Origin of the sequence: Macrococcus sp. PK (assembly GCF_022501545.1) — a bacterium.
Lineage (GTDB): Bacteria > Bacillota > Bacilli > Staphylococcales > Staphylococcaceae > Macrococcoides > Macrococcoides epidermidis.
This window is the reverse complement of record NZ_JAEPRF010000015.1, coordinates 171,349-229,019: the sequence shown is the minus strand read 5'-3', so window position 1 is coordinate 229,019 and position 57,671 is coordinate 171,349. Positions and strand designations below refer to the sequence as shown.

General features: G+C 34.9%; 63 protein-coding genes and 1 other annotated feature (1 of these 64 running past the window's edge). Of the genes, 20 read left to right on the top strand and 43 right to left on the bottom strand.

What is annotated here, in order from left to right:
- The first annotated feature begins 72 nt into the window (after positions 1–72).
- Positions 73–585, top strand: coding sequence for a DUF402 domain-containing protein (locus tag JJJ02_RS10335; protein ID WP_170122561.1), 513 nt, complete (start codon positions 73–75; stop codon positions 583–585).
- A gap of 121 nt (positions 586–706) precedes the next feature.
- On the top strand, positions 707–1,525 hold the full coding sequence (locus tag JJJ02_RS10330; RefSeq protein ID WP_170122560.1) for an N-acyl homoserine lactonase family protein: 819 nt from the start codon (positions 707–709) through the stop codon (positions 1,523–1,525).
- 14 nt (positions 1,526–1,539) lie between these two features.
- Here the strand turns inward: JJJ02_RS10330 and JJJ02_RS10325 are convergent, their stop codons facing one another.
- Complete coding sequence (locus tag JJJ02_RS10325) at positions 1,540–2,259, bottom strand: AAA family ATPase (protein WP_099578748.1); 720 nt, start codon at positions 2,257–2,259, stop codon at positions 1,540–1,542.
- Positions 2,260–2,345: 86 nt separating this feature from the next.
- Here JJJ02_RS10325 and JJJ02_RS10320 point away from each other — a divergent pair, with 86 nt between their 5' ends.
- Positions 2,346–2,810, top strand: coding sequence for a GNAT family N-acetyltransferase (locus tag JJJ02_RS10320; protein WP_111717362.1), 465 nt, complete (start codon positions 2,346–2,348; stop codon positions 2,808–2,810).
- 32 nt (positions 2,811–2,842) lie between these two features.
- On the opposite strand, the gene JJJ02_RS10315 is transcribed toward JJJ02_RS10320, so the two are convergent.
- The 4 genes from JJJ02_RS10315 to JJJ02_RS10300 all read right to left on the bottom strand — a co-directional run bounded on the left by JJJ02_RS10315 (position 2,843) and on the right by JJJ02_RS10300 (position 6,642).
- Positions 2,843–3,253 (bottom strand): hypothetical protein, encoded by a 411-nt coding sequence (locus tag JJJ02_RS10315; RefSeq protein WP_111717361.1) that lies wholly within the window; start codon positions 3,251–3,253, stop codon positions 2,843–2,845.
- A gap of 66 nt (positions 3,254–3,319) precedes the next feature.
- The gene (gene nadA / locus JJJ02_RS10310) at positions 3,320–4,411 is read right to left on the bottom strand and encodes a quinolinate synthase NadA (RefSeq protein WP_396614715.1); all 1,092 of its coding nucleotides are present in this window, start codon (positions 4,409–4,411) and stop codon (positions 3,320–3,322) included.
- Positions 4,404–5,237: a carboxylating nicotinate-nucleotide diphosphorylase gene (nadC, locus tag JJJ02_RS10305; RefSeq protein WP_239241942.1), complete on the bottom strand. Its 834-nt coding sequence runs from the start codon at positions 5,235–5,237 to the stop codon at positions 4,404–4,406. The genes nadA and nadC overlap by 8 nt, the downstream gene beginning before the upstream one ends.
- Entirely contained in the window at positions 5,203–6,642 is a 1,440-nt protein-coding gene (locus JJJ02_RS10300; protein WP_239241943.1) for an L-aspartate oxidase, read from the bottom strand. Before JJJ02_RS10300 ends, nadC begins: the two co-directional genes overlap by 35 nt.
- Before the next feature lie 81 nt (positions 6,643–6,723).
- Here JJJ02_RS10300 and JJJ02_RS10295 point away from each other — a divergent pair, with 81 nt between their 5' ends.
- On the top strand, positions 6,724–7,806 hold the full coding sequence (locus JJJ02_RS10295) for a cysteine desulfurase family protein (protein ID WP_239241944.1): 1,083 nt from the start codon (positions 6,724–6,726) through the stop codon (positions 7,804–7,806).
- 12 nt (positions 7,807–7,818) lie between these two features.
- Complete coding sequence (locus tag JJJ02_RS10290) at positions 7,819–8,343, top strand: transcription repressor NadR (RefSeq protein WP_099578762.1); 525 nt, start codon at positions 7,819–7,821, stop codon at positions 8,341–8,343.
- 70 nt (positions 8,344–8,413) lie between these two features.
- Here the strand turns inward: JJJ02_RS10290 and JJJ02_RS10285 are convergent, their stop codons facing one another.
- The 17 genes from JJJ02_RS10285 to JJJ02_RS10205 form a co-directional block, all read right to left on the bottom strand.
- Entirely contained in the window at positions 8,414–9,850 is a 1,437-nt protein-coding gene (locus JJJ02_RS10285; protein ID WP_239241945.1) for a sucrose-specific PTS transporter subunit IIBC, read from the bottom strand.
- A 169-nt stretch (positions 9,851–10,019) separates the two neighbouring features.
- Entirely contained in the window at positions 10,020–11,324 is a 1,305-nt protein-coding gene (locus tag JJJ02_RS10280) for a dihydrolipoamide acetyltransferase family protein (RefSeq protein ID WP_240837314.1), read from the bottom strand.
- A 16-nt stretch (positions 11,325–11,340) separates the two neighbouring features.
- The gene (locus JJJ02_RS10275; protein ID WP_111717350.1) at positions 11,341–12,363 is read right to left on the bottom strand and encodes an alpha-ketoacid dehydrogenase subunit beta; all 1,023 of its coding nucleotides are present in this window, start codon (positions 12,361–12,363) and stop codon (positions 11,341–11,343) included.
- Positions 12,364–12,375: 12 nt separating this feature from the next.
- Complete coding sequence (locus tag JJJ02_RS10270; protein ID WP_240837317.1) at positions 12,376–13,326, bottom strand: thiamine pyrophosphate-dependent dehydrogenase E1 component subunit alpha; 951 nt, start codon at positions 13,324–13,326, stop codon at positions 12,376–12,378.
- Positions 13,327–13,344: 18 nt separating this feature from the next.
- Entirely contained in the window at positions 13,345–14,700 is a 1,356-nt protein-coding gene (lpdA, locus tag JJJ02_RS10265) for a dihydrolipoyl dehydrogenase (protein WP_240837319.1), read from the bottom strand.
- A gap of 395 nt (positions 14,701–15,095) precedes the next feature.
- Entirely contained in the window at positions 15,096–15,281 is a 186-nt protein-coding gene (locus JJJ02_RS10260; protein ID WP_240837321.1) for a helix-hairpin-helix domain-containing protein, read from the bottom strand.
- A gap of 1 nt (position 15,282) precedes the next feature.
- Positions 15,283–15,678 (bottom strand): arsenate reductase (thioredoxin), encoded by a 396-nt coding sequence (gene arsC, locus JJJ02_RS10255; protein WP_255724773.1) that lies wholly within the window; start codon positions 15,676–15,678, stop codon positions 15,283–15,285.
- Between the two features lie 13 nt (positions 15,679–15,691).
- A complete protein-coding gene (locus JJJ02_RS10250; RefSeq protein ID WP_308192406.1) occupies positions 15,692–16,984 on the bottom strand; it encodes an arsenic transporter in 1,293 nt (430 codons plus the stop codon).
- Positions 16,984–18,702, bottom strand: a complete 1,719-nt coding sequence (gene arsA / locus JJJ02_RS10245) for an arsenical pump-driving ATPase (RefSeq protein WP_239241949.1) — start codon at positions 18,700–18,702, stop codon at positions 16,984–16,986. The genes JJJ02_RS10250 and arsA overlap by 1 nt, the downstream gene beginning before the upstream one ends.
- A gap of 12 nt (positions 18,703–18,714) precedes the next feature.
- Positions 18,715–19,062, bottom strand: a complete 348-nt coding sequence (gene arsD / locus JJJ02_RS10240) for an arsenite efflux transporter metallochaperone ArsD (protein ID WP_239241950.1) — start codon at positions 19,060–19,062, stop codon at positions 18,715–18,717.
- 2 nt (positions 19,063–19,064) lie between these two features.
- Complete coding sequence (locus JJJ02_RS10235) at positions 19,065–19,373, bottom strand: ArsR/SmtB family transcription factor (RefSeq protein ID WP_096077374.1); 309 nt, start codon at positions 19,371–19,373, stop codon at positions 19,065–19,067.
- Between the two features lie 114 nt (positions 19,374–19,487).
- Entirely contained in the window at positions 19,488–20,084 is a 597-nt protein-coding gene (locus JJJ02_RS10230; protein ID WP_111717339.1) for a response regulator transcription factor, read from the bottom strand.
- Entirely contained in the window at positions 20,081–21,151 is a 1,071-nt protein-coding gene (locus tag JJJ02_RS10225; RefSeq protein ID WP_239241951.1) for a sensor histidine kinase, read from the bottom strand. The genes JJJ02_RS10230 and JJJ02_RS10225 overlap by 4 nt, the downstream gene beginning before the upstream one ends.
- Complete coding sequence (locus JJJ02_RS10220; RefSeq protein ID WP_239241952.1) at positions 21,152–21,889, bottom strand: ABC transporter permease; 738 nt, start codon at positions 21,887–21,889, stop codon at positions 21,152–21,154.
- Complete coding sequence (locus JJJ02_RS10215; protein ID WP_239241953.1) at positions 21,876–22,751, bottom strand: ABC transporter ATP-binding protein; 876 nt, start codon at positions 22,749–22,751, stop codon at positions 21,876–21,878. The genes JJJ02_RS10220 and JJJ02_RS10215 overlap by 14 nt, the downstream gene beginning before the upstream one ends.
- Positions 22,752–23,094: 343 nt before the next feature.
- Positions 23,095–23,532, bottom strand: a complete 438-nt coding sequence (locus JJJ02_RS10210; protein WP_239241954.1) for a VOC family protein — start codon at positions 23,530–23,532, stop codon at positions 23,095–23,097.
- An 86-nt stretch (positions 23,533–23,618) separates the two neighbouring features.
- Positions 23,619–24,275, bottom strand: coding sequence for a Type 1 glutamine amidotransferase-like domain-containing protein (locus JJJ02_RS10205; RefSeq protein ID WP_239241955.1), 657 nt, complete (start codon positions 24,273–24,275; stop codon positions 23,619–23,621).
- An 87-nt stretch (positions 24,276–24,362) separates the two neighbouring features.
- Here JJJ02_RS10205 and JJJ02_RS10200 point away from each other — a divergent pair, with 87 nt between their 5' ends.
- The 5 genes from JJJ02_RS10200 (at position 24,363) to JJJ02_RS10180 (ending at position 27,190) form a co-directional block, all read left to right on the top strand.
- Positions 24,363–24,821 carry an SRPBCC family protein gene (locus tag JJJ02_RS10200; RefSeq protein ID WP_239241956.1) on the top strand — a complete coding sequence of 153 codons (459 nt, stop codon included), beginning with the start codon at positions 24,363–24,365 and terminating at the stop codon, positions 24,819–24,821.
- Positions 24,821–25,201, top strand: a complete 381-nt coding sequence (locus JJJ02_RS10195) for a DUF1761 domain-containing protein (RefSeq protein ID WP_111717327.1) — start codon at positions 24,821–24,823, stop codon at positions 25,199–25,201. The genes JJJ02_RS10200 and JJJ02_RS10195 overlap by 1 nt, the downstream gene beginning before the upstream one ends.
- A gap of 13 nt (positions 25,202–25,214) precedes the next feature.
- Positions 25,215–25,586, top strand: a complete 372-nt coding sequence (locus tag JJJ02_RS10190; RefSeq protein WP_240837323.1) for a VOC family protein — start codon at positions 25,215–25,217, stop codon at positions 25,584–25,586.
- 11 nt (positions 25,587–25,597) lie between these two features.
- Entirely contained in the window at positions 25,598–25,864 is a 267-nt protein-coding gene (locus JJJ02_RS10185) for a zinc ribbon domain-containing protein (RefSeq protein ID WP_111717324.1), read from the top strand.
- 87 nt (positions 25,865–25,951) lie between these two features.
- Positions 25,952–27,190: an acetylornithine deacetylase gene (locus JJJ02_RS10180; RefSeq protein WP_240837325.1), complete on the top strand. Its 1,239-nt coding sequence runs from the start codon at positions 25,952–25,954 to the stop codon at positions 27,188–27,190.
- Positions 27,191–27,197: 7 nt separating this feature from the next.
- On the opposite strand, the gene JJJ02_RS10175 is transcribed toward JJJ02_RS10180, so the two are convergent.
- Positions 27,198–28,382: an MFS transporter gene (locus tag JJJ02_RS10175; protein ID WP_240837327.1), complete on the bottom strand. Its 1,185-nt coding sequence runs from the start codon at positions 28,380–28,382 to the stop codon at positions 27,198–27,200.
- A 117-nt stretch (positions 28,383–28,499) separates the two neighbouring features.
- Positions 28,500–29,063, bottom strand: coding sequence for a winged helix-turn-helix domain-containing protein (locus JJJ02_RS10170; protein ID WP_099578795.1), 564 nt, complete (start codon positions 29,061–29,063; stop codon positions 28,500–28,502).
- Positions 29,064–29,225: 162 nt separating this feature from the next.
- Here JJJ02_RS10170 and JJJ02_RS10165 point away from each other — a divergent pair, with 162 nt between their 5' ends.
- The 6 genes from JJJ02_RS10165 to JJJ02_RS10140 all read left to right on the top strand — a co-directional run bounded on the left by JJJ02_RS10165 (position 29,226) and on the right by JJJ02_RS10140 (position 32,590).
- Positions 29,226–30,167: a DMT family transporter gene (locus tag JJJ02_RS10165; protein WP_240837329.1), complete on the top strand. Its 942-nt coding sequence runs from the start codon at positions 29,226–29,228 to the stop codon at positions 30,165–30,167.
- A 105-nt stretch (positions 30,168–30,272) separates the two neighbouring features.
- On the top strand, positions 30,273–30,671 hold the full coding sequence (locus JJJ02_RS10160; protein WP_239241960.1) for a hypothetical protein: 399 nt from the start codon (positions 30,273–30,275) through the stop codon (positions 30,669–30,671).
- A 271-nt stretch (positions 30,672–30,942) separates the two neighbouring features.
- Positions 30,943–31,143 (top strand): cold-shock protein, encoded by a 201-nt coding sequence (locus tag JJJ02_RS10155; RefSeq protein ID WP_096077387.1) that lies wholly within the window; start codon positions 30,943–30,945, stop codon positions 31,141–31,143.
- A 355-nt stretch (positions 31,144–31,498) separates the two neighbouring features.
- Positions 31,499–31,699, top strand: a complete 201-nt coding sequence (locus JJJ02_RS10150; protein ID WP_099578802.1) for a cold-shock protein — start codon at positions 31,499–31,501, stop codon at positions 31,697–31,699.
- Positions 31,700–31,809: 110 nt separating this feature from the next.
- Positions 31,810–32,133, top strand: coding sequence for a hypothetical protein (locus JJJ02_RS10145; protein WP_111717313.1), 324 nt, complete (start codon positions 31,810–31,812; stop codon positions 32,131–32,133).
- Between the two features lie 256 nt (positions 32,134–32,389).
- Positions 32,390–32,590 carry a cold-shock protein gene (locus JJJ02_RS10140; RefSeq protein WP_086041794.1) on the top strand — a complete coding sequence of 67 codons (201 nt, stop codon included), beginning with the start codon at positions 32,390–32,392 and terminating at the stop codon, positions 32,588–32,590.
- Between the two features lie 77 nt (positions 32,591–32,667).
- On the opposite strand, the gene JJJ02_RS10135 is transcribed toward JJJ02_RS10140, so the two are convergent.
- The 4 genes from JJJ02_RS10135 to JJJ02_RS10120 form a co-directional block, all read right to left on the bottom strand.
- The gene (locus JJJ02_RS10135; RefSeq protein WP_240838831.1) at positions 32,668–33,522 is read right to left on the bottom strand and encodes a hypothetical protein; all 855 of its coding nucleotides are present in this window, start codon (positions 33,520–33,522) and stop codon (positions 32,668–32,670) included.
- 1 nt (position 33,523) lies between these two features.
- Positions 33,524–34,477 carry a magnesium/cobalt transporter CorA gene (corA, locus tag JJJ02_RS10130; protein ID WP_239241963.1) on the bottom strand — a complete coding sequence of 318 codons (954 nt, stop codon included), beginning with the start codon at positions 34,475–34,477 and terminating at the stop codon, positions 33,524–33,526.
- Positions 34,478–34,563: 86 nt separating this feature from the next.
- A complete protein-coding gene (locus JJJ02_RS10125) occupies positions 34,564–34,992 on the bottom strand; it encodes a VOC family protein (protein ID WP_133446834.1) in 429 nt (142 codons plus the stop codon).
- A 72-nt stretch (positions 34,993–35,064) separates the two neighbouring features.
- A complete protein-coding gene (locus JJJ02_RS10120; protein ID WP_240838829.1) occupies positions 35,065–36,294 on the bottom strand; it encodes a YncE family protein in 1,230 nt (409 codons plus the stop codon).
- 128 nt (positions 36,295–36,422) lie between these two features.
- Between JJJ02_RS10120 and JJJ02_RS10115 the strand changes: the two genes are divergently transcribed.
- Positions 36,423–37,493, top strand: a complete 1,071-nt coding sequence (locus tag JJJ02_RS10115; protein ID WP_239241965.1) for an NAD(P)H-dependent flavin oxidoreductase — start codon at positions 36,423–36,425, stop codon at positions 37,491–37,493.
- A gap of 36 nt (positions 37,494–37,529) precedes the next feature.
- Here the strand turns inward: JJJ02_RS10115 and JJJ02_RS10110 are convergent, their stop codons facing one another.
- The 3 genes from JJJ02_RS10110 to ppdK all read right to left on the bottom strand — a co-directional run bounded on the left by JJJ02_RS10110 (position 37,530) and on the right by ppdK (position 42,441).
- Positions 37,530–38,846: an APC family permease gene (locus tag JJJ02_RS10110; protein WP_239241966.1), complete on the bottom strand. Its 1,317-nt coding sequence runs from the start codon at positions 38,844–38,846 to the stop codon at positions 37,530–37,532.
- A 138-nt stretch (positions 38,847–38,984) separates the two neighbouring features.
- On the bottom strand, positions 38,985–39,809 hold the full coding sequence (locus JJJ02_RS10105; RefSeq protein WP_111717300.1) for a pyruvate, water dikinase regulatory protein: 825 nt from the start codon (positions 39,807–39,809) through the stop codon (positions 38,985–38,987).
- Positions 39,810–39,822: 13 nt separating this feature from the next.
- The gene (ppdK, locus tag JJJ02_RS10100) at positions 39,823–42,441 is read right to left on the bottom strand and encodes a pyruvate, phosphate dikinase (protein ID WP_239241967.1); all 2,619 of its coding nucleotides are present in this window, start codon (positions 42,439–42,441) and stop codon (positions 39,823–39,825) included.
- 278 nt (positions 42,442–42,719) lie between these two features.
- Here ppdK and JJJ02_RS10095 point away from each other — a divergent pair, with 278 nt between their 5' ends.
- Entirely contained in the window at positions 42,720–43,259 is a 540-nt protein-coding gene (locus JJJ02_RS10095) for a hypothetical protein (protein WP_111717296.1), read from the top strand.
- A gap of 257 nt (positions 43,260–43,516) precedes the next feature.
- Here the strand turns inward: JJJ02_RS10095 and JJJ02_RS10090 are convergent, their stop codons facing one another.
- The 9 genes from JJJ02_RS10090 to JJJ02_RS10050 form a co-directional block, all read right to left on the bottom strand.
- Positions 43,517–45,487, bottom strand: a complete 1,971-nt coding sequence (locus JJJ02_RS10090; RefSeq protein ID WP_240838827.1) for an FtsX-like permease family protein — start codon at positions 45,485–45,487, stop codon at positions 43,517–43,519.
- A gap of 1 nt (position 45,488) precedes the next feature.
- A complete protein-coding gene (locus tag JJJ02_RS10085; protein ID WP_240838825.1) occupies positions 45,489–46,238 on the bottom strand; it encodes an ABC transporter ATP-binding protein in 750 nt (249 codons plus the stop codon).
- A 112-nt stretch (positions 46,239–46,350) separates the two neighbouring features.
- Positions 46,351–47,232, bottom strand: coding sequence for a sensor histidine kinase (locus JJJ02_RS10080; RefSeq protein WP_240838823.1), 882 nt, complete (start codon positions 47,230–47,232; stop codon positions 46,351–46,353).
- A complete protein-coding gene (locus JJJ02_RS10075; RefSeq protein ID WP_240838821.1) occupies positions 47,229–47,903 on the bottom strand; it encodes a response regulator transcription factor in 675 nt (224 codons plus the stop codon). Before JJJ02_RS10075 ends, JJJ02_RS10080 begins: the two co-directional genes overlap by 4 nt.
- A 197-nt stretch (positions 47,904–48,100) precedes the next feature.
- The gene (locus JJJ02_RS10070) at positions 48,101–49,123 is read right to left on the bottom strand and encodes a hypothetical protein (protein WP_240838820.1); all 1,023 of its coding nucleotides are present in this window, start codon (positions 49,121–49,123) and stop codon (positions 48,101–48,103) included.
- Complete coding sequence (locus JJJ02_RS10065) at positions 49,120–49,647, bottom strand: sigma-70 family RNA polymerase sigma factor (protein WP_240838818.1); 528 nt, start codon at positions 49,645–49,647, stop codon at positions 49,120–49,122. The genes JJJ02_RS10070 and JJJ02_RS10065 overlap by 4 nt, the downstream gene beginning before the upstream one ends.
- Positions 49,648–49,795: 148 nt before the next feature.
- Positions 49,796–50,158 (bottom strand): cytochrome b5 domain-containing protein, encoded by a 363-nt coding sequence (locus tag JJJ02_RS10060; RefSeq protein ID WP_240838816.1) that lies wholly within the window; start codon positions 50,156–50,158, stop codon positions 49,796–49,798.
- Positions 50,159–50,244: 86 nt separating this feature from the next.
- Positions 50,245–51,063 carry an endonuclease/exonuclease/phosphatase family protein gene (locus JJJ02_RS10055; RefSeq protein ID WP_240838814.1) on the bottom strand — a complete coding sequence of 273 codons (819 nt, stop codon included), beginning with the start codon at positions 51,061–51,063 and terminating at the stop codon, positions 50,245–50,247.
- Between the two features lie 51 nt (positions 51,064–51,114).
- Positions 51,115–53,286, bottom strand: coding sequence for a PTS transporter subunit IIBC (locus JJJ02_RS10050; RefSeq protein WP_240838812.1), 2,172 nt, complete (start codon positions 53,284–53,286; stop codon positions 51,115–51,117).
- Between the two features lie 195 nt (positions 53,287–53,481).
- On the opposite strand from JJJ02_RS10050, the gene JJJ02_RS10045 reads away from it, so the two are divergent.
- Positions 53,482–54,492 carry a LacI family DNA-binding transcriptional regulator gene (locus JJJ02_RS10045; RefSeq protein ID WP_111717281.1) on the top strand — a complete coding sequence of 337 codons (1,011 nt, stop codon included), beginning with the start codon at positions 53,482–53,484 and terminating at the stop codon, positions 54,490–54,492.
- A gap of 34 nt (positions 54,493–54,526) precedes the next feature.
- Here the strand turns inward: JJJ02_RS10045 and JJJ02_RS10040 are convergent, their stop codons facing one another.
- Positions 54,527–54,889, bottom strand: coding sequence for a YbaN family protein (locus tag JJJ02_RS10040; RefSeq protein ID WP_111717279.1), 363 nt, complete (start codon positions 54,887–54,889; stop codon positions 54,527–54,529).
- Positions 54,890–54,998: 109 nt separating this feature from the next.
- Positions 54,999–56,672 (bottom strand): arginine--tRNA ligase, encoded by a 1,674-nt coding sequence (argS, locus tag JJJ02_RS10035; RefSeq protein WP_240838810.1) that lies wholly within the window; start codon positions 56,670–56,672, stop codon positions 54,999–55,001.
- Between the two features lie 49 nt (positions 56,673–56,721).
- Positions 56,722–56,939, bottom strand: a binding site (T-box leader).
- A 94-nt stretch (positions 56,940–57,033) separates the two neighbouring features.
- On the opposite strand from argS, the gene JJJ02_RS10030 reads away from it, so the two are divergent.
- A complete protein-coding gene (locus JJJ02_RS10030; protein ID WP_240838808.1) occupies positions 57,034–57,360 on the top strand; it encodes an SdpI family protein in 327 nt (108 codons plus the stop codon).
- A 3-nt stretch (positions 57,361–57,363) separates the two neighbouring features.
- Here the strand turns inward: JJJ02_RS10030 and JJJ02_RS10025 are convergent, their stop codons facing one another.
- A protein-coding gene (locus tag JJJ02_RS10025; protein ID WP_240838806.1) for a prephenate dehydrogenase crosses the window boundary here: on the bottom strand, positions 57,364–57,671 show its final stretch. Its footprint extends 553 nt past the window's final position; only the last 308 of its 861 coding nucleotides appear in the window; its start codon lies beyond the right edge, outside the window; the stop codon is at positions 57,364–57,366.

The following is a 57,671-nucleotide window of genomic DNA, read 5'->3' as shown; positions in this document are numbered from 1 at the left end:
TGTTGAAATCAATGCATGGAAAACGATTTCATATTATAATAAACCTACACATTAAATTAGGAGGTCCAGATAGTGAATACAGTAAAGATAAAATCACATAAATATCCAGATAGACCTCACGTAGAAGTAGAAGGGAAATTACTTTCTGAAACACCACATTACTTTTTTGTAGTATGTGAAAAAAATTCTCTATTAAAACATTTCATTAAAGACGAAGCATATTTACTTGATTACGATACGCTTCATTTTCTTTCTAAATATCATGGATATACGGTATCAATTTCAATCGATGAACAATATAAACCTGTTAAGATTTTTTGTAATATCTCAACACCTTGCCAAATGGATGATGAAGGCAACATTACATATATCGACCTGGATATGGATTATGTCAAATCGAATACAGGACAATGGTTTTTAAGAAATAATGACATGTTCTTAGATAGTACGAAGCGATATAACTATCCATTGCAGTTAACCAATTTCGCACTCGTTTCACTGCAGGAACTTAAAACAAATATAAAAAATAATGTATTTCCATTCGGCATCGATAATTTTAAAGATGTCGATGGTCCGATAAAATAAGATGCTCTTTTTAGAGTATCTTTTTTTATACATCTTTAACAACTTGTAACAATAAAGGAATACTATTTTATAAATAATATGATACGCTAGTTGTAACATTAACTGGAACGGAGGGATTTACGTGTCAAAAATTAGTATACATGTTATTCAGACAGGGTTTATTACTGTCGATCGCACCGTTACGACACAGACTAAATCCCTAAATCCACTTACAAAGCTTGGATTTATTTCATGTAAGAAAAACCGCAAACAATATCCTATCGCATGTTTCCTGATTGAACACCCGAAAGGATTAATACTTGTTGATACAGGCTGGCATAAACGCGTGCGCACAGAAGAACATAAAGAGTTGGGATTACAGCGACTCATTCATCGCGCTACATTACCTGAAGGACAATCGATAGACGAGCAACTCAGTAAAAGAGGAATACTACCAGGCGACTTAGATTATGTGTTACTTACACATTTACATAGCGATCACGTAAGCGGTGTTCGTCAGGTTAAAGATGCCAAATATATATTTGCAAGTCGTGAAGAAATATTAGAATCCAATAAACGTGTAATGCGTTATCTTCAAAAGTTATGGAATGATATAGATTTAACATGCTTTGAGTTTGACCAAACGGGCATTGGCCCAAGTGGCCAATCATATGATCTATTCGGAGATAAGACAGTACAGCTCATCCATGCTCCAGGTCACAGCGTTGGTTTATTTATGGTGAAAGTAATGAATAGTGCCGGAGAATATATTTTAATCACGAGTGATGCTGCACTGGTCAATGCATCTTATGAAGATATTATTATTCCAGCTCATGTGATGAATCACTATGATTTAAAGAAGGCGTTACTCTGGATTAATAACGTAAGTAAAGATTCTCTATGTAAGAAAATATTAACAAGTCATGACCTCAGTTTAAAAGAAGAAATCATCACATTATAAAAAGATGATTGAGACTATTCTAATAAAGTCTCAATCATCTTTTCTGGTTTATCGATAAATGCCTTTGTAACGATATAATGTTCTGTTTCTCTGTAATCAATTCGTTCATATCCATCATCATTTAACTGAATAATATCAGCACCTGGATACGCCATAATAATTGGAGAATGCGTTGCGATAATAAACTGCGCACCACGCTTTACTAAATCATTGATCCTAACAATCATCGACATTTGACGCATCGGTGATAAAGCACTTTCAGGCTCGTCTAAAATATATAAACCTTTCGCTCGAAATCGATATTTAAGTAACGCTAGAAATGATTCACCGTGGGATTGATCATGCAAACTTTTACCACCATAACTGTTGAGCAGTCTACCGTCAATGGCATTAAGCCGCTCAATTTCAGTTGCCACATTATAAAATCCTTCTGCACGTAAAAAGAATGTATCGCTCGGTACACCCATCTTTCCAAGTCTTATTTCTTCATATAGTCCTGCATGTGAATGTTTCGTTGCAAAGTTAAAGTTCTTGCCTCCGCCTTCTGGATTTAACCCATAATTCACTGCAATCGCTTCTATTAAAGTTGATTTCCCTGTTCCATTTTCTCCGACGATGATAGTTACTGGATTGGTTAAATCAATACGTTCTAATTTTTTTATCGCAGGGATTTTCATATAGTAAGGTGTTGCTTCATGTGGCTTAAAATTTGATGCAATACTTTTGATAAACATCTTTTCACCTCATAAAAAATTCTGTTATATTAATAATATAGTAAAAAAAGTAATAATAAAAATTTATTGTCATTCGAGGTGCAAAGATGGTTCAATTGGTTCCATATGATGAGCAGTACAAAGAGAGATTAAGGCAATTCTATCAACCAGCTGAAGCTTTAAAGTATACACAATTACCAGAATATAGTATCGAAGAAATAAACGATAATGTACATGGTGTCGTGATTATTAATCGAAATCAGCCGATTGGTTTCTTCTTATTGCATCGTACTGATAGAAGATTTCAGTATACAGATGAAAAACAATCTTTACTGCTTACTAGTCTGATTATGGATCATTCATATAGCGGAAAAGGGCATGGTAAACATGCAATGCTGCAATTACCGTTTTACATTAGGAAACATTTTACACATGTCAAATCTATTGTTCTTGGTGTAAACCATGCCAATATCCCAGCACAAAAACTATATGAACGTGTTGACTTCGAAGATACAGGTCGTCGCATTGAGGGCGCTTTAGGTGAACAATATATTTATAGACTGGAAATATAAAAAGATTGAGACAAAATTTTGTCTCAATCTTTTTAGTTAAACCAGCTTCTGATTAGCTTTTCAACTTCAGCTGTTTCATCGATTAAATCTTTCATCATATCGATATCTGCTTTATCGCCGATTAAATTCGTTACAACTGGTGTATCTAACACGCGTTTTACCGCTTCACCAATCGTTTCTTCCTGCACATTATTTGTCGGTTCAGTCTGATCAGTAACAAAATCATTGTTCTGGAATTGTTGTTCTAGACGTGGTGCGTTGTTGTTGTTAAATGCATGAACAACTTCCATAATCGCTTTACGTAAGTCGTTATATTCTTTAACGTTCTTTAAATCATTCAGACGTTTTTTAACCATCTCGTTTTTCTCTAAATATTTAACGCCTTGTACGGCACCAACTGTTAATGCGCCGACTACTAAACCTCTTTTTACCCATTTATTCATTGTAATTCCTCCATTCAACATTATGTTTATTATAATGCATTTATAGATTTATTACATTTATAACGATTACTGCAGAGATAACATTTTATCTAATGCTTTTAAAGCATAGGTCGTCGTTTCATGATCTACTGTAATCTGGTTTTCGAAGTTATGTTCTATTATCTTATCGAGACACCATACAAGATGTGGTAAGTCGATACGATTCATCGTCAGACATGCACACATAAATGGATTAAGTGAGATGATTTCTTTATCTGGATTTTGCTTTATAATGCGATTAACTAAGTTCATTTCTGTACCGATTGCCCACTTAGAGCCAGGTGCTGCGTTCGTAATTTCTTCCAGGATTTTTCGTGTAGATCCTGCATCATCACTTTGCTGAACCACTTCAAAAGTACATTCAGGATGAACGATAATGCGCATATCCGGATGCTGCTTTCTTACTTGGGCAATATTTTGCACCGTAAATTTCTCATGCACTGAGCAATGCCCTTTCCATAAGATGATACGTAAGTCACTCATTTCACCATCATATTCAAGTTTATTTTGAATCGGATCATAGATTGCCATCTGTTCTAACGGAACACCTAAATCATATGCTGTGTTGCGTCCTAAATGCTGGTCTGGTAAGAAGAGTATGATTTCATCCTGCAGAAGTGCCCAACTCACTACTTTATGTGCGTTACCGCTTGTTAAACATGCTCCATCTTTCCTACCGACAAACGCTTTAATTGCTGCTGTAGAATTGACATAAGTCAGTGGTAGACAGTCGATATTAAATTCAGCTCTTAAATATGCGTCACAACGTTCCACCTGATGGATATTCGCCATATCTGCCATCGAACAACCTGCTCTTAAATCTGGTAACAATACAATCTGATCATCATTTGTCAGCATATCAGCAGTTTCTGCCATAAAGTGTACACCACAAAATGCGATAAACTTCGCTGTATTCGTCTTACAAATATTTGCAAGTTCTAACGAATCACCTACTGCATCAGCAAATTGTACGACTTCATCTTTTTGATAATGATGACAAGGAATAAATAAATCATCTCCAAGCAAACTTTTTACTTCTTTCACCCTTGCTTCAAGCGCCTCTTTCGACATTTGTAAATACTGTTCAGGGATTTGTCCTGACTTTAATAAATCAATCATTGATATCCACCTTTCCTGAAATATCGAGTGCATTGGCACCATGAAATAACTTACCAACTGAAATATAATCGACACCTGCTTCGGCATACGCTTTGATCGTGTCGATATTAATGCCACCAGATGCTTCTGTAATAATATGATCTGGCACAAGATGAATATGCGCTTTAATAAATTCCGGCGTACAATTATCAAACATAATGATATCGGCCTGAGCTTTAATTGCTGCTTTAAGCATTTCTTCATCTTCTATCTCAATTTCAATCTTATCCATATGACCACGCAATGCATTTGCACTTTGCATTGCTGCTTCAATCGACCCCATAAATGCAATGTGATTATCCTTTAACATGATTCCGTCATTAAGATTTCTACGGTGATTGCTGGCACCTGCAATACGTACTGCATATTTTTCAAACATGCCAAGTCCCGGTGTTGTTTTACGTGTATCTGTCACTTGAGCTGACGTATGTGCTATTTTCTCCATATACCTTTTCGTTTCTGTCGTAATCCCGCTCATACGTTGAATCATATTTAATACAGTACGCTCTGCCTGTAATAGATGCTTTACTTTTCCAGAGATTTTAGCAATAACCTCACCCTTATGTAACGTATCCCCATCATGTTTGAAACAAACGACATCACACTTATCTAAAATATTAAACCCTCGTAAGATAACATCTTCACCACAAAAATAGCCATCTTCTTTAGCAATCAGTTGCATCGTGCCAGTTGTATTGTTATCAAAGATAGCTGATGATAGATCTCCATATGATAAATCTTCATCCATAAAATCACGTAACTTTTGTTCTAAGCGAATTAAATTCAACAGTTGTTCCTCCATTTAAATGTTTTACGATATTTGTTTTATCGCTGTCTGATATATCTTTATCCTTTATCACATGTGCACCAAGTGTTGAAGTTCGATTTATCGCACATTCTGCAATAAGGCGTGCAAATACTGTTAAAGTATCATTTGAATTAAGCGTGCTTAAGTATTTGTTTAAGCTGTCAGTATCCCTTACGATACCTACATACTTCATAAATGATTCATGATCAAAATCACTATTATATTGAATATTTACAGTAGAAAAAATTCTGCCTGGTGGGGTTAACGTTTTATTTATCAATGTGTCTCCCAGCAATTTCCCCATCGCAAGCCCTTCCAGCAGTGAGTTACTTGCAAGTCGATTCGCACCATGGAAACCAGTACATGCTGCTTCACCAATTACAAATAAGTTATCTACTGCTGTCGCACCATTTACATCTGCTGCTATACCACCCATCGTGTAATGTGCACCCGGTGCAACAGGAATGCGTTCCGATAAACCAAATTGCTCACACTGTGCATGAATGAATGGAAACTGCTGTGCAAAATTGCGTATGTTTGAAATGTCTAAATAAATGCGTTCTCCATTTTGTATGCGACTGAATATTTCGTAACTCGTAATATGCCGTGGTGACAGATCACGCTGCAAATACTTTGCCATAATTGCTTCACCATGTTCATTCACCAATACGCCACCAGCACCTCTTACTGCTTCAGAGACGAGACAGATTGCTTTATTATCAATCGTAAGCATCGTCGGATGAAACTGTATCATTTCAAGGTCACGTAATGTACACCCTGAAAGTAGTGCGAGCATTTGTGCATACACACCAGATACACTCGGGTTCGAGGCAGGTTGAAACATACCACTATATCCACCGGTGGCAAGTACAACAAATTGCCCCGGTAATATTTTATCATCTACTGAAATACCGCAAACCTTTCCATATACATCTTTATGTAATGCCGTTAAACGCCCATAAATCATTTCAACTTGTGGTTGAAGTTGCAAACGCATAAAAGCACAAAGAGATTGTCCTGTCTGATCATGATTCATATGAAAGATGCGAGGTACAGCATGCGCGCCCTCCATACCTAAATCAAACAATCCTGATTTTTGATCGAACTCGATACCTCTATTTATTAAATCCCGAACAACATGATTTCCCGTTTCAATCATCTTACGAATAACATCAATATCTCCGTAATTGCATCCAGCGGTATATGTGTCCTGCACATGACTTTCAATCGAACTTTCAAATAAAGATGACGCAATGCCACCTTGTGCCATAACACTCGAAGAAGCATTGTTCTCCATCACGACAGCAACTTTATAGTGTTTCGGAAGATATCTTAACAGGCTGAGTGCGCTAATACCACCACCGACAATAATTACATCATACATAAAAAACACCTTTACAATATATTTACATTAGTTTTACAATTATATTGTCACATAAACAATAAAATTACAAGAGGTAATTCGATGATAAATTTAGATTATGCTGCAACATCACCTATGTCAGCGAGTGCAATGCAACGTTACTTTGATACAAATCAAAAATTTTATTATAATTCTGAGAGTTTGCATAGTGGTGGCGATATGGTTAAAGATATCGTACACAACTGCGAGAATGCACTGAACGGATACTTTACAGATAACTTTACACTTGTAACGTCGACCAGTGGCTCTCATGCAAACGAAATGGCTTTAAACAATTATCTCTATCATGAATCAAATAAGACAATCATACTTACGTCTAAATTTGAACATCCATCTGTCTATGCAGCGTTACACGAACATGCTCGTTACGACATACACTACTTCCCAGAAGATGAAACTGGCATGATTGATCTAACTCTGACAGAACAATTTATACAGCAATATCATGAAACAATAGCATGTGTAAGCTGTGTTCATGTTAGTTCTGAAACAGGTTATATCTTTCCAATTGAGCAAATAGGAAAATTAACAAATCAATTTAATATTCCATTTCACATTGATGCAGTGCAATCAGCTGGTAAGTTAAGGATTCCAACGCAATATGTAACGTCACTTTCAATTAGCGGACATAAATTTTTCGGTCCAAAAGGGATTGGTGCCCTTCTAATTAGAGAAGAAGCATTGCGCATAACCAATCCGTTCTATCATCACGAACATCATATGAGAAACGGCACGGTGGATGTACCGTCACTTGTTGCGATGACACAAGCATTGATAGACTATAAACAATCAGACACGATACAACAATTCAATCACAAAATTATTACTACGCTCGATCCAGCATTATACGTACCGATGAAATTCGAACCACAGCTTAAAAATATTATTCCGATCCTTATCAATAAAACAGACGGACAATATATCATGCAGCAACTGTCACAACACAATATCTTAATCTCTACCGGAACTGCATGTGGGCATGGTACAATGCATTCAAGAGGCTTAGAAACATTGATTACAAAGCAAAGTTACTCGGTACATCAATATATTCGGGTATCACTTAGTACATTAACAACAGAAGAAGAAATCAATACTTTTTTAGAAGTCATCAATCAAATAACATAAAGGTGAAAGTCTATGCAAACAGAGGAAAGAAGACGACAAATTGCACAACTGATTAAAGAAAGTACAGCTGCTATACCAGGCGCTGCATTAGCGAAACAATTTAATGTTTCAAGGCAAATCATTGTTTCGGATATTGCAAAATTGCGTGAAGAAGAAATCGGCATTAAAGCGACAAAGAAAGGATATATCTTTGAAGCGACACCTCAAACAGGTGAGAAATATAAACGTACGATTACCGTAAAACATGACAATAGCAGAATGTTAGAAGAATTAACGATTATCGTTGAAAATGGCGCAATGATTGATAATGTATCCGTCAATCATCCAGTGTACGGTAAAATTACAGCGAACCTGATGCTCAATTCTGTAGAAGATTGTTATGAATTCTCAAATGATATGACCGAAGATAACGGCAGAATGCTTGCAGAACTCACATACGGTATACATGAACATGTAATCTCAGCTAAATCCGAAAAGATACTCGATAATGCAGAACGTGATTTATTAGCACATGGATTTATTTATGATTATGAGTAAACAGCACAAATAAGGCCAGGACAACGCGTCCTGGCCTTATTAATATTTTATATTGAATTAATGATATAAATTATGCTTCTTCAACTTCTTTATATTTTTGTCTTTTTGATAAGACAAATGTCACTATCATTGACACTGCAAAAGCGATAGCCATTGCAATAAAATAACTGGTCCATTGTCCCGTTTTAATAGAAATAAATCCTGGTAATCCTGCTGCACCTAAAGCCGTCGCTTTAACTTGCATTAAACCAATATATGCTGAACCAGCTGCTGAACCAATAATCGCACCGATAAATGGATATTTTAATTTTAAGTTTACACCAAACATCGCAGGTTCTGTAATGCCTAATAACGCTGAGATACCAGCAGCAGATGCGATACCTTTTAATTTTTCATTTTTCGTGATGAATAATACCGCTAATGTTGCTGCACCTTGTGCTATGTTACTCATTGCAGCGATTGGGAAGATAAATGATCCACCAGTTTTCGCAGCATCTGCAATTAACTGCGTTTCAACTGCGATAAATGAATGGTGCATACCTGTAATAACGATTGGTGCATAGAAGAATCCGAAAATCATCGCTCCAACAAATCCACCAGTTTCATATAACCAAGTTAAACCATCTGTTAAATAAGTACCTGCTGTACGTGTTAACGGTCCAACGAATAGAAATGTTAAGAATCCAGTAACAAATAAAGAAATTAATGGTGTTGTTAAGTTATCTAACCAAGATGGTGTTACTTTACGTAAGTTCTTTTCGATTGTCGCTAATATCCAACTCGCCACTAAAATCGGTAAAACCTGACCTTGATAACCAACACTTTCAATATGCAATCCAAAGATATCCCAGAAAGGTATATCTTTACCTGCAGCAATAAATTTAGGATATTCATACGCATTTAATAACCCAGGGTGGACAAGAATCATACCAAGTGCTGCACCCAAGTATGGATTACCACCGAAACGTTTAACAGCACTAAAACCAATTAAGATAGGTAAGAATACGAATGGCGCATTTGCAAGCAAGTTAATTAGGTCTGCTAATCCTTGTAAATTAGGATATGCTTCAATTAATGTTTTACCTTCGATAAATAATCCTTTTCCTGTAAATAAGTTATTAATCCCCATCAATAAACCACCAGCTACGATTGCTGGAATAATTGGCACAAAAATATCTGAAAGCATCTTAACAAATTGTTGTAATGGGTTCATCTTCTTCGTAGATTTAGACGCTACTTCTGATTTCGTTGCAGCATCCATACCGGTCATCTTGCTCATTTCGTTAAATACAGTATTGACTGTACCTGCTCCGATAATAATTTGGTACTGACCACCTGTTGAGAAAGTACCTTTTACCGCATCCATATTGTCTAATGCTTTCTGGTCTACGATACTCTCATCTTTTAAAGCTAAACGTAAACGCGTTGAACAGTGTGCCATTGCATCGATATTTTCTTTGCCACCGATAGCAGCTAGAATATCTTTTGAAACTTGATTGTAATCCATTCCATTTCCTCCTTTGGAACCGGTTCCATTTTGGTGTAAAAAAATATGTCCGTGAACTATGTGCTTAATTTAAACTAATCTTACTCCCAAAATCACTTTCTGTCAACGCTTACATTTAATATTTTTATAAAAAAAAGCTTGAGACCACCTGTCTCAAGCTTCTCATCATTTATAGTACTAATAAAAATGGATTTTCAATATATTTGATTAAAGTAGCTAAGAAGTTTGCACCGTCTGCACCATCAATAATTTGATGGTCGATTGTTAAGCTGAGCGGTATGATTTTCGTTTCTTTCACTTCACCATCAACTAATTTTAATTCATTTTGCACTGATCCTACACCTAAAATACCTACTTCAGGTGCATTTAGCACTGGTGTGAAATATTCAATACCAGATGTCCCGATATTTGTAATCGTAAACGTACCGCCACTCATCTTCTCATTCTCTAAACTACCGTTTCTTGCTGCGTCAGATAGTTCTAAGATTTGCACTGCAATGTCACCGATAGATTTACTACCTGCATCATGAATTACCGGTACCATCAATCCATCGTCAAGCGAAGTTGCTATTCCGATATTCACATCATCATGTTTCGTTAAAATGCCTTCATCATAAGTACTGTTCATTTTTTCATCTTCTTTTAATGCCAATGCAACAGCTTTAGTAATCAATGCCGTAACAGTTACTTTAATATCTAGTTCGCTATTACTAACTTCAGCTTTAAGTTTTTTATTAAATTTAAATAGTTTATCTGCATTTGCTTTTTGATGTAATGTTAATTGTGCTGTCGTTTGTAAGCTGTTCATCATGTTCGCAGCTATCGCACTACGCATTGGGCTTAAGTTTTTCGGTGTAATAGATTTCTCGGCAACGGCATGAACTTCAGCTGGAGCTGCTTGCTCAGTCTGCGCTTTAGCTGGTGCATTTTCAACATCACGCTTTGTGATACGTCCGTTACCACCCGTACCTTTAATTTGTGAATAATCTATACCTTTTTCTTGTGCTATTTTCTTAGCAAGCGGTGTGATAAATATTCTCTTATCAGATTGTTGAGGTTGCTCAGTTGGATGACCCTCTTCTTCAATTGCATTTTCATTAATTTCCTTATCGTGAGTACGCTCAAAGCTATCTGATTTCTCTGCAGCATCTTTAATTGCTTGACGTTCATCAGTGGGTTCACCAGATTCACTTAGTGCTTCATCGTCTCCTGACGGCTTGTTATCGCTCTCTTCACCTTCTGCACCAACAAGTCCTATTTGCTCACCAACTTTCGCAACACCTCCTGCTTCAACAGTGATTTCAAGTAGTTGTCCATCATCCGGAGATTCAACATCCATCGTTAATTTCTCAGAAGCAATCATACATAATGCTTCGCCTTTCTTAACAGCATCACCTACAGATTTGTACCATTCATCTATTGTACCTTCTGTCATGGTCATTCCTAGCTTCGGCATATCAACTCTTTTACTCATTTAACTTCACCTCGCATTATTTTAAATCATCAATAATTTCTGCTGCTTCTTTAAGCACTCTATCTTTATTTGGAATGTATAGTTTCTCAAGGTTCTCAGCAAAAGGAACAGGTGTATGTGGTGCCGTAATAACTTTAACAGGTCCATCTAAATAATCAAATGCTTTGTCACCAACAACAGCTGCAATTGAATGACCTGTAGAACTTTGTGGATTTGCTTCGTCTATTACAATTAATCGATTTGTTTTCTCTACAGAATTCAATATTGTCTCCTGATCCCACGGTGCTACTGTTACTAAATCAATAACCTCAACTGAAACATCTTGGCCTTCTAATTCATCCGCTACTTCAAGTGCTACATGTACCATTTTACCAATCGCAACGATTGAAAGGTCTGTACCTTCTCTTACAATTTTTGCTTTGCCTATTTCAACAGTATAATACTCTTCTGGTACTTCACCTTTCATACCATATAATGTTTTATCTTCAGAAAATACAACTAAGTTATCATCTTCAACTGCGGCAAGTAATAATCCTTTTGCATCATATGGGTTGGATGGTACAACTACTTTTATACCTGGAATTGCTCCGAACATACCATATAATGATTGACTGTGCTGAGCGGCCGCTGAAGCACCTGCGCCATGCACGGTACGCATCGTCATAGGAATTTTTGCTTTACCACCAAACATGTAACGCATTTTTGAACCTTGGTTAAGTAATGCGTCTAGTGCATATCCAATGAAATCGTTGAACATTAATTCAACAATCGGTCTAAGTCCGGTTGCCGCGGCACCTACACCCGCACCAACATAGTTTTGTTCGGCGATTGGTGTATCAATAACACGTTCACGACCATATTTACCTACAATACCTTTCGTTAAGCCGAACACGCCGCCCCACGCTTCATCTCCATCTAAATGCTCAATTGTATTACCACCAGCAACGTCTTCTCCCATTAAAATAACTGTTTCATCTTTCTCCATTGCCTGGTCGATTCCTTCAGTAACTGCTTGCATAAATGTGAGTTCTCTTGTCATGATTATTCCTCCTTAATCTGCATAGACATCTTCAAGTAATGAAGATTCATCTGGTAGTGGACTATTCTCTGCGAATTTAACCGCTTCTTCAACTAATGCTTTAGCATCATCTTCAATTTTTTTCGCTTCTTCTTCTGTCATCCAGCCTTCTTTTAATGCACGCTCTTTAAAGATGACAATAGGATCTAAATCACGTAGTTCATCTTTATCTGATTTATAACTTTGCGCATCTCCTTCAAAGTGACCATAGTTACGATAAGTCTTACATTCAATTAATGTCGGCCCTTCTCCAGCTTTTGCGCGTTTCACTGCTTCAATCATCACTTCGTTGACTGCAACAACATCTTTACCATCAACATGGTGACCTGGCATATTATATGCTGAGGCACGTTCTGCAACAGTATCTGACGCTGAGGCATAGCTATGTGGTGTCGCCTCACCATATCCATTGTTTTCACAAATAAAGATTACAGGTAAATTTAGAATTGAGGCAAAGTTCAATCCTTCGTGGAAAGTACCTTCATTTGATGCACCATCACCGAAGAAACATACTGCCACTGCATCTTGTTTCAATGTTTTTATAGATAAACCCGCACCATTTGCAAGTGGGAATCCGGCACCAACGATACCGTTGGCACCTAGTATACCTTTTTCAACTTCAGCAATATGCATTGAACCGCCTTTCCCTTTATTTAATCCATCTTTACGTCCATAAATCTCAGCCATCATACCTAAAATATCACAATCTTTAGCAATAGCATGTCCATGTCCGCGGTGTGTACTTGTGATATAGTCAGCATCATTTAGTTCTGCACAAGCTCCTACTGCTATTGCTTCTTCTCCTGCATATAAATGTACAAAACCTGGAATCGTACCAGTCAAGAATATTCTATGCACTTCATCCTCAAACTCACGAATTTCATTCATTTTTCGATAAATCCATAGTGCTTTTTCCTTTTCCATTGTTTATTCCTCCCTTTTTTATGGCTGATGAATACTTAATCCAAAGAAATCTTCAGCACTTTCTCCTATTGATTCTGAAACTGTTGGATGTGCAAAAATTTGATGTGCTAATTCGTCCATTGTACCTTCGGCATTTTTTACAGCTAAGATAGTACTTATTAGTTCTGTTGCATGTGCACCACAAATAACTGCACCGAGAATTTCACCGTATTTCTTTTCACTGATTACTTTTACAAATCCCGTAGAATCTCCATATGAAATTGCTTTACCGTTGCCAGCGAGGTTATAAGTTGAAACTTTTATATCATAATCTTTTTTTGCCTGTTCTTCACTTAAGCCAAATGAAGCGATTTCAGGTGTTGTATACACACAACGTGGCACTTTAGTCTGGTCTAACTTGTGATGGTTATTATTAGCTATATAATCAGCGGCAATTAATCCTTCGTGACTTGCAGCATGTGCAAGTTGATAACCTGGAATAATGTCACCAATGGCATAAATGTGTTTTTGTGAAGTTTGCATATAGTCATTTACTTCAATAAATTTTTTATTTTCACTAAGCTCTAAACCCAATTGCTCTGCAAGTTCTAAATTTGTTTTGCGTCCAGTGGCTATAAGTATTTTTTCAAACGGTATTGTTTCATTACCAACTGTAATTTCGTCTTTTTCTATTTTGGAGATTTTTGCTTTAGTAATTATGGTAATACCTTCTTGTTTTAAATGTTTTTCTACTAATTTACGTGCTGATTGATCTTCCGTCATCAAAATATCATCAGCAACCTCAACAAGTGTTACCTTTGCTCCAAGTGGTGCGAACGCTTGTGCCATTTCTACTCCAATTACACCTCCACCAATGATAACGAGTGACTTAGGTAAAGTTTTCCACGTAAAAATAGTGTCTGTCGTATCATATTGAATACTATTTAATCCTTCGATTGGAGGGATAAAAGGCTGAGATCCTGTTGCCAAAATAATATTTTCTGCCGAAACTTTATTTTCAGCGTATTTAATATCATGATCTTTGATTTCTGTTACGAATTCATTTATCACTTTAACACCATTCTTCTTAAGCAAATATCCAACACCATTTACTAATTGTTTCACTACATCTTCTTTATAACTTTTTACTTTGGAGTAATCCACTTTCACTTCATTAGTTATAATCCCAAACTTTTCCGCTTCTTTAATTGTGGACATAACCTCTGAAATCCTCAGCATTGCTTTAGAAGGAATACATCCCATATTTAAGCAAGTTCCTCCTAAATTTTTTCCTTCAAACAAAATGACCTTCTTATTAAATTGAGCTAATCTAATCGCCGTTACATAACCACCTGGACCTCCGCCAATGATGGCGACATCATAATTATATTTCAACCTTATCACCTCTTTCTTATTTCACAACTTTATTTTAAACCTAATTGTAAACGTTTACAATTAATTTATCAGAATATTTTGTAACTATTTTGTGACGAAATAAAATATCAAAAAGAGAACATTTATTAAGTAGCCATTCACTATATTTAAATAATAGATTAATTCTTTATATATTTTTATATTTTGGTTTGTATTATTTCTCAATATAAATAATAAATTAATAAAAATATTTTTGAAATTATATTTCAATTTTCGTGTCTATACCAAAATGTTTTTTTAATATTATCCAACGTGAGGGAAAGCAAATAATTAAAATGTGTGATATTCCTTACAAAAATATCTATTGGCAAAAAAATTGCACCGTTCAAATAATGAACGGTGCATTTTCTATATATTTATTCTTCTTTAAATTTCAATCCTTGCTCTTCCATTACTCCTTTTAAGATACGAATGGCTTTTGGGCCAAATCCATGTAAAGCTAATAACTCTGCTTCACTATATTTCGTAACGTCTTCTAATGTCTTCACATTGATACTACCAAGTGCACGCAATGCTGGTTTGCTGATCTTTGGTAGTTCCATTTTATTCACCTGTTTCAGCAAAGTGTTTGATACGTGTTCCAATTTCATCACGTACTCGCTGAAATACTGACCAGTCTTGTCCAGCAGGATCTTCAAATCCCCAATGCTCAGTACGTACATGTGGTGGTATAACCGGACATACATCTTTTGCATGATCACATAATGTTACAACTAAGTCTGCATTATTTAAGATGTCTTTATCAATTACATCAGAAGTATTGTTTGAAATATCAATACCTACTTCTTTCATTGCTTCAATCGCTTTTGGGTTTACTCCGTGTGATTCAATTCCCGCAGAATATACATTCCATTCTGGTAAATATTCTTTTCCGAAGCCTTCTGCCATCTGTGAACGGCAAGAATTTCCTGTACATAAGAAATAGATTGTTTTAGTCATAATTATTCTCCTTTTATCCAAATATTCTCATTGATATATAAAGTCCTACAAGCGTCGCAAACAATACGGGAATTGTAATGACGATGCCTGTTTTAAAATACGTTGCCCAAGAAATCTTTACACCTTTACCACTTAATACGTGTAACCAGAGTAACGTTGCAAGGCTTCCGATAGGCGTAATCTTAGGTCCTAAATCACATCCGATAACGTTAGCGTATACTAAAGCATCTTGAAGCACCCCTGATGCCTGGCTTTGTTTAATTGCAATTGAATCAATCAATACGGTAGGCATATTGTTCATAATAGATGAGAGTATTGCTGATAAGAAGCCCATACCTATAATTGAACCAAATAAATTCGTTTGTGTAATATTATCGATTACACCTGCGAGTAAACTTGTCAGTCCTACATTCTTTAGTCCATATACGACAACATACATGCCGATTGAGAAGAAGACGATTGCCCACGGTGCACCTTTAATTACTTTGCCTGTGTTCACAGCTGGACTTTGTCTTGCGAATATAATAAATATAAATGCAATGAGTGATGCAATAATACTTACCGGGAAGTTAATAAAATCACTCACTAAATATCCAATTAATAAGATTGCCAGTACAATCCACGACATCTTAAATAATTTCATATCTTTAATCGCTGACTTCGGTTGACGTAACGTATCCTTATCATATGTTGCTGGTATATTACGCTTAAAGTATAACCAGAGCACTGTGATACTTGCAATTAAACTGAATATGTTCGGTAGAAACATATGTTTCGCATATTCCATAAATGATAAATCAAAATAATCAGCTGATACGATGTTCACAAGGTTACTTACAACTAACGGTAAACTTGTTGTATCAGCGATAAATCCTGACGCAATAATAAAAGGAAAGACCATCTTTTCGTTGAAGTTTAAGTTACGCACCATCGCCAGCACGATCGGTGTAAGAATTAAAGCTGCACCATCATTTGCGAAAAATGCTGCAACGATGGCACCTAATATGCATACGTAAACAAACATTTTAAAGGTATTCCCTTTTGCTAGATGCGTCATATGCAATGCTGCCCATTCAAAGAAACCTATTTCATCTAGTATGAGCGAGATTAATATCACTGCGATAAATGTAAATGTCGCATTCCAAACGATGTTCGTTACATCAATGACATCGTTGAAATCCACAACACCAAAAATAAGTGCGAGTATGGCGCCACCTACAGCAGAATATCCAATTGAAAGATTCTTCGGCTGCCAGATGACCAATGTTAAAGTTATTAAGAATATTGCAATCGCAATGGCTGTTATCATAATGCTGCTACCTCATCTATATTGACATCATAAGGTTGTATCGCTACAAACGGCTGATGTGCTATTAGTTTATTGATTTGTTTACGTTCTTCCTGAATTTTACTATTAAACATATCGTGCGTATCTGCTTGTGTAGCGATTGTATTATTTACGACCCACATACGCTGATTGATACCGGCGCGTTCTAAATCTACTTTCAAACGCTCTGCTTCTTTAATAGGCGTAGGTTCAGCGAGTGTCACAATGACCATTTCAGTTAAATCGTTGTTCGTTATACTCGGCAATAATGATGATACTGAACTTGGTAATACATCTGTATTTCGTTCTATCTCTTTATGATAGCTTTGTGAAGCATCTAGCAATAATAATGTATGTCCAGTTGGCGCTGTATCAATTACAACAATATCATGTGATTTGTCTGCGATAAAATCACTAAAAGCTCTGAAAAACGCTATTTCTTGAGTACAAGGACTACGTAAGTCTTCTTTAATATAATCAATTTGATCTTGAGAAAGATGTTCTGCAGCAGCTAACACCTCTGCTTCATAGTCACTTAATGCCTCTACTTCATCAATATAATTCACTGTAATTTGGTCGTTTGATTCAGTATCATACCAAATATTTGCCGGGTCAGTAGTTGCCAATAAGACAAACTTATCCTGCCTAGCTAAGCGTTTCGCGATTATTTTAGCAATTGTTGTCTTACCTACACCACCTTTACCCATCGTAAAGATGAAACGTTTATTATCCTTGATCATTTTGTTAACGAGTTCATCTATTGAATGCCCTTTATCTAAAACAACACTTTCATGATTGTTGATTGAAGTGTCATCAGTGAACATTTGTTTCATCGCCTCAATCCCGAAAATATTAAACTGTTTCATAGGTACATAATAGGTCGGCACTTGAGTTAAAAAATCTTCAAATTGTTTTAGAACCGTTTGTTCTCTATTCGCTTTTTGACGCGCAAGATTACTCGTTGGATTTTCGATGACACCATTAATAATAACCATGTCATTCGTAATATTTAAATCGCGTAGTTCATCCATTGCACGCATTAGTTCCTGGATGCTGTGCTGATCACCACGAGCAACAAACATCATCGTTGTTAAACTGGCATCTTTCAATTTATTAACTGCTTCTAAGTATATTTTTTTGTTGTCCGATAAACCAGAAAGTTGACCAAGACACGATGCTTCATGCGTTGATGATTCAATAAATGAATACCATGCATCAGGCAGTTCGAGCATCCTTAACGTATGACCTGTCGGAGCTGTATCAAAGATAATGTGATCAAATTGTTCTGCATAATCTCTATTTGCCAGAAAGCCAGTAAACTCATTGAAAGCTGCAACTTCTACAGTACATGAACCACTTAGTTGTTCTTCCATGTTTTTTATCGCAAACTCCGGAAGAACTCCGATATATGGTTTGATGACAGATTGTTTGTATTTTTCAGCCGCTTCAATAGGTTCGAAGTTCGCTACATATAAATTTTGTAATGATGGCACTTGAGTTAATTCGCTCGTTAAGTCCATTTCGAATATATCCTGCAAATTACTCGCAGGGTCTGTGCTAACGAGTGCCACTCGCTTGCCTTGTTCACTTAAATGGACAGCAAGCGCACTCGAAATTGATGTTTTACCGACACCACCCTTACCCGTAAAGAATAAATATTTTGTTAAAGGTATAGCATCTGGATTAAATTTTTGCATGATACTTCACTCCTAACAGCAGTTACCCCCAGGGGCACAACAGTTATTTTGTAAATCATGAACTACGATAATATCTAATACTTCATCTGTTGTCATATAACTACCTGTTTTGACAACTTCGTCGTTAATCATCGTAATCGGCATAATCGCTTCACCTTTATCTTTGATTAATGTCATGATTGCTTCATGTCGCACAAAAGCATTCGGCGCGCTCGTTAAGTTGTAACGTAATACTTTAATTCCATTTTGTTTCATCTTTTCAATATCACCATTCACTCGAATCAGTTCCTGATCAGGAGATGGGCCACATACACCTGAAGAACAACACATCGCTGGTTCAAATAATTTAATTTCTACCATAATTAACACTCCTCATTTGTTTTGCACACACAATTTTGATGTGGTACAAAAATTTGATTTTGTAAATTGACGATTTGTTCGATGACTTCTAAGTTGTTAGCGTACATCACGTTCGTACCCTCTTTCCAACTCGTTACGATACCGCTTTGTTTCAATTGTTTCATATGATGCGATAACGTCGGTTGCGAGAATTCAAAATGCTCTAAAATATCACATGCACATAACGGACCACAGCTCAGTAAATCCACAATTTCCAGACGATTCTTATCTGATAATACTTTCAACAACTTAGCCAAATATTCATAATCCATCGTTTCACCTCTTTATATAGATGATTGTCTATATTCCACTTATAGTATACATTGAATATAGATGATCGTCTATATTTAAATTAAAAATAAAGAAGACTGCATTTTTTACAGTCTTCAGTCTATAAATCCCAATTCTTTTGCCATCTTCCATGCAAGTACTCTGTTATCTGCTCCGAGTTTTTCTAAAATAATGCTCGTATAATTACGGACGGTGCCATCACTCAAAAATAACTTTTGACTGATTTCTTTACTCGTCAATCCTTCTCCTATTAACTTTAATATCTCCTGCTCCTTATCAGTTAATGGATTTTTAGTGAGCATTAAAGGCAGAAGTTCTGGACTATACTCTTTTTTCCCCTGCATGACAGAATGAATCGTCTCTGTAAGTTCATCTACTGAGCGTTCTTTTAATACATATGCGTCCACATCTAAATTTACAGCACGTCCAAAATAACCAGGACGTTTAAATGTTGTGACTATAATAACTTTTACATCTAACTTGTGTTCTCGAATATATGCAAGCACTTCTAATCCGCTCTTTTCAGGCATTTCAATATCAAGCAATGCAATATCAAATGAGTCATCAATAGCATTGATTGCTTCTGCGCCGTTCGACACACTTACAATTTCATCAAACGTACCACTAATCACCAACAGTTTCTTCATTGCTTCACGTAACATACTTTGGTCTTCTGCATGTAGTAATTTCATGACTTCACCTCTACTGTGACATATACGCCAAGTCCTGGATTTAAGCTTTTCGTTTTCACGATACCATCCATTGCCTGCGCTCGCGCTTCGATACTTTTTAAACTCATACCATTTGATAATCCTTTACCATTATCACTCAATGATAAATTTAATATGTTATCAACTTGATCAATAAGAAGTTGAACTTTCGTTGCCTCACTATGTTTGATAACATTATTAATCAGTTCTTTAATCAGCATACTAATTTCATGCTGCTGAATTTCATTAACAGACTCGTAATGAACCTTTCTCTCAATTTCAATATTTGCATCATTCAATATTTTCTCAACTTGTGTTACTTCATCCTCAATTGTAGTCGATTTAATATCTTCAATGATTGACCTTACTTTATATAATGATTCCTGTGATAGTGAATGAATTTCCTGTAACTCCTCTTTCGCCATATCAGGATATTTATCGATCAATTTCACCGCAAGTTCAGATTTGACAGCAAGCGTACTAAATACCTGCCCGAGTGAGTCATGTAAATCCTGAGAAATACGATTACGTTCAATTTGTGTAGAAAGCAACGCAAGCTTTTCATTCTTAATGTTCATCTCATATTGCTTGCGTGATTGCTCTGCGAAGTAATCCATAGAGAACATCATCATGATAATGAATAATACATGCGGTGATAAGTCGATGCCATATGAAGGACTTTGAATAAATAATACAGCGTAATTTAACAACAAAGTAATCAGCGTTATTCTACCGTATAAAGAATTTATATTCTTTCCTAAGGCATAAGGAACATATGAAATCGGAAATAGATAGAATAAAATATTACCAGGATTACAAAAATGAATAAATATCGTGATACTTAATATCACAATACAAAACGCAATGAATATCTTTTTATTCTTATTACTATTCATCATGTAGATGACTGATATTAAATACAGAACAATAAATAATAGCTTCATCAATTTCCATTCAAGTGATGCTGTTTGCAACATACTCGTTATAGGAAAAATTAAAAATATCAATGATGTGCCGTATTGCATCAAATTGATGTGTTTCCATTTCAATTAAATCACTTCCGATCTCCTTCTCATCCATACACTTATCATTATAAAGATGACAGCATAGATAAGTAAAATCCCAATCGATTCCCATGGATAACTTTCTTCAAATTGTCCTGCTGCGATATTTTTAAAGTTATACGTTGGTGTTAGTTTCGCGATTGGTTGTAACCATTCTGGGAATGTCACGACTGGAAACCATAAACCACCCAACATTGCTAAACCAAGATATAAAATATTACCGAGTGTACTGACTTTTTGCGCATCTTTAAATTGAGATAATAGAATACCAAGTGTTAAGAAGATAGTTCCGCCAAACAGTAATCCAAAGAAACTGATGATCCATTCTAGTGCGCTCATATTCACGTCTTTTACAAAATGGCCAACTAAAAATACAATGACAATTGAAATCATAAACATGATGACAATCTTTATGACCTTACATAAATAATAAATGATAGGGTTCAATGGCGTTCTAAATAATGAACGGCTCCACCCATTATTCTTATCGTTAATCATTTCAACTGGGAAAGTGAATATCGCAAAACTTGTTAAACTAAACGTCGTCATTGAAAGCATATAATCACGGATATAAAATGTCATTTGCTCAGGCTTTGGCGTCTTCATTAAAGCAGCAAACACTAAAAAGAATACAACAGGTAGCAAGACTGACATGATAAACACACTTTTACGCTGGCTCATATCAATCATCTCGTACTTTAACATCGCTTTAAACTGTTTCATGACGTTCCTCCTCCACAACTTTAAATACTCGGTCAAGCAATGACTCATTCGTAATTTCTACATGTTCGAAACTAATATGATGATTCAACAATACTTGAACCACAGCATCAACTTTTGCTGTGTGAATGATAATGTATTCACCGTCGACTTTTGTAGATGAAATATCCTTTAAATCCATTGTTTCCGCTTCATATTTCCTAGGTAATACAATTTGTTTCTGCGTTGATTCCTCACGCAGTGCACGAGGTGTTGAATCACGTACTATTTCTCCTTGATGCAGTACGACAATACGGTCAGATAAACTTTCAACTTCCTCTATATAATGTGAAGTAAAAAAAATTGTCTTACCTTCTACCTTCAGTTCTTTAATTAATTCATAAAAACGTTTACGTGTAGAAGTATCCATACCAACAGTAGGTTCATCTAGAATGATAAATTCAGGACGCCCCATCAAAGTCAACGCAACATCTAAAATACGTTTTTGACCGCCAGAAACTTTATCCGCTTCAGTGTTTAGCACCGTATCGTCAAATTGGGTGATTGTTTTGATTTCTCCAATCGTTAAAGCGTTTGGATATAAGTTTTGGAAAAACTCAATAATCTGTTTCACTTTCATGTTCGGAGTAAAATAAGTATGTTGATATAAAACACTCGACTTATAATGATCCAATATCAAAGCCTGACCCTCAATATTACCTGAAGTCATTTTTTTATTACCTAACATACAATCAATCAATGTTGATTTCCCAGCACCATTAGGACCTACAAGCGCTACTGCATCACCTTTGTTAATCGTTAAGTTTATATCTTTTAGAATATGTTTCTTACCAATATCTTTATTTAAGTTTGTAATTGTAATCATGGGAATCACCCTCCTTACCTTTATTAAACAGAAATGTAGTTAAGAAGATAATTCACATACGTCATGAGATTAATATGACATTTGTCATAAAGGGAAAGGATGAGTTTACTCATGTTATTTGCCGGTATTTTCGATTTACCGGCAATCATTTTCGAATTTCGCCCATTTTTATGATTTCATTGCCGGTATTTTGTCGGCCAATATTTTAAGATTCGGTTGCTTTCCAACAAAATTTGGCCGATAAACTCAATTTATCGGCCAATTTTTGCTCATATATTCAAATTCACTACAATATTGGCCGATAAAAAAAATCCCCCCCCATTCGGAGAAGGAAAACTTGTAACTATAATGCATTAATCATCCAAGTCACACCAAATGGATCCTTAAAATGACCATAAAGTTTAGACCATTCTGTTTGTCCTAAAGGCATTTCTTCTTTACAACCCGCTGCAATAGCTTTGTTGTAAAATTCAGTTGCAGCTTTAATCTCTTCTTCATTGTTGCCATCAAATGTGAAGCAAACTGAAGTCCCTTCATTACTCACTTCTTTTTGACCCCAAGTATCACTCACCATAAAACGTTCGGCGAAAATCTCAAACTCGGCATTCATTACGAATTGCTTTGCAACGTCATCAGGCATTTTGAATTCGTCTGGCATGTCTTTGAACATTTCGTCATCACCTAAAGTTTTGCTAATAATCTTTGCGCCTAAATGTTGTTCGTAAAAATCTAGCACCTCTAAAGTATTGTGGAAAATGAAATACGGCACTGCTTTAATCATATTGCCATCCCCTTTTATTTAAATTTTGCACAACTCAAAATACACTTTAAGTATACCAGGATACATAGAATATATAAAATGTGATGTTAATTATTATTTCTATCTATGTAAAGAACTTCTCCATTAATATACTCAACATTATCACCATCAAATAACACGGCTTCATTATCTCGAATACAATATGTATTCATTCTAGTTCCATTTAAAACATGATCATAATATTCATCTTTATAGTGACAAGTAATTGCACAATCAATTAAACCCAAAGGTTTCGTATCACGCGCCTCTTCAAAATACGAAACGTCTTTTCCAAGTGATATACCACCGCCACTTTGTCCATAAATTACTTTTTCTTTCTCATACCAAGCAATTAATTCTACTATGCCTGCAGATCTGATTTCACCAACTAACTTTGAAATAGAACCACCACTGATATAAATTGCTTCATATTGATTAAGCATTTCTAGGGAGATGTTATTCAAATTTGTACACAAATCAACTTTACGAATTCCTATACTATTAAACATATCTTTAACATAGGCATAGCTGTCTTGGTAACTCCTAATTGATTCATCACCCGCATTTGGGATGTATAGAACCGCTCCATTATTAATTAAATCAGCAAAATACTGATTCACAACAACATTGCTTTCTTTTGATCCACCACCGGAAACAAGTACAACCAAGCTATCACCTCTTAATTCATTTCTTATTATTTTATCACAATTAACTATCTTAACCATTCTAACCCATGTAATGCGCTACTTTTCTTTCGCTAATTAGAACAATATCGTATAAGATTAAATTGAACACATGAAATGGAGGTACATATGATTACTTGGGAAGAAGAAATGATAATACCTGTAAATATCGAAAAAGTATGGTCATTATTTGATTTAGAAAACATTCAACGCATTATGCCTCAAATTGTTGAAATGAAAGTATTAGAAAAGAAACCGGGTGTTGTGGGTTCTACGTATGAACAATCGTACAAAGAAGGCAACAAGGTAATGAAGTACATCGTGACGGATTTAGAACATGAAGATACACCGACCCGCAAACACAACAAATCTGGATTTCAACTTGCTAAGATGTTTGATATTGAAGCAGATTATGTATTAGAAAAGATTTCAGAGCACGAAACGCGCTTCATTTACAGCGGTTCGAATAAAGGAGTCAACTTTGCTGGAAAAGCGATGCTTAAATTAATGCCAAAAAAACAAAATCAAAAAGTTGTTGATGATTTTATGCAGCGCGTAAAAGTAGAAGCAATGAAGGAGAACAATTAATGAGTATATTAGCAGCAATTATTGCCGGAGCATTAGCCTTTATGGTAGGCGCACTTTGGTATACCGTATTATTCGGTAAGTTATGGCAACGAGAAGTCGGTATTTCAGATGAACAAATCAAAGCAGCAGGTAGTGGTACACCTCAAATGATTACAGGTTTTGTAGTAGAAATTCTTGTATCACTACTCATCTTTTTCATATTGTCGCACACAGATTTAAATATTTTCTGTGCTGGATTTACGATTGCAATTATTTCTATCTTTTCAGCTCTTAAAAACTATTTCTTTGAAATGAAATCCTTTAAATTAATCGCAATTAATGAAAGTTACAAACTGATTTGTATTATGATCATGACGTTAGCAGCATACTATTTTGGATAAGGAGTGAAGATTGATGGAATTAGGCAATTTTTCAGTAAGTTTACCGGTAAAGGATATTCATGCATCACTTAAATTTTATCAAACATTAGGCTTTGAACAAGTCAGTGGCGACATTACGCAAAACTGGGTTGTGTTAAGTAATGGTGCAGCACGTATCGGATTATTTCAAGGAATGTTTGAAGAGTTTATGATGACGTTTAATCCGAAATGGAATGAGAAAGGTCAGGAAATTGCTGGTACAGATGTACGTGAAATCGCAGCTAAATTAGAGGCAGCAGGTTATGATTGCATCACACCGTTAACAGCTGAGAACGAATCTGGCCCAGGATATTTTATGGTAAAAGATTTAGACGGTAATACATTATTATTTGATCAACATGTATAAGGAGCGTTCATATGGAGAAATTTTGTCAAAGTTGTGGTATGCCACTTAATCTGCACGGTGAAGATGTTCGTGGTACAGAAGTTGATGGGAGCTTAAGCTCTAAGTATTGTAATTATTGTTACAAAGACGGTAAGTATATTGATCCTAATATTACGATGGAAGAAATGCTTGAACGCGGTAAGCAAGGTATTTCAAATGGCAAAGGGAATCCAGTTGCTAAATTTATGATGAAAGCTTTCTATCCGATGCAATTGAAGAAATTAGAACGATGGAAATAAGGGATGTCTTCGGACATCCCCTTTTCATTTCCAAATTCATCCTATTCGTTGTTATACTTAAATCAACATGATGAAGGAGTGATTGATTTGAACAACCGACTTTACGACATACTCGATTTATTAATCAGTTATAATACTGAAAGTCCTCCGGCAAGGAATACAGACCCATTACAAAATGAAATTGAACAGCTACTAAAAAATCTTAACTTTCAAATCGAAAGAATTCCACTGTATAAAAATGATTCTGTAATCGTAGCGACACTAAAAGGTACGGATGCAAATGCTCCAAAATTAATATTAAACGGACATGTAGATGTTGCTGAAGTAAGCGAAGATGAATGGACATATCCGCCATTTCAGCTCACTCAAGTTGATGACTGGTTATATGGGCGAGGTGTCAGTGATATGAAAGGTGGCATGAGTGCATTATTTTATGTATTGGAAAGACTATCACACGAAAACATTCAGCCTAAAGGAGATATTATTGTTCATTCAGTCGTCGGTGAAGAAGTTGGAGAAGCCGGGACAAAAACTGCCTGCGAACATTCTCCTAAAGCTGATTTAGCACTGGTATTAGACACAAGTGACTGTGTAGCACAAGGTCAAGGTGGCGTTATTACAGGATGGATTACTGTTAAAAGCAATAATACCATCCACGATGGCGCCAGAATGAATACCATCCATGCAGGCGGTGGTTTGTTTGGGGCCAGTGCAATCGAAAAAATGATGAAAGTGATCACCGCTTTAAGAGAACTTGAACAGCACTGGGCAGTAATGAAATCAAGTCCTGGAATGCCTGCAGGTGCAAATACGATTAATCCAGCTGTCATTGAAGGTGGCAGACATCCAGCCTTTATTGCAGATGAATGTAAACTCTGGATTACGGTTCATTATTTACCTGAAGAAAATTATCATGATATTACGAAAGAAATAGAAGATTATTTAAATAAAGTAGCCGATGCTGATATATGGTTAAGAGAAAATCCGCTTTCTTTTGAGTGGGGCGGCACTTCAATGATTGAAGATAAAGGTGAAATCTTCCCAAGTTTTACAGTACCTATAAACCATCCAGGATTCGAACTGCTAGCGACATCTCATCAATCAGTATTCAATACACCTCTAAAACACGAAATGAGCTCAACTGTTACAGATGGTGGATGGTTAGCAGACTTCGGTATACCGACGATCCTTTATGGGCCAGGACAATTATCTGAAGCACATAGTGTGGACGAAAGAATTAGTGCAACAGAGTTAGAACGATTCTCTCAAGTATTATACGCATTCCTAAAAGAATGGTATGAGTCACCAAAAGCAAAGACCGTCTGAGTATAACTTAGACGGTTTTTTGTATATCAATCTTTCCACCTTTACGCTGTAACAGCAGAAACACTACTGTCAAACTCATAAATCCAATGCCTGAAATATAAATTGGCACATCTACACCAAATTGTTTTGCCACAACGCCTCCAAGCAATGATCCAACAGGCATCGCTACCATACATAGTGCATTCATTATAGTGCCTACACGTGCTAACACTTTGTTATCAACCATCTTCTGAATATAAGTAAACATACTGATATTTAGCACCATAATTGGTAACGTCATTAAACCATAAAAGAAAATTGAAGCATAATAATTTGGAACGATAGCTGTAAGTACCATACATACACCAGATATCAATGGAGAAATCATTAATATCTTGTTAATATCTACATCTTTAAATTTAGGAGTAATCAAAGAACCTATCAAAGCGAAGACAACACTCGCCGTTAAATAATAGCCATATGCATAATCTCCACCTCTACTATAAGTAAATGCCGGCAATATCGCATTGGTCATACTACCTGTAAAGTTTGCGATCATAGCAGGTAAGGTAAATAAAAACAACTTATTACCCACGAAATATTTCCATCCATCAGTTATAGAAGTTCTGTAAATTTCAGTATTAAATACGCCGTTATCAATATGGCTGTATTTTATCTTGGAGAAGAATAGCACAGCTAGGAAGAAGGTCGCTGCATTTAGAAAATAAACACTTTCTATACCAGCTTTCATGACTAGCCAAACTGTTATTAATTTTGCAATGACACCTATTATCGTTGAACCTGTACTTACAAAACTGTTATATCCAATAAGTTCATCTTCTTCCATCACCAAAGGAGACAATGCACTTTCCGCATTACCTTCTACTACTTCTATTAATCCTAAGATAAACAGACTAAATAATAATACACTTATAGGCATAAGATTCAAATAGAACATCACTGCAATAAAGATCATAATAAATAGTTGCATGATTTGTGCGATTAGCATCATCTTCTTGCGATTGAAGTGATCAATTACCGGGCCAGCAAAAGCAGAAAGAATACCTGGTGTAAAGATAATTGCTGAAGTGACACTCGTAATAAAAGCATCTTTTGTCACATCAAAGATATACCACATAATTGCCACTGAATAAATTGAATCACCTAACGCTGAAATGAGCCTTCCCGTTAAAAGATAATTTTTGTCCGACATATCATCACCCCTATTATTTTTTATCGTTAAAATATATTTTACTGATAAAAATAAATAAGTCAATGAAAATTATCAGACTATTTTACTAAACAAAAAAATAGAGCAGCTTATGCTACTCTACTCAGTTTCATCTTTATATGATGACAGTTGAATTTGATACACATTTTTATGATCTAAATCTTTATACTTTTCTTCATACTTTTGACTTAAAGCTCTCATTTCGTTCATTAATTCCATCCATTGTTCATATGGTAATTGCACTTCTAAATTAGACATTTGAGCACTGTTAGGTGTCTCAATCTTCTTTAATTCTTCATCAGTCAATTTACCATACTCATCAGCATCTCGTTTGAGTGCATCGAATACTTTTTGAACTTCTAATGTGTAAAACGCTAGTATAGTATCGAAGTTTTCTTTTATTGCTGGAAAATCAAAATTAATTGGTGATTTATTTAAGTGTTCACTTGAATAATAATATTCAGTCATATTCTTGATTTGTCTTTCTTCAACTATTTTTAACGCTTCAACTTCCATCAGTTTCTTAATAGGATAATACAGATTTGATGTCTTAACATCTAAAGCTTTTGCAATCTCTTTCGTTGTCATCGCTTTATCCCGTGTCAGCTGAATGATTTGATTTGCTTTTTCATCAATTAATATTTTCAGTAATTCATTTCCCATTTCCTCACCTACAGTTTTTATCGTTTAAAATAATTTTAACATAAAAATAAAAATAATATTTAACAACCTTATATTCTACATTGTCAAAATATTTGTATCTATTTTATGAAATTCACTCTCAAATCGTGTATGATTATTTTATTATATTTTAGGAGTGTTGTTATGTTATATATATTGCTTGCCTTTGTTATTGGGCTGATGATTCCTGTGCAAACTGCAGTTAATTCTAGGTTACGCACATATGTTTTATCACCATTTGTAGCATCATTTATTTCTTTTTTAGTGGGAACAATTTTTTTATTCATCATGACACTCGCGACTAAACATAGTGTTTTAATCGCACCATCAATTTTCTTCAACAATCCGTTATGGATCTGGCTAGGTGGTATTTTCGGTCTTATCGGTCTTACGACAAACATTTTACTTTTTCCGAAACTAGGTGGCGTGCAAACAGTGGTACTTCCAATTATGGGGCAAATTATTATGAGTATGCTTATTGATCATTTTGGATTATTTTATTCACCCGAGAAAAGTTTCACCATTTTGCGATTCATCGGAATTGTTATTTTATTACTCGGTGTATTGTGTGTAATCGTATTACCAGATTACCTGAGAAAGAAACGACAGGCCATCCATATTCAAGGTAGCAGCAGCAATAAATTACCTTTTCAGTTGTTAGGCGTTATTGGAGGGATGCTTATGGCCAGTCAATCTGCAATTAATGGGCATTTAGGCAGCTTACTCCACTCAGCTGTTCACGCTGCGTTTATTTCATTTTTAGTAGGAACTTTGATGTTATTTATTGTTGTAACTTTTGTGAATAAGAATTTAAGCAATTTTAATTTGGCATTTGGCAAAGATAAGCCTATATGGATCTGGTGCGGTGGGATTATCGGTGCTTTCTTTGTCTTACTTATGGCATATCTCGTCCCTATAATAGGTACTGGATTAGTAGTCGTCATTTGTTTATTCGGGCAAATTTTATGCAGCATTATCATTGATATGTTCGGTTTAATTGGTGCCAAAAAAGTCCCAATTACACGTGTTCAAATGTTAGGCTTAGGATTGTTAGTATGTGCTGTAGTGATGATCAGGTTATTTTAAATATATCTTCTTTGTATTTAGGAAATTTCATTTAACGTCGTGATTACTATTTATCATTTTCATTTATATTACATATTTTGCTATAATTGTATCGAGGTGATCATGATGAATAACACGCTTCCTTTAATGGATATCAACAATAGTACATCAATGATCTATAAAGTATACAGTATTGAACATGATCCAAAAGTAGTGAAATTTGAAATTGCTTTTATTAATGGGCATCGTAACTTACTATTTAAACATATATTATATGAAGAAGATCTGATTATACTCAGTCACCTTCAATCATTGAACACAGGTAAATATCATTTTGTAGAACCATCATTATATATCGATATCAAGAATATTCATGAAACGACTATCGATATTACGATTCACTTAAAAGCTTTATTAGAAAATCATGATTCTTCTCACCGCACTGATAATGCATACGATATGACTGTTGAGAAACATGGTTTCATTCAATTTATCGAATATTTACAGCACCACCTGGTACAATAAGACTATTTCAATTCTCCTAATATATGCCTCAATACACGTAAAATAAATTCTTATTTTACTCATATTGTATTAAAGTGACTATAAATACTAGACAATTGTGATGAATCATTATATAATAAATTCAAATATTATCGTACATATGCAAGAAATTAAGGCTCTTCACATCATTACAAAGAGTAATAATGTAAGACAACACTTTTTGTAATATGTGAAGTGTTTTCTTTGTAAAACATTAGATATTATTTAATAATTTATTGGAGGTCATTATATTATGGCACAAGGTACAGTTAAATGGTTTAACGCAGAAAAAGGTTTTGGATTCATCGAAGTTGAAGGCGGAGACGACGTATTCGCTCACTTCAGCGCTATTCAAGGTGAAGGTTACAAAACTTTAGAAGAAGGACAAGCAGTTGAATTCGATATCGAAGAAGGTCAACGTGGACCTCAAGCTGCTAACATCGTTAAATTATAATATTTAATGTTGAAAGATAAGCCCTCAAGGGGCTTATCTTTTTTTATCTATAATTTCATTTTTACAGCTATTATTGATCCAATTAGGCAATATAAAAATAAATATTTCACTCAATTTGACTGATACCTACGCACTTTATCGAGATATTAAGACCAAATCACAAGAACACATGTTTGACTTATTAAACGATCCGTTATATACTTAAGTCAAATATATCGGACATATGCAACAAACAAAGCTTCTTCACATATTACAAAAAGTAATCGTGTTAAGTCGAGACTTTTTGTAATATGTGAATTTTTCTTTGTAGGAGAAACATTAGATATTATTTAATAATTTATTGGAGGTCATTATTATGACACAAGGTACAGTTAAATGGTTTAACGCAGAAAAAGGTTTTGGATTCATCGAAGTTGAAGGCGGAGACGACGTATTCGCTCATTTCAGCGCTATTCAAGGTGAAGGTTACAAATCTTTAGAAGAAGGTCAAGCAGTTGAATTCGATATCGAAGAAGGTCAACGTGGACCTCAAGCTGCTAACATCGTTAAATTATAATATTTAATGTGAAGAAATAAGCCCTCAAGGGGCTTATTTTTTTTGTTTATTGAGAATATTTTATTCATATGTTAACATTATTGGTATAAAAAACCATAAGGAGTGTCTTCATGAGAGAATTACTTGCTGGTATCGTTATTCTAACTTTCATCTTGTTCGAATTATTTAAATATAAAATATATGGTCAAACGACGATGTTTAAAACAAAACACCCAGTAGATAAAGAAAAAAGAATGATCGGAACTTCTGCTTATGCAAAAGCGTTCGATTATGTTATCGGCATCCTGTTCTTCTTTTCATTCTATAAATTATTAACACTTGATACTTCCAAACCATTAAATATCATTCAGGACGTGCCTGAACTCGTTTACTTAGGCGCAACTTTAATCGTGTTGCTTTATAGTTACATTAAAGAAAATAAAAGCTTTATGTAAGAAGTAGATTCATGCTACTCTATTCAACAATTTATGGCACACTTACCAGGTGAAAATAAACTAAAGTTACAAATACATTGACAAAACTTGATATGCGTTATATACTTAGTACAAATATATCGAACATATGCAAGAAACGTAAGGACTTCACATATTACAAAAAGTAATCGTGTTAAGGGTTTGCTTTTTGAAATATGTGAAGTTTTCTTATGTAAAACATTAGATATTATTTAATAATTATTTGGAGGTCATTATTATGACACAAGGTACAGTTAAATGGTTTAACGCAGAAAAAGGTTTTGGATTCATCGAAGTTGAAGGTGGAGACGACGTATTCGCTCACTTCAGTGCTATCGAAGGAGACGGTTACAAAACTTTAGAAGAAGGTCAAGCAGTTGAATTCAATATCGAAGAAGGTCAACGTGGACCTCAAGCTGCTAACATCGTTAAATTATAATATTTAATGTTGAAAAATAAGCCCTCAAGGGGCTTATTTTTTTTGCATAAAATTAATAATACATCCTTAAGGAAATACTAAAAATTAAAGAAACATAGAATATCATCATAATCATCTATAGGTAATATAACCTTATAGTCTTTTATATCTACATATTTCCCTTTAATCATTTCTTTAGAAATTGGTTCTTTCATATCAACAAAAAGTGCCATTTCACATATAGTGCCCTGATTTCCATTAATGTTATAATACTTCATTAAAAATTCAGGATGAATATTTCCATTGATAAGTAAGAAACCTTCATATTTTTCATATTCAACTTTGTATTGTTCTAAAATTTCATGCGTTTCTTCATAACCTTCATTTAATATTGCTCCTGTGATATTAAACGCTTCTACTAGTTCAAAGAACTCAAGTGAATCCCATGTAGCTGACCATCCAATGGATTTATATCCTCTAATTTTAGTATCAACAAAATATATTATGTCTTTAACATCTGAATTGAAGGATTCCCATAAATAATTTTCAGTAAGATTAAAAGTATCTTCAACAATTGTGATATCTTCAAATTTAGGATGAATATATAAGTTTCCACTAATTATATTCCAATAAATTAATGGTTGATATTCACTGTCATATATCAATAATAAAGTGTCTATATACCCAATTTGCTCCGCAAAAGACAAATTCATTATCTCTTCAATTTTAATCCTAAAACTTTCTTTGTTATATCTAGGTTCACTCGAAAAACTATGAACGATTATTATTTCTTGTGGGTATTTCCTAAAGATATTTACGATTGCATTCACAGCTTTTTCATTCATCACGTGTCTTTTTATAAATGTCTTCTCTAATTCTTTTCTAATATTTAAATCAATTCTAGATTCATCTACTTCTGGTTTTGATCTTTTCTTTTTAAATAATCCTAACATGTTAATACCACTTCTTCTTTTTAAAATACACCATACTTACAACTAATAATAACGCCATTACGATCAGTACTGTAAAGTATCCATACTTCCATTTCAGTTCCGGCATGTACTCAAAGTTCATCCCGTAAATTCCTGCAATCAATGTCAATGGTAGAAATACAGTGGATACGAGGGTTAACATCTGCATTACACGGTTCATTCTATAGTTGTTATACGATTCATAGTTATTTCTTATTTCATCCGTGAGTTCCTGCGAATTTTTTATAATATTCTTCTGCTTAATCATATGGTCCTGAATATGGTGAATATAATGATGATCGTGTTCTGTTTCTATCATATGCTGATCACGTTCTAATTCATCTACCAGTTCACTCATTGGTACGATAATCCCTTTAATACGAATCAATTTTGCTCTTAAGTCAAAGATATCATCCATTATATAATGTTGCTTCTTATCTTTAGAATGTCTTTTTTCAAAACTAAGCACATTATCTTCTATCGATTCTACAGTCTCCGTATAGAAATCTACTATTTTATCAAGCAACATCATTGCTGCTACTTTTGGTGTCAAATTACTTGGTGCTTCTTCTTCTAATTCTTTCGCTAAAGCATCTATTTCATCTGTTGCTTCAATATCTTCCTCATGATAGGTAATAAAAACATTATCTTTCAGGAGCACATTAATCGTTTCTGCTTCATATGTATCGCGTTCAAACTTCTGGAATACTAAATACTCATATGCATTATAATTTTTATATTTCGGTCTGGAATTACTGTGTATTACATCTTCTATCGTTAATCCATTAATGTCAAAATGTTGTTTAAAAAGTTCACTCTCTTCTTCATTCGCCCCTTCAAAGTCAAACCAAATGAAGGTTGCATCTTTTGGTAAATCATCTATTGTATTAACACGTTTTAGTTTGTTATCGTCATGATACAAAATACTTAATGCCATACTCTCCCCCCTCACACATCATTATACTTTAATAGCATATAAAAAGACCAAAGCTATTTTAACTTTGGTCTGATTAATTTTTTATTCTAGTTTCCGTTAAACATCCAGTGTACACCGTATTTATCATCTAATGCGCCCATCACACCGCCCCAGAATTGCTCTTCAATCGGCATATGCACTTTCGTCTCATTGTGTGCTGCTACTTTATTGAATAGTTCAGTCATTGCTGCAGTATCTTCAGCATTTGATTTGTCCCAGTTTAAAGATAATGTCATGCTATTATTGAAATCTCCAGCTTTACCAAATCTATCTGCTGCATATAATTTATGTCCCGCTACTTTAAATTCAGAATGCATTGTCATCTCTTCAGCTTGTTCCGGGTCTACACCAAATTGTCCTGCCTGTTCTTTTCCTACTGGTAATCTGTTAACGTCTGTTGCTCCAAATACTTCTTCATAATATGCTAGCGCTTCTTTTGCACTTTCAAACGCTAAGTAAGGAATTAATTCTGTCATGATAGACCTCCAAATGTATATTGTAATTCAAATTAAATATATCACAACTTAATTAATTTACATAATGATAACTTATTTTGATGTAGCTGTTGATGCTGCTACTTTATCATCATAAACAGAGATTGTACCACCATAGTTTGCTACCCATACATCACCTGTCGTATTTTCATAAGTGATACCGATTGGATGAAATCCTGCTTCAACACGCGTGATTTCTTTCAACGTCTTCGTATCAAATTTTGATACTGTATTCTCATCATAATTAACGATATACACTGCTGTACTGTCTGGTGAAATTGCCATTGAACGTGGTTCTTTTCCTGTAGTAGCACGCGCAATAACTTTATCTGTTGCAACATCATATTTTAATAGTTCATTAGCACCCGCCACCGTAATGTAGATTGTCTTCCCTTGATTATCGAGTACTAAATGACGTGGTCTTTGTCCGGTCTGCAGAATCATTTCACTTTTCCCTGTTTCTAAATTCACTTTATAAATTTCATTCGAGAACATCGCTGTAACGTAAGCTGTTTTATTATCTGGCAGTGATACAATACCGCGTGGCATTGCATTTAATGGGATTTGTTCTGTTTGTTTAGCTGTCTTAGTATCTACTACTGATAATGATTTATCACACCAGTTAGAAACAAGTAATTTTGAATTATCTTGTGTAAGTGCTACATATTTTGGCACACGACCAACTTGAATGACCTGATCCCAGTCTTGCTTTTCAGCATTATAACGATATACGACAGATTCTGCGATTGCTTTACCTGATGAACACATATCTTCTGCTTCTGCACCATGGTCTGTTAATTGATATTGAGATACATACGCATACTTCCCATCTTTTGTCCAAACTGCTTCAACTGGTGCACCACTTACAGGTTTATCAAAACCTTCGATACCGAACTTTTTAAAGTCTACTGTATCCGATAACTTTTTAATGAGTTTACGTGATTTCGCATCATAAACTGTAATTGTATGCTGGTACATCATATTGTTTGCAATAACCTGACCTTTATTATTCGCGACAACTGATTTTGGAGTAATCGGTCCTTCACTTATTGTATCGATTAATTTCATCGTTGTTGTATTCGAAGCTGGTCTATCTTTATCAATTTGATCTGCGGTTACATCTTCTTCAGACGAATCTTTTGATTCAGTCGTCACTTTTTCTGCTTTGTTTTCTTTAGTCGTTTGTTCTGTGTTTGTTGATTTCTCGGTTGTTTTCTGTTCTTCGTTTGCACATCCAGCCACGAGTATCATTGCTGATAACATTAAATATTGAATCGCACGCATAATGTTCTCCTCTTCTTTTCCATTTTTTATTTAAATATAGCATAAATTAAGTAATGTCACATTGAAAAATTTAGTTTCAATTTATTAATATGTTATAGTGACAGTATGATAACAAAGAGGTGAACGATATGTGGAACAGTACACGATTGACAGATCAACTAAGCATTGCATATCCAATTGTACAGGCGGGCATGGCTGGAAGCACAACACCAGAGCTTGTTGCAGCAATCAGTAATGAGGGGGGGTTAGGAACAATTGGTGCTGGATATATGACCACTGATGTGTTAAGCGATGAAATTGAGGCTGTACGCAAGCTTACCGATAAACCTTTTGCTGTAAATTTGTTCGTGCCTGAAGATATTCAATACGACGATAGTGCCATTCAAATGATGCAGGAGAAACTTAAACCTTATTATGATAAATATGATTTAAAGACAGCAAATGTTAAAATACACTCTGAACAAACTTTTCTTGATAAAATTCAGTTGTTAATGGATATGGAAGTTCCAGTTGTAAGTTTTACATTTGGCATCCCGGCACAACAGATTATTAATCTGCTAAAAAAGAAAGGTATTATAACAATCGGTACAGCAAGTTCAATTGAAGAAGCAAGAATGATTGAACAAAGTGGATTAGATATGGTGGTTGCACAAGGCTTTGAAGCAGGTGGACATAAAGGCGCGTTTACAAAAACGCGTTCAATCGGCACAATGGCATTGATTCCTCAAATTGTAGATAGCGTGTCTCTACCTGTAATCGCAGCAGGTGGAATAATGGATGCGCGCGGTATACTTGCATCACTTATGTTAGGCGCGAGCGGTGTGCAAATGGGGACTACTTTCTTAACAACGCACGAAAGTAAAGCACCAAACGTGCATAAAGAAGCAATCATCCATGCACAACCTGAGGATACAACCGTAACAAAAGTATTCAGCGGTAAAAGTGCGCGTGGTATAGAAAATGATTTTATTAATGATTTGGAAACGAGTGGTACAAATATACTGCCTTATCCGCTTCAAAATGATTTAACGACGAGTATTCGTCAAAGCGCAGCTAAGAACGGTGACACTGCTATTCTTCATATGTGGTGCGGTCAGGCACCTACACTTGCTAAGAAAGTCAATGCACAAGGTTTATTTAGAGAAATCGTGGCACATACCGATCAGTTAATACTGGATTTTAAAATGAATAATATATAAAATACAACACAAAAAAAGCTCTCATTCGAGAGCTTTTTAATATTGTTCTTTTTTCATCTGATAAAGATAGATGGGTATTCCTAAAAGTGTGATGATAGTCCCTGTTAATGCTAACCCAAATTGCGTAAATAGAGTATTAAGCATAACGAACAGTCCTGCCAGTAAAGCAATCATAGGGATGATTGGATACAACGGCACTTTATAAGGACGAACGAGTTCTTTTTCTTTCTTACGTAATACAAATACCGCATAAAATGCCATACAGTAAAATGCCCAGATTACAAATACAAGCATATTTGTGATTGAATCGAAAGCACCAAGAGAAACCATAATAATCGCAATAACGACCTGAATCAAACCACTCATCCATGGCGCACCACTTTTTGTAAGTTTCGTGAATACATTTTTAAACGGTAATAAATTTTGTTTCGCCATCGCTTCTGGTACACGCATTCCTGTCATCGTATAACCATTTAATGCACCATACACGGATACCATTATTCCGATGGTAATTAATTTTCCACCAGACTGGCCAAACAAGATTACCGCTGTATCAGTTGCTGCGTTTAAATTACCTTTCAGTTCAGCAATTGGTGATGTAAATAAAAATGTTGCGTTTACCAGTAAATAAATAATTGTAACTAGACCTAAACCTAATGTGATTGCTAATGGTAAATCTCTTTTCGGATTTTTCATTTCCCCGGCAATATTACCGACATGAATCCATCCATCATAAGCAAACATTGTCGCAAGCAATCCAGCACCAAGGGCTACAAAGAAATTAATGCCTGTATCACCTGTCGTAGGTATTAATGATACCTGAACATCGCCAGTCTGCATTAAACCAAACACGACGATAGCGATAATCGGAATAAGCTTTACAACTAAAGTGACTGATTGCAATATCCCACCAGCCTTCGAGCCCAGACAGTTAATCAATAATATTGAAACCATTGCGATAACTGCTACCGGAAATAGCCATATCTTTCCAATATGAAATAAATTATCAATTTGCTGTGAAAATACAATCGATTGTGCTGCAATCATTGCCGGAAAGTAAATAAAACTTTGTGCCCAGCCTGCTAAAAATCCAAAAAACTTACCATACGTATATTCAATATATGTCGTCAGTCCACCATTTCTCGGAATTGCTGCTGCAAGTTCCGCTACTGTCAGTCCGGCACATATCGTGATCAAACCACCTAATAGCCATACAAACAACGTCATACCTGGTGTTCCTGTTACTTCTGTTATGTTAGATATTTTAAAGAATACACCTGAACCAATAACAGTCCCCATTACAAGTGCTAAAGCTGAAAAAAATCCTATACCTTTGTTCATTCCCTTTTCCATAATTACCTCCTTTTAATCCTCAACCATAATATCATAAAACTGTCATTCTCGTATGGTGTTTTGATAAATTAATTTTCAATATATCTTACTTTAAAACAAAAAAGATTGAGACAAATTCCGTCTCAATCCTGGATATTATTATTTACGTTTCCTTAAATGTTGTTCAATATAGAATGCCGACTCTTCTATCGACTTATACTCTGTATTAATAACAGTAGCATTTAATCGATTGAATACTTCTTCAGCATAGCTCAATTCTTCTTTAATACGTTTCAAATCATTATATTGTCCTGGTCCTGAAAGTCCTAAAACTTTAATACGTTCTGTACGTATATTCATAATATAGTTCGGACTTGCAGTCAGTCCAAATACCTTTAAGTTCTTTTGTTGATATACTTCTTCAGGAATAGGTGATTCAGGCACTAAAGGAATGTTCGCAACTTTAAACCCTTTATTTGCTAGATACATACTTAACGGTGTCTTTGAAGTTCTTGAAACACCAACAATAACAGCGTCTGCTTCTGCTAAATTATGAAAGTTTTTACCATCGTCATATTTCACTGAGTACTCAATCGCTTCAATACGCTTAAAGTATTCTTCATCCATCTTTCTCAGTGCGCCACTTTCACCGACCGGTTCCATATCAGTATGATTTTGTATGACTCTGATCAAGCCTGTCATGTAATCGATATATGAAAGTCCAGTTTCTTTGGCAAATGCTTGTCCCAGACGATTAAATTCAGGGTTTACAAGCGTTGTAACTACGACTGCTTCTTTTTGTTTTGCCAGTTCTAAAATGTTCTTAAACTCTTCTTCATCTTTGATGAATGAAAATTTCTTCACACTTACAGATGTTAGTTTCGGAAATTGAGATAACGTTGCATGAAGCATTCTATCAGCGGTTTCACCGATTGAGTCTGAAATGATATAGATTAATAAATCTTTTGTTTCATATTTACTCAAAATGTACCTCCTACTATTTTTTCACCTGGCTTTGCGCAGTCGCTAAAATAGCACCTGGTACACGGAATGGTGAACATGAGACATAATCAATTGCTAAATCATTAAAGAAATGAATTGATTTAGGATCTCCACCTAACTCACCGCAAACACCAATCTTAATGGCTGGGTTTGCTGATTTTGCGCTTTCAACTGCAATCTTAATAAGTTGTCCCATACCTTCAACGTCTAATGTTTGGAACGGATCGACATTAAGAATTTCACGGTTAATGTATTCGTTGATGAATTTACCGGCATCATCACGAGAGAAACCATAAGTTAATTGAGCTAAATCGTTTGTACCAAAACTAAAGAATTCAGAGTGCTGAGCAAGTTCTCCTGCAACTAGACATGCACGTGGTGTTTCAATCATTGTACCAATTAGGTAGTCAACTTGTACACCTTTTGCATCCATGATTTCCTGTGCTTTTTTCTTAACAACATCTTTTAAGATGACAAATTCTTGTGTAGTTGAAACTAAAGGAATCATAATTTCAGGCTTTGTTTCAATACCTTTTTCTTTTAAATTCAACACAGCTGTAATGATTGCTTCCGTCTGCATTTCATATAATTCAGGATAAGTAATCGCTAAACGACAGCCTCGGTGACCAAGCATCGGGTTAAATTCATGTAATTCACTGATACGCTTTTCTAAGAAATCTGTCGTAACGCCTAACTGGTCGGCCACTGCTTTAACTTCTTCTCCACCTTTCGGTAAGAATTCATGTAATGGCGGATCTAATAAACGTACGATTGACGGACGATCCTGAGATAAATTAAAGATACCTTCGAAATCTTCTGTTTGATAAACTTTGATTTTATTTAATGCTTCTACACGTTCTTCGTAAGTAGATGCTAAGATGAAACGTCTCATTTCAATTAATCGTTCTTCACCAAAGAACATATGCTCAGTACGTACCAAACCGATACCTTTTGCGTTAAATGAATAACCTGATTTAATATCACCTTCAGTTTCTGCATTCATACGTACAGATAAACGTGCGATTTCTTCTGCCCAGCCCATAAATTCTTCAAAGACATCACTTGCTTCCGCTTTCGTCGTTTCAATTTCACCAATATATACTGCTCCTGTTGAACCATTAACTGAGATAACATCACCTTCAGATAAAGTTTTACCGGCATATTTTACGTACTTTTCTTTCGTATTAATTTCAAGATCAGAACATCCCGTCACACAACATTTACCCATACCACGTGCTACTACCGCAGCATGACTCGTCATACCACCATGTGTCGTTACAATCGCTTCAGCAGCAATCATACCTTCAATATCCTCTGGAGAAGTTTCAGGACGAACTAATATAACCTTTTCACCTGCTTCAGCTTTCGCTTTTGCATCTAATGCCGAGAAGACGATAACACCTGTTGCAGCACCTGGAGAAGCTGGTAAACCTTTGTCTGATACTAATTCAGCAGATTTTAATGCTTCTTCATTAAAGTTAGGATGTAACAATTGATCAATTGATTTAACATCTACCATTGCAACAGCATCTTCTTTCGAAATGACACCTTCATTTACCATATCTACAGCAATGTTGATCGCAGCTTTTGCAGTACGTTTCCCGTTACGCGTTTGTAAGATAAATAACTTTTCATTTTCAATCGTAAACTCGATATCCTGCATATCTTTGTAATGACTTTCTAATTTCTTCGTTACATTCACGAACTCTTCATATGCATGCGGCATTTGTTCATTTAAAGTTTCGATTGCTTTCGGCGTACGAATACCTGCTACAACGTCTTCACCTTGCGCATTCAATAAGTATTCACCATATAATTTATGTTCACCTGTCGCCGGGTTACGTGTAAATGCAACACCTGTACCAGAACGATCACCACTATTACCAAATACCATTTCCTGAACATTTACAGCTGTTCCGATATCATGAGGAATTTCGTTTAAATCACGATAAATACGTGCACGATCATTGTTCCATGATTTAAATACCGCTTCTATCGCTTCAGTTAACTGTTTCTTTGGATCTTGCGGGAACGGTTTATGTGCTTCTTCGATATAGATTTCTTTATATTGTTCAACAATCTCTTTCAAATCTTCAGCGGGTACATCAGCATCAGTTGCATGCCCTTTAACTTTTTTGAAGTCTTCAAAGTACTCTTCAAATGCTGGCATCGGAATATTGTATACAACACTACCAAACATTTGTAGCAAACGACGATAACAATCATACGCAAAACGTGCATCTTCTGTCTTTGCAGCTAATTTTTCAACATTTTCATCATTTAATCCTAAATTTAAAATCGTATCCATCATACCTGGCATAGAGATTTTCGCACCACTACGTACTGATACTAATAGTAAATTTTCATCTGAAGAGAAAGCTTTATTTGTTTTATCTTCTAGTTCTTTTAACTTCTCATCTAATTGTGTAAGTACTTCGTCTGATAATTGTTCACCACGATCTAAATATTCGATACAAGCTTCAGTCGTGATTGTAAATCCGTTAGGAACAGGTAAACCTAGACGCATCATTTCTGAAAGGTTTGCGCCTTTACCACCTAACAAGTCTTTCATATTTTGACTTCCTTCTTCAAATGCATATACAAATTTACTCAAATTTAGTCACCTCATCATTTTTTGTGTTATACCAATTAACCCATTAGGTTATACTATTATGTTAATTAGTATGTCACATTAAAACTTTTATGACAATCATAAAAAGACAATTTAATAAATTTTTTTAGAAATATCTGTTTAAATATGAAGGTATTGTGAACTTGTCAGAAAAAAGTTGAAAAAGTTTTACCATTCAGTAGCAGAAATGAAAACGCTTTATTATAATCGAAGTAACTTAAAGTTTATCTTTAAGAAAACTTTTTTAAGGGGAGATTCATATGTATCAACTAGAGTTTATTGATGGTAAAAAACATCACATCGTAGGAATGTTCGACACAGTTGAAGAGATTAAAGAATGGTTAGCAGTTGTACCATTCATTACAGCGTATGAATCTGAGAAAGAATATACGATGGAATATAAGAATATTCCGGATTATGCAGAAATCGAATGGCGTGGAAGTGTTTATCCATTAACGCGTCACTCATTCTCTGGTGATCACACTATCGTTATTGACTGGTCATACGTTGCAACAATTAAAGACCATGAAGGTATTGTTCCAGGCTACACTTTAATCGAAGGTTACATGTACGAAAATAGTGATGTTGAAGAATACATCGCTGTACGTAACAAGATGAAAGATGAATTGAAAGATTACTACACATTGCACGGTAAGACAGTATTCGTTGATGGATTAGGCACTGAACAAGGTGAATACATCACGACTGAAGGTGGGCCGATTATTCATATCGATCCAATGAACGTGGATGCGTGGGAAAAAGCTGAAAATATTGAAGCATTTGTGAAGACGTTTGAGTAGAAATTTAAGATAGTTAAAATGGCCCGATTCTTTAGTGGAATCGGGCCATTTTGCTTTGTTTGGCACGGTTCTTCCTTGGAATCGGGCCATTTCGCTTTGTTTGGCACGGTTCTTCCTTGGAATCGGGCCATTTTGCTTTGTTTGGCACGGTTCTTCTTTGGAATCGGGCCATTTCGCTTTGTTTGGCACGGTTCTTCTTTGGAATCGAGCCATTTCGCTTTGTTTGGCACGGTTCTTCCTCAGAATCGCCCCAATTTTTATTTCTCATTAACAATTTTATAATATGTTCTCGATGTAATCAGATACATGATACCGTAAACGACCATAATTACGAGCATTACAATACCATAACATGAAAAGAACATCGCTTTATCACGAATACCTAATACACCAAGTAAATTAAATATAATTTTCGTCGCAAACAGCGTATGAATAACAGTAATAATAATCGGTAAACCGAAAATCCAGATAATCTGTTTGTTAATCGTCTTCTTAATCAATTCTTGTGGTAATCCTACTTTTTGCATAATATTGTAGTTGCGTTTATCCTCATACCCTTCTGATAGTTGTTTATAGTATAGCACTAAGAACACTCCTGTAAGTAATGTAATTGATACGACGATACCGATAAAGATTAATCCTCCATTTAACTCGTAAATTGTTTTTTGAACATCTTCTTTATTTTCAATACGTATGCCATATTTCTTCTGAAGCTTTGGAATAGCTTTCTTTAAAGCTGTTTCATGTGCATCCACGTTAAATCCAAGTGTTCCACTCGCTTCTGGAACTTCTATTTTGTTTGTTTGATTATTCAATGATTTAAAATAACTTCTGTATGCATCAAATTGAGCTTTATCTTTAACAATAATATACATCGCATCAATAGCAACTTGATTGCCGATATAATTTTTAGTCTCTATCTGTACTTTTACCTCTTTACCCATTATCTTTAACGTCTTATCATGAGTAAATCTATCTGCGTTTGTACTGACAATGATTTCACCGTCTTTTACTGAAACTTGCTCGTCTCGTGCAATATTATGGTCTTTTTCAGTTGTAAGTACAACATACGTCATATCTTTACCTTTTAACTTAAGTCCAACCTGATCATTTATCGGTACTAATTTATGGCCATCTTTAATAATTGGGAAGAATGACAGTTCACTATACCTAAATTTATCAACGTCAGCAATTTTACTGATATCTTCCTGGATATTTTTAACTTGTTTTTTCTGATCCCCATATAAATTAATTTCGTATTGTTGAGTCATACTACCTGCAACTTGTGCTTCAATACCACGATATGCAGAAAGTGACATCCCGAGCGTCACCATTAAAAACGTCATAAGCATTGTAATACTAGCAAGTCCTACCGCATTAGATTTCATACGCGATAATAATCCAGAAATCGAAAAAAATTGATTAGGCTTATAATAAATATTCTTATTTCTTTTCAACAACTGCAACACAATTATAGTTAACGACATGAATAAACAATATGTTCCAACACCTACAAGTAGTACCGCAAAAAATATAGATTGAAGAGAATCTAGTACACCTTTTACATCCAGTGCTAAATAATAACCATAACCTAAAGTAGAAATCCCGATGATGAACAGCACTGCAAGCTTCCATTTCGGCGTTGCCCTCTCACCAGCAAGTCGAGTGCGCATTAATTGTGTTGGACTTTGCATCGTAAGTGTAATGTTATTTATTATAAACAATATACAAAAAGTGATTGCCATGATGAATAGCGTAATAGCTGCTGCTTTGAAATCAAATGGATAGTTCATCAGTGACATTCCTTTTGTCTTAACTAATTTATTTAACATCAGGAAGATCAGGTTTCCAAATAAATAACCACCAATGATACTAATAACACTGATAACTACAAATTGTATGATTGCTTCGAACCATAACATCAATCTTATATGACGCTTTTCTAACCCAAGTATCATATTTAATGCGAACTCCTGTCGACGTTGTTTCATAACGAAGCGATTCGCATAAATGATAAACACAACCGTTAATAAACCAACCAGGATGTTTGAATAGACAAGCAACTGCGGTAAGTCAGCATGCCGCTTTTGGATATAATCATTATTTATCATCGACAGCATAATATACTGTAATCCCATCATAACGCTTGTTGCTAATAAAAATGGTATAAATATTTGTCTTAATGCTTTAAAGTTCTTCATTACTAGCTTGAATAATAATTGCATCATCCTACTCACCTCTTTCTGATAGCATTGATAGACTGTCAGAAATGCGTTTTTGGAATTCGTTTTGTGTTTCATCTCCTCGATATATTTCATGATATAAAATACCGTCTTTAATAAATACGACACGACTTGCATACGCTGCATCAATCGTAGAATGTGTAACCATAAGAATCGTTTGATTGTCTTTATTAATATCCTGGAATAAATTCATAATATCTGTTGAAGTTTTAGAATCTAATGCGCCTGTTGGTTCATCAGCCAGCAATAAACTAGGATTTGAAATTAATGCTCTGGCAATTGCTACACGCTGTTGTTGACCACCAGAAATTTGATTCGGGAACTTTTCCAGATGTTCTAAAATACCAAGCTTTGGTGCAAGGCGTGATAATCTTTCTTCCATGACGTTAGGTTTCATATTAGAAAGTACTAATGGCATTAAAATATTATCTTTATTACTCATCGTATGTAATACATTGAAATCCTGGAACACGAAGCCTAACATATCACGACGAAACTTTGCAACTTCTTTATTCTTTAGCATACTTAAATCTTGTCCACCGATTGTTACAGATCCTTCAGTTGGTGTATCGAATGTTGCGATGATATTTAACAATGTCGATTTCCCAGAACCTGACTCGCCCATTATTGCAACGAACTCACCTTCATTAATTGAGAAATTCATATCTTTTAAAGCAACTGTTTGATTGGCACCTCTACCGAATACTTTTTTAACATTTTTTATACTAAGTAACATTACGTTCACTCCTTGTTTGTTGTTACCTTTATCTTACGTGCTAATTGAAACGGCTGCCTTTATTTATTCTTACAAAGACAGCCGTTAATCTTACAAAAATGAAAGATTGGAGTTATTTAAATTGAATCGTGAATGTCGAACCTTCGTTTATTGTAGATATAACATTAATTTTATGACCTAATCGCTTAGAGATTGTGCTGACAATATATAAACCAATCCCACTCGATTTCTCACTCAACCTACCGTTGTATCCAGAGAAACCTTTCTCAAATATTTTCGGTAAATCACTCGCATTAATGCCGATACCGTTGTCTCGGACGGATAATGTCTTTGTCGTTTCATCAAACGTAATCCATACTTCTTTTCCACGCGCATATTTTAAAGCATTGTTTAAAATTTGCTCTATCATGATAGAAACCCACTTTGCATCTGTTAAGATTAAGGCTTCACTCTTGTCGTAATGCAACTTTGTTTGATAATGAATAAACTGAATGGCATAACGTTTGATAAGAGGACGAACAAGTTCATCGATACTCACTTCCATAAATACCATGTCCGTCTTCTGGTTCATTAGTTTCAAATAGTTGAGTGCAAGATTGGTATAGTTATCAATTTGCAGCACTTCATTACGAACTTGAGATATCACTTGTTCATCCGGATCTTCAAGTAATAGTTTCGATGCCGTAATCGGTGTCTTTATTTGATGCACCCACATCAAGAAATACGACTCTACTTCACTTTGATAGTTGATAAAATCATTGCGCAGCTTATGATTTTCCTGCTTTAACAGTTCATTTTCTTCAAATAGGGTTCGCTCTTTTTTAAAGTTCATATATTGAATTATCCAATATAGCAATGAAATAAATAATACGATACATACACTTAAAAGATACGCTTGAAATGGTACATCATACATCCATAAAATAAATAAGAATAATGTGCATACTAAAACAACAATATAAATTTCACGTTGAATCGTTTTAAAGAAACTCATACATCACCTACGCGGTATCCGACATTTTTCTTCGTTTCAATAAAATCATGAAGGTCAATCTTTTGAAGCTTTTTGCGTAATCGCGTCATATTCACTGCAAGAGTATTATCATCAATGAAATGCTCTGACTCCCAACACTTTTCGATTAATGTATTACGGCTGACAAACTTCCCTTTATTCTGGAATAAAGCATGTATGATTTGAAGTTCTGTGTGTGTGAGGTCAATAGTTTCATCATTATATTTGAGTTTTGCCGATTCTAGTAGAAGTTCACACTCACTTACAGTTAAATTATTTACTTGAGTAGTAAAATCATATGTTCTGCGTAATAGCGCTTGAATCTTAGTAACCGTGACCGTCATATTAAACGGCTTTTCAATGAAATCATCCGCACCCATCTGCATCGCCATCACTTGATCCATACTATCATTACGAGAACTAATGAAAATTATTGGAACAGTAGAAACTTTACGAATCTCCTGACACCAGTGATAGCCATTGAATGCTGGTAAATTAATATCGAGTAGCACAAGTTCTGGTGCATTTGCGTTAAAGACATCCATCACATGATTAAAATCTTCTATTAAGATAGATTCTAACTGCCATTTCTTCAGTTCCTCAGCGAGCATCTTCCCGATGACCAAATCATCCTCTACAATCAAAACCTTCATCATCTCACCACCACCGTTGTTTTTTATTATTATGACATAAATGTGGTGTTTAGGTTGAGGATTTAGGATGATGACGTATTATTTTGGGCCGGTTCCTTGTTTGAATCGCCCCAAATATAATAATTCAGGACGATTCCTAAATAGAACCGCCCAAAACTTCATAACAAAAAACACCTCATCACTGAGGTGTTACTACTTTAGAATTCAACATGTAATGCTTTTTTATTTGTTTTATTTTTTACATTATTCTGCCCATTATGCGTCTTACCATTATCGATTATTTCAAAATCCAAAGACTTCGCTTTATATAAATCATCAATTTTACCCGTAGAATCAATATCTTGATTAAATACCAATGTAGATTGATATTCACCACTTTCCTCATGTCTAGAAATTAAATTAAAGTAGTATTTTTTACCATTCTCATCATATAAATTAATATCATAGTTAAATTCATTACTAGAAGATAACTTGATGTGTGCTGATAATGGATTAATCGATACCTGTTGAACATCTACTTTTTCTTTCCCCACTAAAACCGTCTCGTTCATCATTTTTGATTTAACTTTTTTATTTAATTCGGATGGATTTACGTTAAATTTATATCCAAAGTTTTTACCATTTCCCTCATAACTACCAAAAGTCATTTCAACATTTAACTTCCCTTGGGGTGGTATTTCTCGCAGATGAATGATACCAATATCACTATGCACTTTCTTTTCTTTTAAATATTCACTACTTCCAGAAAGTCCTTCCATCATTTCTCTACCATTAATTTTTACGGATAATGGGTCTGCAATATGAAGGGCATTGTCTTTACCTTTAGCATCAACTAACAAATTATACGTCAAATATTTATCATTAATAAATACATCTGTTAGTTTCACGTCAGCTTTGCTTATGCTAATTGTTTCGTTAATATGCGTTGCGTATTTCTCAGCTTGTGGTGTGATTATATCTTTAAATGAATACGTGATGTTCTCAATCATTTTAACAGCATTTGCTTGAATATCATGATTCATAAATGGTAAACCTCCAGCCAGTAACATAGCTGCTGCTGAAATTTGAATCGTTCTTTTCTTCATCTTTGAAGGCTGTTTTTGTTTATTTTTCATTTTGAACTGATTAAAGTATTGTTGTTGTTCAACCTCTGTCATTGTTTCTTCTTCAATCACTTCATCAAATTGAATATCATTGAGTTTTCTATATATATTGTTCATTGTGAATCCTCCTTTGCAAATTTCAGCTTTGTCTTAGCACGAGATACTCTATTGTAAATATTACTCGTCTTTTGTCCCAACATTGCAGCTACTTCTTCAGGCTTATAACCTTCTAAATAAATCATCGTCAATATTTGTTGATCTACTTCTGATAAATCTTTGATCAAATCAAACCATGCTTGTTCATGTAACTTTAATCCCTGGTCTAAATACACTATATTATTTTCCAACGTCTCAGTTGCTTTGTCTTTTTGATATTTGCGTAACATATCTATTGATTGATACTTTGCAATGACGCATATCCAGTTCTTAAATGAGTTTTTACTCGCATCAAATTGATGGATGTTATTCCAAATTCCAAATAAACAATCATTGATACATTCATCTAAATGACTGTCAAAATGATATAAATTTTTCTTACAAATTGATTTCATCAATCCACCATATTGCTGTAACAATAATTGAATCCCTTGTTCATCATGTGATTGAATCAATTGAATAATCTTTAAATCACACTCGTTCATGTCTCTCCCTCCAGTACTACTTATATATTCGTACGTGTTGATTAAATTCTATCATTGAATACAAAAAAAATTTGGCACGATATTCAAAATTATCGTGCCACTCAATTTCAGCAAACCAAAAAAACACCTCATCAGAGGTGTTACGCACTTACTTATAAGATCCTACAACTTTAAGTTCTTTTAGGAATCCTCCACTATGAGGTGATGATTTGAATCCCTCTGTTAAATCTTTACCTGCTTCTAAACCGTTATGCTTTCCGCCTTTCCACATTTCAACGTCACTGACATCATACACAACACCATCAACAGCGACATAAGATTTATGTCCGTCTTTACCGTCAAAAGCTTTCAACTTTTCTGCATCATAAACGTTGTCTTTCATTATCTTCTCTTCAGCCGGCGTAAAGTCACGTTTCAACTTATCTTCTCCGTCACCTTGATTCATAAATAAAGCAAATCCCATAAATACTGCAACTAAGATTGCACCTGTGATTAACATTAATTTTTTCATCATCATCCTCCTCATAAAAAATCTCTATACTTAAAGCATATTGCAATTCCTACCTGCAAACAACTTTAAATATAGAGAATATATGACTATTCTGTGATTTCAACTTCAACGCCAAAGTGGTCACTAACAATCGGTGCATTCACACCATCAAATACTGTCTTACTCGATTGCACTTTAAATTCATTGCTCGCTAAAATGAAATCAATGCGTAACTTTCCGCCATTGTTCTCCCATCCTGCGATATTCTTCTCAATTGTATGATGGCCGTATTTAACTTCAGCTTTTGTATACGTATCTAGTAAATCACTGTTGTCTAATACGAAGTCATAGCCTTCTGTACCTTCCGGGTTATTAAAGTCACCCATAACAATCAATGGTTGATTATATTGTTCTAATATACGCTTTGTATTCATCCATTCATAACTAAATCCATCCAGATTATTTATCCACCAAGAGAAATGACAACTTGCCACAACAATTGATTTCCTGTTCACTTGAGTTTCACCAAATAATATTTTTCTTGAACGATAGTTATCAGGAGATCGATCTATTGAAACAAATTCTGAATATGGTTTGATTGGTTGTTTTGATAGTATCGCACTGCCTTCTTCATATTTATCATAACCGATATGACTCATCGCGTAGCTAAAGTAATAGTCATACCCTTGTGCCCTAAGCTTCTGAACAATAATATATGCAAAATTATCATCCTTTATTTGAATTCCATCATTACCTGGGCAATAATAACTATCTTTAATTTCATTTGTATTTTCTATCAACTGATTCACTTCTTGTAACGCGATGATGTCATAATCCATTTTTATAATTTGTGTAACAATTTGATCTATCTTTTCTTCCTGATGGTCCTCTAACCAACTATGTGTATTTAATGTCAGTAACTTCATCATACACTCTCCTCTAGTCAAAATAAAAAGGCAGCCGAAGCTACCCCTTTATTATATTTCAATGTAACCGATTTTTTCAGCTTTCGCTACTTGACCTGATTTATCTAATGTTAACGATTCAACGCGTTCACTGTTCGTAATGACTACAATAATCGTAGTATCTTTACCTTCAGATTGAACTGCTTCGATATCCATAATCGCTAACGTATCGCCTACTTTAACTTTTTGTCCATCGTTCACTACTACACGTGATGCTGGTTTAGTCATACTTACTGTTTCAATACCCATGTGTACAAGTACTTCAATTCCATCTGTTGTTTTAATACCAATTGCGTGTTTTGTTGGGAAGATGCTTACGATTTCACCATCAACTGGTGCTACAACTGTTTCGTCAGCTGGTTTCACTGCAAATCCTTCACCCATCATTTTTTGTGAGAATACTGGATCATTGACTTGATCAATACTGATAACTTCACCATCTGCTACTGAATATAAGTTTTTCGTAGTACCAGTAAATCCTTTAGTATCTGTGTTATCTAATACAGTTGGTTCTACAACAGTTTGCTTTGGCGTTGGAATATCAGCACCAGATTGTAATAAATCTTCGATATCTGATTTTAATACATCCGCTTTTGGACCATAAACTGCTTGAACGCCGTTATCCTTAACGATTAATCCCATCGCACCAGCCTTTTTCCAAGCTGCTTCATTACCTACTAATCCTTTATCATTTACACTTACACGTAAACGTGTCATACATGCATCAACATCTTTAATATTTGCTTTACCACCTAGTAAATGAATAATTTGTACAACTTGATCATCCGCTTGAACATTTGATGTTCCTGTTTCTTCTGCCATGTCTGCTTCATAATTTCCGTTACGTCCAGGTGTTGCGAAGTTGAACTTCTTAATTAAGAAGTTTGCTAAGAAGTAAGTTACTACTGCAAATCCGATTGTCGTTAATACAAAGTTGATTAAATCTCCACCTAATCCTGCTTTAATCGCAAGTGGTGTTCTTGTTAATAATTCAATTGTACCGAATGAGTGTACACGTAAATTAATAATGTCTGCCATCGCAAATGCTGCACCTTGAATGAATGCATAAACAACATATAAAGGTACTGCTACAAACATGAACATGAATTCTAACGGCTCAGTAACTCCTGTTAAGAATACTGCTAATGCTGCTGAGAAATACATTGATTTGTATTTTGGTAATTTATCTTTATCAACGTTACGGTACATTGCAAGTGCAAGACCCATTAAAATACCTGTTGAACCAATCATTTGTCCTACTTTGAAACGTGCTGGTGTAAAGTCGTTTAATACTTGATTATATTGGCTTGTATCTCCAGCGTGACTTAGGTTCACTAAGTCTGTTGCCCAAGCTAACCAAAGTGGATCTTGTCCGAATACCTTTGTACCTGCTTGTGAACCTGATAATATTTCGTAAGTTCCACCTAGTTGTGTATAGTTAATCGGAATCGTTAACATATGGTGAAGACCGAATGGTAATAATAAACGCTCTAAGAATCCAAATAAAAATGGTGCTAAGATTGGTGCTGTATCTTTACTTGTAGCAATCCATAAACCAAAGTTGTTAATACCTGCTTGAATGTATGGCCATACGATAGCAAGAATTAATGCAACGATAGTTGACCAAAGAATAACAACGAATGGTACGAAGCGTTTACCATTAAAGAATGATAATGCGTCAGGTAACTTTCTATAATTATAGTATTTATTATATGCATTCGCACCAACGAAACCTGCGATGATACCAACGAATACCCCCATGTTTAATGCCGGTGATTCTAATACACTTGTAAAGAAACCTTTAACCATAATCTTTGTGCCGAATAATGTATGCGTGAATGCTTTATCATCTGCAAGCATTGCACTGTTAACACCAAATACTGCCCCTGTAATACGGTTAATCAATACGAATGCGATACCTGCTGCAAACGCACCGCCTGCTCTTTCTTTTGCCCAACTTCCCCCAATAGCTAACGCAAAGAGAAGATGTAAGTTTCCGATAATCGCCCAACCAATACTTTCAATGACACCACCAATCGTGATTAACATTTGCATGTCTGGGCTAATTAATGGGATCGATTTTCCAATACTAATCATAAGACCTGCTGCTGGCATTACTGCTACAACAACCATCAGTGCTTTACCGAACTTTTGCCAAAATTCAAAGCTTAATAACTGTTTCATAATTTTTTCTCCTTTTTATGCAATCGGTTGCATTACTTGAGATAAATATATCATCAGAAATTTGTTTTGTAAACAGTAATTCATAAAATAATATACTTTATTTGCATAAATGCTATGAAATTTTGTGGAAAAACCATCATTGACAATGCAATCGGTTGCATATATTATTAAGAAAAAGACTTACGGAGGATTATTATGGCCATTACAGTTAAAGATGTTGCACAACAAGCTGGTGTCGCTACATCAACAGTTTCACGTGTTGTTAATAATCATCCTTCTATTTCTGAAGCTACTCGAAGAAAAGTTCAGAAAGTGATGCAGGAAATGGGCTATGTTCCAAATATCGCTGCCAGAAACTTAGGGAAGCAAACTTCAAATGCAATAGGAATTATCCTACCTCCACTCAATTCAAAAGAACGAATGGCCAATCCATTCTTCTTAGAAATAATCGAAGCTATTAATGATGAAGCAAGAAGAAATAATATGACTACTGCGGTGGCTATAGCTAAGAACTTAGAAGATTTATTAGAAGATGTTAAAGTGATGCACAAGCAAAAGCAAGTTGGTGGTTTCATATTAGCATATGCTCACCAAGGTGATCCCGTAATAAAATACTTGCTTGAAAAGCAAATTGCATTTACACTCATTGGGCAGCCTTATACACAGCATAATATAATTAGTTATATTGACAATGACAATCAGTTACTTGGCCAACATGCTACAGAACATTTGATTGAAAATGGTCATCGCAATATTCTTTTTGTTACTAATACGATTAAAGAAGGTATTTATTTCGAAAGATATTTTGGCTATCAGAAGGCAATGATGCTCAATCAACTCAAAGTATTTGATAGTATTCCAATTATAGAACATACAGATTATGCTGACTTTGAAGATACTTTGATCCGAACAAAAGCAACTGCTATCGTGGTGCTTGACGATATATTTGCACTACGTGTTATGCAGCTTGTACAAATGTACGGCTATAAAGTGCCTGATAATCTTTCTGTTATCAGCTTTAATAACTCGATACTCTCGACATTAACACACCCATACTTAACTACCATTGATATCGATACCGCAAAACTCGGTCACGAATCAGTCAAAATGCTTATTAAACATTTGAATGGAGAAGACATTTCTAACACTAAGATTGTTGTGCCTCATGAATTAATCGAACGTGAAACTGTTATTAACTTAAAGTAAAAAAATAAGCTTATGACAAATTTGTCATAAGCTTTTATTCATCTAACGTCTTTATTACCGTAAACAAAACAATTGCCTGCATCAACAGCATTACACTAAGTCCAATTTTTACATAAATATTATCCACTAAATAAATCGAAATCCCTACAACAATAACGACGCTTAATAATAACTGAAACTTTTTCTTCAATGTATAGCCACCACGTTCATAAAACTCCTGAACGTAAGATTTATAAATTTTTGTTCGCACTAACCAATTATGAAACTTATCTGAACTTCTCGCAAAACAGAAGACTGCGAGCAATAAGAATGGTGTCGTTGGTAAGAGCGGTAAAAATGTACCAACAAATCCGAGGATGGTCGAAATAACTCCAACGGATAATAATAATAACCTCAAGAGATATCCTCCTAAATATGATAATATCCACATTATACTAAAATTCTTGATGAAATGTTTGATGAGGATATATCATTTTAGTGAAGTTTCATTCAACGCTATAAATATATTAAAGTGCTCTTGGTGTTTCAATACCTAGCAAACTTAATCCTTCTTCTATTACGATAGAGACTGCTAATAATAAAGCTATTCTATCCTTAATCATTGCAACGTCATCTATTATTCTTACATTCGCATAATAACTATTGAAGTGACGTGCAAGTTGCAGTAAATACTTCGCTATTTCTGCAGGAGATTGCTTCACATATGCATTATAGATGACTTCTTCAAACATCATTAAATCTTTAGCGATATCCCATGCCGTATCATCTATTTCATTCACTTTAATGTGACTTGTTTCCAGTCCACTTTTTCTAATAATGGCATGAATTCTGGCGTTTGTATATTGAAGATATAAGCACGTATTGCCTTCTGCTTTTAACATATCTTCTAAATCAAATTCAATATCATTTTGACGATCGTATTTCAGGTCATTAAATATTACAGCACCAATACCGATTTGTTCAGCTACTTTATCAATGTCTTCAATCTCATTTGATTTCGCGATTATATTTTGTTTTGCCATATTCACCGCTTCATCCAGCACTTCCTCTAAAAAGATAACTTTCCCTTTTCTGGTAGACATCTTTTTGCCATCTTTTAAGATCATACCAAACGATATGTGCTCCATATTTTCCGCCCACGTGTAACCCATCATCTTTAACACGGATATCAATTGTTTAAAATGAAGTGACTGTTCATTACCTACAAAATAATATGACTCATAGAAATCATACGTTTCTTTTCTGTAGATTGCTGTTGCTAAATCTCTTGTAATATACAAAGTTGAGCCATTATTTTTCTTAATAAGCGCTGGCGGCATATCATCGAGCCTTACTATTTCAGCACCTTGATCTTCAACGAGTAAGTTTAATGCTTCCAATTTTTCTACAACAGCATCCATCTTGTCATTGTAAAATGCTTCTCCATTGTACGAATCAAAAGAAACGCCAAGACGCGCATATATCTCATTAAACGATTGTAGCGAAACTTCTCTGAACCATGTCCAGAGTCTTACATGCTCAGCTTCACCTTGCTCTAGTTTTAGAAATGCTGTTCTTCCCGCTTCATTTAAAGCTTCGTCATGTTCTGCTTCATCATGAAATTTAACATATAGCTTGAATAATTCAGGTATTGGGTTTGCTTTAACGTCAGCTTCATTCCCCCACTTTTTATAAGCTACAATCAATTTACCAAACTGCGTTCCCCAGTCTCCAAGGTGATTTATTCTTACCGGTTTAAAACCTAATTTCTCTGTAATATTAGCTATAGCATTACCGATAACAGTTGATCTTAAATGCCCCATCGAGAAAGGTTTGGCGATATTCGGTGAAGAAATATCCATCGTTATCACTTTGCCTTGACCAATATTTTGAGCACCAAAGCTTTCTTTATCACGCAATACTTCCTGAATAACATTTGTTCCTAGTGTTTGTTTATTAAAATATACATTTAAATAACCATTCACAACTTCAACTTTATCAATTTGTTCATCATTCAAACGCTCGCTTATTTCCTGTGCAATAACTATTGGACTCTTCTTCAGATGCTTACTTAACGTAAAACATGGGAATGATAAATCTCCTTGATGCTCATGCTTCGGATATTCAATCAACTTTAATATTTCAGTTTCACTCAATACTTCAATTTCTTTTCTTAAAATATTAGCTAATAAATGCTTCATCTATTCTCCTCCTAAAAATTTATAAAATAAAAAAGCATCCACCTCTAAAAAAAGAGGCGAATGCTAGATTCACGGTACCACTCTTGTTCATGTCAACAGACATACTCAATGATTGTTAACGATGTTTCCACCGGATATCCCTACTATAAGTTCAACATATCATTTACGAAGTGCGCTTCATATCAATTATCATGCTATACTTCCACCTTCTATAGCTCGCTACTTATGAACAAATCAATATTACTCTCTTCGTGTATACAAATTGTTATTAAATTATTTAATATAATAGCATGATTATAATAAAAAGAAAATAGAAATAAATTTTATAAACTGTTATCATCAAGAAAACGGAGGTGCTAATATGATTACAATTATTATGGCTATCGCATTATATATTATTGACACGCTTCTCTATAAAACAATCCTTACCGATAAACCAAACTACTTTGCCGGCTACCGTACACCAAGGTCTCTACAAAGTGAAAGACATTGGCAAGTGGCGCAGGAATATTCTACAAAACTTATCCAAAAACTGTGCCCAATCTTACTCATCATCGGCATTATTCAACTCTTGATTGAAATAACTATAGGCTATGAAGAGCAAAGTTCAATTGCATCTATTATTTTATTACTGATTACAGTTATTATCGTTTACCTCAAAACTGAAAATAGACTAAAAAAGTTATGATATTCACTTCTTCATATCACTTTGTTCCAAGCGAATTCTGCGATGACTTGATGCTTTGAAAATGCTCTCCATCACCTTCAAGTCATCATTTTTAATCGCTTCTTTCAAAGTAGTAAATGCATCTTCAAAACGCTCCATATTATCTAATAAAGCTTCTTTATTATGGCTAAATAATTCCGGCCAGAGAGATTCATTCATATTAGCAATACGCGTAAGATCACGATAACTATCACCGATAAATTTTATCGTTTCATCCAATCTATCATCACTGTTGATTAACGACACGGCAATTGCATGCGTTAACTGACTCG

Excerpts from the sequence above, each read along its gene's own strand:
- JJJ02_RS10325 (WP_099578748.1), bottom strand. The coding sequence starts at position 2,259 with ATGTTTATCAAAAGTATTGCATCAAATTTTAAGCCACATGAAGCAACA.
- JJJ02_RS10320 (WP_111717362.1), top strand. The coding sequence starts at position 2,346 with ATGGTTCAATTGGTTCCATATGATGAGCAGTACAAAGAGAGATTAAGG.
- JJJ02_RS10315 (WP_111717361.1), bottom strand. The coding sequence starts at position 3,253 with ATGAATAAATGGGTAAAAAGAGGTTTAGTAGTCGGCGCATTAACAGTT.
- nadA (WP_396614715.1), bottom strand. The coding sequence starts at position 4,411 with ATGATTGATTTATTAAAGTCAGGACAAATCCCTGAACAGTATTTACAA.
- JJJ02_RS10300 (WP_239241943.1), bottom strand. The coding sequence starts at position 6,642 with ATGTATGATGTAATTATTGTCGGTGGTGGTATTAGCGCACTCAGCCTG.
- JJJ02_RS10295 (WP_239241944.1), top strand. The coding sequence starts at position 6,724 with ATGATAAATTTAGATTATGCTGCAACATCACCTATGTCAGCGAGTGCA.
- JJJ02_RS10290 (WP_099578762.1), top strand. The coding sequence starts at position 7,819 with ATGCAAACAGAGGAAAGAAGACGACAAATTGCACAACTGATTAAAGAA.
- JJJ02_RS10285 (WP_239241945.1), bottom strand. The coding sequence starts at position 9,850 with ATGGATTACAATCAAGTTTCAAAAGATATTCTAGCTGCTATCGGTGGC.
- JJJ02_RS10280 (WP_240837314.1), bottom strand. The coding sequence starts at position 11,324 with ATGAGTAAAAGAGTTGATATGCCGAAGCTAGGAATGACCATGACAGAA.
- JJJ02_RS10275 (WP_111717350.1), bottom strand. The coding sequence starts at position 12,363 with ATGACAAGAGAACTCACATTTATGCAAGCAGTTACTGAAGGAATCGAC.
- JJJ02_RS10270 (WP_240837317.1), bottom strand. The coding sequence starts at position 13,326 with ATGGAAAAGGAAAAAGCACTATGGATTTATCGAAAAATGAATGAAATT.
- JJJ02_RS10260 (WP_240837321.1), bottom strand. The coding sequence starts at position 15,281 with ATGGAACTACCAAAGATCAGCAAACCAGCATTGCGTGCACTTGGTAGT.
- arsC (WP_255724773.1), bottom strand. The coding sequence starts at position 15,678 with ATGACTAAAACAATCTATTTCTTATGTACAGGAAATTCTTGCCGTTCA.
- arsA (WP_239241949.1), bottom strand. The coding sequence starts at position 18,702 with ATGCAAAAATTTAATCCAGATGCTATACCTTTAACAAAATATTTATTC.
- arsD (WP_239241950.1), bottom strand. The coding sequence starts at position 19,062 with ATGGTAGAAATTAAATTATTTGAACCAGCGATGTGTTGTTCTTCAGGT.
- JJJ02_RS10235 (WP_096077374.1), bottom strand. The coding sequence starts at position 19,373 with ATGGATTATGAATATTTGGCTAAGTTGTTGAAAGTATTATCAGATAAG.
- JJJ02_RS10230 (WP_111717339.1), bottom strand. The coding sequence starts at position 20,084 with ATGAAATTACTACATGCAGAAGACCAAAGTATGTTACGTGAAGCAATG.
- JJJ02_RS10220 (WP_239241952.1), bottom strand. The coding sequence starts at position 21,889 with ATGAAACAGTTTAAAGCGATGTTAAAGTACGAGATGATTGATATGAGC.
- JJJ02_RS10215 (WP_239241953.1), bottom strand. The coding sequence starts at position 22,751 with ATGATTACAATTACAAACTTAAATAAAGATATTGGTAAGAAACATATT.
- JJJ02_RS10210 (WP_239241954.1), bottom strand. The coding sequence starts at position 23,532 with ATGATTAAAGCAGTGCCGTATTTCATTTTCCACAATACTTTAGAGGTG.
- JJJ02_RS10205 (WP_239241955.1), bottom strand. The coding sequence starts at position 24,275 with ATGGTTAAGATAGTTAATTGTGATAAAATAATAAGAAATGAATTAAGA.
- JJJ02_RS10200 (WP_239241956.1), top strand. The coding sequence starts at position 24,363 with ATGATTACTTGGGAAGAAGAAATGATAATACCTGTAAATATCGAAAAA.
- JJJ02_RS10195 (WP_111717327.1), top strand. The coding sequence starts at position 24,821 with ATGAGTATATTAGCAGCAATTATTGCCGGAGCATTAGCCTTTATGGTA.
- JJJ02_RS10190 (WP_240837323.1), top strand. The coding sequence starts at position 25,215 with ATGGAATTAGGCAATTTTTCAGTAAGTTTACCGGTAAAGGATATTCAT.
- JJJ02_RS10185 (WP_111717324.1), top strand. The coding sequence starts at position 25,598 with ATGGAGAAATTTTGTCAAAGTTGTGGTATGCCACTTAATCTGCACGGT.
- JJJ02_RS10175 (WP_240837327.1), bottom strand. The coding sequence starts at position 28,382 with ATGTCGGACAAAAATTATCTTTTAACGGGAAGGCTCATTTCAGCGTTA.
- JJJ02_RS10170 (WP_099578795.1), bottom strand. The coding sequence starts at position 29,063 with ATGGGAAATGAATTACTGAAAATATTAATTGATGAAAAAGCAAATCAA.
- JJJ02_RS10165 (WP_240837329.1), top strand. The coding sequence starts at position 29,226 with ATGTTATATATATTGCTTGCCTTTGTTATTGGGCTGATGATTCCTGTG.
- JJJ02_RS10160 (WP_239241960.1), top strand. The coding sequence starts at position 30,273 with ATGAATAACACGCTTCCTTTAATGGATATCAACAATAGTACATCAATG.
- JJJ02_RS10155 (WP_096077387.1), top strand. The coding sequence starts at position 30,943 with ATGGCACAAGGTACAGTTAAATGGTTTAACGCAGAAAAAGGTTTTGGA.
- JJJ02_RS10150 (WP_099578802.1), top strand. The coding sequence starts at position 31,499 with ATGACACAAGGTACAGTTAAATGGTTTAACGCAGAAAAAGGTTTTGGA.
- JJJ02_RS10145 (WP_111717313.1), top strand. The coding sequence starts at position 31,810 with ATGAGAGAATTACTTGCTGGTATCGTTATTCTAACTTTCATCTTGTTC.
- JJJ02_RS10140 (WP_086041794.1), top strand. The coding sequence starts at position 32,390 with ATGACACAAGGTACAGTTAAATGGTTTAACGCAGAAAAAGGTTTTGGA.
- JJJ02_RS10135 (WP_240838831.1), bottom strand. The coding sequence starts at position 33,522 with ATGTTAGGATTATTTAAAAAGAAAAGATCAAAACCAGAAGTAGATGAA.
- corA (WP_239241963.1), bottom strand. The coding sequence starts at position 34,477 with ATGGCATTAAGTATTTTGTATCATGACGATAACAAACTAAAACGTGTT.
- JJJ02_RS10125 (WP_133446834.1), bottom strand. The coding sequence starts at position 34,992 with ATGACAGAATTAATTCCTTACTTAGCGTTTGAAAGTGCAAAAGAAGCG.
- JJJ02_RS10120 (WP_240838829.1), bottom strand. The coding sequence starts at position 36,294 with ATGCGTGCGATTCAATATTTAATGTTATCAGCAATGATACTCGTGGCT.
- JJJ02_RS10115 (WP_239241965.1), top strand. The coding sequence starts at position 36,423 with ATGTGGAACAGTACACGATTGACAGATCAACTAAGCATTGCATATCCA.
- JJJ02_RS10110 (WP_239241966.1), bottom strand. The coding sequence starts at position 38,846 with ATGGAAAAGGGAATGAACAAAGGTATAGGATTTTTTTCAGCTTTAGCA.
- JJJ02_RS10095 (WP_111717296.1), top strand. The coding sequence starts at position 42,720 with ATGTATCAACTAGAGTTTATTGATGGTAAAAAACATCACATCGTAGGA.
- JJJ02_RS10090 (WP_240838827.1), bottom strand. The coding sequence starts at position 45,487 with ATGATGCAATTATTATTCAAGCTAGTAATGAAGAACTTTAAAGCATTA.
- JJJ02_RS10085 (WP_240838825.1), bottom strand. The coding sequence starts at position 46,238 with ATGTTACTTAGTATAAAAAATGTTAAAAAAGTATTCGGTAGAGGTGCC.
- JJJ02_RS10080 (WP_240838823.1), bottom strand. The coding sequence starts at position 47,232 with ATGAGTTTCTTTAAAACGATTCAACGTGAAATTTATATTGTTGTTTTA.
- JJJ02_RS10075 (WP_240838821.1), bottom strand. The coding sequence starts at position 47,903 with ATGAAGGTTTTGATTGTAGAGGATGATTTGGTCATCGGGAAGATGCTC.
- JJJ02_RS10070 (WP_240838820.1), bottom strand. The coding sequence starts at position 49,123 with ATGAACAATATATATAGAAAACTCAATGATATTCAATTTGATGAAGTG.
- JJJ02_RS10065 (WP_240838818.1), bottom strand. The coding sequence starts at position 49,647 with ATGAACGAGTGTGATTTAAAGATTATTCAATTGATTCAATCACATGAT.
- JJJ02_RS10060 (WP_240838816.1), bottom strand. The coding sequence starts at position 50,158 with ATGAAAAAATTAATGTTAATCACAGGTGCAATCTTAGTTGCAGTATTT.
- JJJ02_RS10055 (WP_240838814.1), bottom strand. The coding sequence starts at position 51,063 with ATGAAGTTACTGACATTAAATACACATAGTTGGTTAGAGGACCATCAG.
- JJJ02_RS10050 (WP_240838812.1), bottom strand. The coding sequence starts at position 53,286 with ATGAAACAGTTATTAAGCTTTGAATTTTGGCAAAAGTTCGGTAAAGCA.
- JJJ02_RS10045 (WP_111717281.1), top strand. The coding sequence starts at position 53,482 with ATGGCCATTACAGTTAAAGATGTTGCACAACAAGCTGGTGTCGCTACA.
- argS (WP_240838810.1), bottom strand. The coding sequence starts at position 56,672 with ATGAAGCATTTATTAGCTAATATTTTAAGAAAAGAAATTGAAGTATTG.
- JJJ02_RS10030 (WP_240838808.1), top strand. The coding sequence starts at position 57,034 with ATGATTACAATTATTATGGCTATCGCATTATATATTATTGACACGCTT.